The following is a 57,671-nucleotide window of genomic DNA, read 5'->3' as shown; positions in this document are numbered from 1 at the left end:
TTATGACCTGCTTTACCAAAAGCGTTTAGTCAGCGATATCCAATGCCAGCTGCTGACTAACGTGGCACTGACAGCAATCGATACCTCGGGCGACAAGCTGACACTCAAGTTCAACCACCTCGAGCAAGAATATGCCTTCGAGCAACTGACAGGTGCCGTCGTCTTAGGCACTGGCTATCAATATCGTTTACCCGAGTTTATTCAAGGGATTAAATCACAAATCGAATTTGATGATCGTGGCCAACTCGCCATCCAGCGTGACTATGGCATCGATGTCAGAGGCGATATTTTTATCCAAAATGCGGGCCTACATACCCATGGCATTAGCTCACCCGATTTGGGTATGGGCTGCTATCGCAATGCCATCATTCTGCAAGCGGTTTTAGGTTACGCCCCCTATCCGATTGAAACGCGGATCGCCTTCCAAACCTTTGACCCCAACAACATCAACGACGCGAAAAACCAACCCGTCGAAAGCAACACTCACTCAGCGGTTGCGTCTTCTAAGCCTTGTCAGGAGTTAAATCCGTCAGCCAAGCCCACGCAACAACCCAGTAATGAGCCACAAACCGTGCTACGGATAAGCCCTTCTGGTGGCAGTACACCGGCCTTAATGGCACCGAATAAGGAGGCACTGTAATGGCCAGTCAATGGAGCCAACGCTGTTTAGATTTGCTCTCAAAACAGATTGTAATCAATAAGTTTGTGCTTAAACCTCTGAACCTTGAGCAAGACATTGCCATGCTGCAATCATGGCTTAACCAAGACTATGCCAAGTTTTGGGGCATGCAGGGGATGAGTCTTGATGCACTTGCTCAAGCGATGGCACCCTCGGAACACAAAGTGGCACTGATTGGGGAATGGCAGGCAAAACCTTTATTTATGGTGGAACTCTACGACCCAGCCCATGACGAAATTGGCCAGCACTATCAGGTTAAGCCGCTCGATTGCGGTATGCATTTAATCCTTGCGCCGATTGAAGGCAAACCGATTCATGGCTTATCCCGCAAAGTGATGGAGGCTATCGCCCAACTTGTTCTTGAAACCCTCGCGTTTACGCGACTCGTGGTCGAGCCGGATCAGCAAAACCACAAGATCCACCGCTTAAATTGCCAAATCGGGATCCGCTACCAAAAAGCCATTCAACTCAGTACCAAAGCCGCATTTTTAGGTTTTTGCAGTGCCCAAAGCCGCCTGACGACAACTCAAGCTGCCCACCAATTGCCGAGTAAAAATCGTCCTGTTACCCAGTCACTTTTAACCTTATCACTTTGTAGGTGAACCGATGAACTTAGCCACTAACACCTTATTACTCAAACCATTCGCCCAATCCGAGTTGCCGAATATCGAGGCCTTACCCTCTTACGCCCATGTGCCCGCCCATTTAACGCCCCAACATTGGCAGGCAGCCAATCGCCATTTGGTGAAGAAAATCCTCTGTGAATTTACCCATGAGAAGATCATTAGCCCACAGATTTACGCCCAAGGCGCAAAGGTAAATCACTATGAGCTCAGGTTAAATGACTGCACGTATTACTTTAGCGCGCGCCATTATCAGCTCGACCACCTTGATATCGCGACAGATTCTATCCGAGTCACCAGTGCGGGCACTGAAAGACCCCTCGATGCCATGAGGCTGATAATCAGCTTAAAAAATGTGCTTGGCATCAGTGAAACCCTGTTGCCCACTTATCTTGAAGAAATCACCAGCACGCTCTACAGCAAGGCCTACAAGTTGGCCCATCAAGCCATCCCCGCCGCTACACTCGCTAAGGCCGATTATCAAACTATTGAGGCGGGCATGACCGAGGGGCATCCGGTGTTTATCGCCAACAATGGCCGCATTGGTTTTGATATGCAGGACTATTACCAATTTGCCCCCGAGAGTGCCAGCGCGCTTCAGCTAGTGTGGATTGCGGTGCATAAGGATAAAACCACCTTCTCCGCCCTCGAAGGATTAGACCATGATACCTTGCTAAAACAAGAGCTTGGTGAACAGTTCACCGAGTTTCAACAACACTTAAGCGCACTGGGGCAAGCGGACGATAGCTTTTATTTTATGCCCGTTCATCCGTGGCAATGGCGCGAAAAAATTGCCCGCACCTTTGCCGGCGAAATCGCCCGCGGCGACATTATTTACCTGGGCGAGAGCCAAGATTGCTACCAAGTTCAGCAATCGATCCGCACCTTCTTTAACTTAAGTGCGCCGCAAAAATGCTACGTCAAAACCGCGCTTTCTATCTTAAACATGGGTTTTATGCGCGGCCTGTCCCCGCTGTATATGAGCTGCACTCCGCAGATCAACGCTTGGGTAGCCAAGCTTATCGAAAGCGACAGCTATTTTGCCGAGCAAGGTTTTGTGATCCTCAAAGAAATCGCCGCGATTGGTTATCACCACAGGTATTACGAAGAGGCACTCACCCAAGATAGCGCCTATAAGAAAATGCTGTCGGCGCTGTGGCGTGAGAGCCCACTGCCGCACATTGAGCCACAGCAAAACCTGATGACCATGGCAGCACTATTACACATAGATCATCAAGAACAGGCACTTATTACTGCGCTAATTGAGCACTCAGGCTTAAGCGCCAAGGAGTGGGTCAAGCGCTATCTCAAGCTCTACTTATCGCCGCTACTGCACGCCTTTTTCGCCTATGATCTGGTGTTTATGCCCCATGGCGAGAACCTGATTTTAGTGCTCGATGCCGGTATCCCAATCAAAATATTGATGAAGGATATCGGCGAAGAAGTCGCAGTACTCAACGGTAGCGAGCCACTACCTAAAGAGGTGCAACGCCTTGCGGTCGAGCTTGAAGAAGATATGAAGCTCAACTATATCTTGCTCGATATTTTTGACTGTATTTTCCGTTACTTAGCCCCCATTTTGGATAAGCAAACCGAGGTTAGCGAAGCGCTATTTTGGGAGTTGGTGGCAGACAATGTACTCGACTATCAAGCGCAGCATCCGCACTTGGCGGACAAATTTGCACAATACGATCTCTTTAAAGACAGCTTCGTCCGCACTTGCCTGAATCGCATTCAGCTTAATAACAACCAGCAGATGATTGACCTTGCCGACCGAGAAAAAAATCTGCGCTTTGCGGGCGGACTTGATAATCCGCTAGCCGCCTTCAGGCAAAGCCATGCCTTTGGCTCGGCAAATAAGAAGCTAAAACCCTAAAGCATTTTCAACCTTGAGTGGGCCTGCGCCCACTCTGGGCACTCATCTGTGCCTAAAAACAACCTAGTCAATCAAACCGCCAAAATGGAATTTAAGATCATTATTATGAAAACCTTCGCCCTCAACCGACTCGCTGCTCACTGCCAACTCGCCATCACACGCCCAGAGCTTATCCTCTGCTCAGCCATACTCAGCATGCCCTATGCTTATGCAGATACTAGCGATACCCAGAAAAAATCCACCAAAGACATTGAAATCATTAATGTCGTTGGTGCTAAGGATCTCCACGATAAGCGCTACAAAACCCCAGCGATGAACACGGCAACAGGCCTAGATTTGTCTTATTTAGAGACGCCGCAATCCGTCACCTCGGTCACTCGCCAAATGATGCAAGATCAGCAGTTAAACAGTGTGATTGAAGCCATGACCAGCGTTGCCGGTATCAATGCCCGGCCGATGGATAACGACAGATACAGCATCAGCTCGCGGGGGATTGCGGTCACCAGCATTCTGTACGATGGCGTGCCAACCACCTATGACACCCGTTTTAACTACGGCGATAACCTTATCGATACCGCCATCTACGAGCGGGTGGAGATTGTCCGTGGCGCCACAGGGTTAATGACTGGCGCAGGTAACCCTTCAGCCGCAATTAACCTTGTGCGTAAACGCCCGACACAAGAACTTATGGGCAACACCTCAGTGAGTGTCGGCTCATGGAACAATCTGCGTGGCATGGTCGATTTATCCAGCGGCTTAAACGACAGTGGCAGTATTCGTGGCCGTGTTGTCGCCGCCTATCAGGATAAAGAATCCTTCCAAGACAGATACCAGCAGCAACGCACCACCCTCTATGGCATTGTTGAAACCGATATTAGCGACAGCACACTGCTGACCTTAGGCGTGGATTATCAAGACACCACGCCCGAAGGCACTATGTCCGGCGGGCTGCCGCTGTTCCACAGTGATGGCAGCCGAACAAATTACGATCGCGCCACTTCCACCGCCCCCGATTGGGCCTCGGCGCATACCCAAGGGCTTAATACCTTCGCCAGCCTTGAACATCGTTTTGATAACGGTTGGGAGCTAAAAGGCACCTACAGTTATGGCGATAACTCACTGGAATATAATGTGCTGTGGGCTACGGGTTATCCAGATCCTGTGACCAATCTTGGTGCAACCGCAGGTTCCATCGCCTATATTGACGGTAGCCGAACCCAACATAACCTAGACCTACGGGCGCAGGGAATGTTTGCCCTGTTTGGCCAAGAACATCAGCTCACTTTTGGCTGGACGGGTCAGCGCCAAGAGTTTGCCAACCCGTACTATTATCCAACGGCCGCCGTACCACCCTTGGGAGATTTTCGCGATCCCAACTTCCAGTATCCAAAACCGCAGTGGAAAGACACTCACACCACGGGCTCCTTTGGTGAAACCGAACAAAGCGCCGCCTATGTGGCCACGCAGCTCAATCTAACCGATGCCTTGGCATTGCTCGCAGGGCTGCGCCTTAATCAGTGGCAAACCGACCAAGATAACTTTGGCAGCATGTATGACTTTAAGGTCGACAATGAGCTCACCACCTATTTTGGCTTGACCTACGCTCTGGGCGAGCAATACTCCCTTTACGTCAGTTATACCGATATTTTTGCGCCACAAACCTTGCAGCGCATCGATGCCAGTTACATCGATCCCGTCAAAGGCAAAAACTACGAGGCGGGCATTAAGGCAAGCTTGATGGATGAAAGCTTAGACATGTCATTGTCGGTATTTGAAATTCGCCAAGACAATGTTGGCGAACGCACTGGCGATGTGTTGCCAGGCACCACTATCCCAGTGTATCGAGAGGTTAACGGCACCAAAACCCAAGGCTTTGAGTTTGAATCCACGGGCAAAATCACCGATGACTGGAATATCTACTTCGGCTACACCCAATTCAGTACCGATGATCCTAAGGGCAATCGCATCAACACCACATCCCCTCGCCAGCAGCTAAAACTCTTTACCACTTACACCTTTAGCGGTGATTGGAACAAGCTACAAGTCGGCGCAGGGGTAAATTGGCAAAGCCGAGTCTATCAAACCGTGAACTCGCCCTTAGGCAGAGTCGAGGTTGAGCAAGACTCCTACGCATTAGCAAGCTTAATGGCAAGTTATGCCTTTACCGAGCAGCTAAAGCTAAGCGCCAATATGCACAACGCCTTAGATAAAACCTATTACAGCCAAGTGGGGCAATATAGCCAGTTCCAATACGGCACCCCGCGCAGCATGAGCGTGAATTTGGATTATCGCTTCTAACAGGCTGTCGATAACCAGCGATTAATCAATAAAAGCTGCGGTGAGTAGGCTCACCGCAGTTTAATCAATTCAAGCCAAAGGAGTGATTATGGCGCGCCAAAGGGAAACGCTACCGACCTTAGCCAAGCTTTCCAGAGGAACTCAACCTGATCATACCAAGCAGTGTCATCACAAACCCTCACAGAGTGTAGGCACTGTAGGCGGCGCGCAAACAACCGACTTAACAGCGCTAAGCCCTGCGGATTTAACTCAAGTCGCCAAAGCGTTTAATCAACGACTGGCGCTGCGTGCCCCATTTTATGCCCAGCATTTTGTGGCAACCACTAAGCCCCAAGGACTCAATATTGATACTTGGAGTCAGCCAGCCGTGTATCAATCGCTATTACTGGATTTTGCCAAGGCCTATCCACCTTTGGGGAAAACCTCATCTTCCAGCCCGTCAGAAAATATTCCCGAGCAAATATTGCTCAGCCATAGCTGCAACTCCAAAGCCCTGCACTCGCTATGGGGACAGTGGTATTTCGGTCTGTTAGTGCCACCCATGTTGGAATGGATTATTAACGCACCGCACTCGCTCGCGAGCACCATTGAGCAGATTGAGCAAATTGATATAGCGCCTGAGCATTTTTATCTTCACCCCCACGATTCAGGCAGAGTCGCAGGTTTTGAGTTTCAATTAACACCCACTCCTAAGGTGAAAGCCGCCATAGTTAAAACCACGGTCTTAACGCCCCACCGCGAACGACAACTTATTCAGTGGATTCAAAGCCATCTAATCCCTAACGTTGAGCGATTAACCAGTCTAAGCCCAACACCCGCAAAGCTGTATTGGAGCCATTTAGGCTACCTTATTCACTGGTATTTAGGCGAAATGGCATTGCCAGATATTGAATTTGAACAGCTTAAGACGCTGCTGTTCAACACTAAATCCTTTGAGGATGGCGAGGTTAATCCACTCTTTAACAGCATTAATTTGCTACCCGCCTCTGCTGCTGATGCGGACAATATTCGCCGCGTGTGCTGCTTAAGGTATCAACTCACGAATAGTCATCGCTGCGCCGATTGCCCGTTAACTACGCGCGCCCAAGCAAAATGTGCTGCTCAAGCTTAACATTATCGGTCGCAGCTCGCAGACTTGATAGGACTATATGGATTACAACAGCCGTTGCCGCCGCTTTCATGCAACAGTTAGCAATCGGTCACCTTTCACGGCTTTTTCCCTCTAGCCCCCCGTGCTACACTCAAGCCCACGTCTTCTTAACACGATTATTTATGAAACAACTGCTTGATTTTTTGCCACTCGTTATCTTTTTTGCCGTCTATAAATTTTTCGATATTTATATCGCCAGTGGCGCCTTAATCGCAGCCACCGCACTGCAATTAGTCGTGACCTATGCGCTGTATAAAAAATTGGAGAAGATGCACCTGATTACCTTCGCTATGGTGACAGTGTTTGGCACCCTCACCTTAGTGTTCCATGACGATGCCTTTATCAAGTGGAAAGTCACTATTATTTATGCGTTATTTGCCCTAGCCCTTGGCGTGAGCCAACTACTCGACAAGTCGATTTTAAAGTCCATGTTGGGTAAAGAGATGAAGGTGGCCGATAAGATTTGGGCACATGTAACTTGGTACTGGGTAAGCTTTTTTGCCATCTGTGGCCTAGTCAATATCTATGTCGCCTTTAGTCTGCCATTAGAAACTTGGGTGAACTTTAAAGTATTTGGCCTCACCGCCTTAACCCTGATTAATACCGTAATCACCGTCTTTTACCTTTATAAACATCTTCCCGAAGATCAACGCAAGGAACTCAAATAATGTGGTATATGATTTCAGCTCAAGATGTTGAGAACAGCTTAGAAAAACGTTTAGCAGCACGCCCTGCGCATTTAGCACGCTTACAGGAACTGGCCGATGAAGGTCGCCTGCTCGTTGCCGGTCCACACCCGGCTATCGATAGCGAAAATCCAGGTGATGCAGGGTTTAGCGGCTCATTAGTGGTTGCAGATTTCGATTCGTTAGCCACAGCTCAAGCCTGGGCAGATGCAGATCCTTACTTCGCGGCGGGCGTATATCAAAGCGTTGTGGTTAAACCCTTCAAACGAGTTCTGCCTTAATGAAAATCGTTTCTTTCAATATCAATGGATTGCGTTCTCGCCTGCATCAATTGCAAGCGTTAATCGACAGCCATCAGCCCGATATTATCGGTCTGCAAGAAACCAAAGTGCACGATGAAGCCTTCCCGCTCGCCGAAGTTGAGGCCATGGGTTATCACGTGCATTACCACGGTGGCAAGGCACACTATGGCGTTGCCATGCTCTCCAAAGTCGCCCCACTTAAGGTGCAAAAGGGCTTTGCAACCGATGAAGAAGATGCCCAGCGCCGCATGATTATCGGCACCTTTGCTCAGGCAAATGGCCGTCCGCTAACTGTGCTGAATGGTTATTTCCCTCAGGGCGAAAGCATTGACCATCCGACTAAGTACCCTGCTAAGCGTAAGTTTTATCAGGACTTAATGGCGCATTTGCACGCTAATCATAGCAACGATGAAGATATCGCCATTATCGGGGATATCAATATTTCGCCCATCGATTTGGATATCGGCATCGGTGAAGTCAACCGCAAGCGTTGGCTAAAAACCGGAAAATGTAGCTTCCAACCCGAAGAGCGTGAATGGCTCAAAACCCTGCAAGATTGGGGACTGGTGGATACCTTCCGTCAACTGCACCCCGACCGCAGCGAGCGTTATTCATGGTTCGATTACCGCAGCAAAGGCTTCGATGATAACCGCGGTCTTCGCATCGATGTGATCTTAGCCACGCCGTCACTGGCCGCACGTTTAATCGAATCCGACGTCGATTACGATCTGCGCGGTATCGATAAACCCTCAGATCACGCGCCAATTTGGAGCACCTTTAAAGAAGCCTAACTCGCTTGAGTAACTTCTTTAATCGATATAAAAACATCGGCCTAAGCCGATGTTTTTGTTTGTCATTAAAATATAATCTCCGATTAATGATTGAGTGATTACATTTGATCATCGACATACTGAGATTAACCTGACACAGAAATTTGAACGGCCTCTTGGATTTCTATGTTTTATTTTCTGGTGATAGTGACGATTGTGAGGCCTTATCAATGAAGGGAGAGCGAAATTTGTCACTTAACGTTGTAAAAGAAAGCGTTAAAATTACACCATTAGAAAAATAGAAGATTTGTACAATAAAAATTTCAAAAGCGCTGTACGCCGCAACACCTTCAAACAATGAAATTGACAAGCTGATTAAACTTAGAATTGCAAATATATTCCTCGCTATCAGGTTAAAACTTAGCATAATTAAAGCCGCAACCTGCAAAGGACCAATTATGGACAATTTAAGCCAATGCGGAATTTGTGAATTAAAACCGTGCCATTCCATCGCATTGACGATGTCACTACGATACTCCCAACCACCAGTCATATAGTTTAAGAAGAAACTAGCCAAGCAAAGAATGATAATTGATATTCTATAGATTGTTTCAGACTGCATCTAAACTCCATTTCGCAATAAGAAAATAAATCCTGCCATCCGTATTGGCTCAACAACATAATGCACTTTCTGTTCTTCTACAACCTGCACAGGCCAAAGTAGCTTGGATGAGCGTCATCAAAAGTCGCAGGACCTTATCTGAGGAAAAATCGAGCTAATGCTTTAGAAAAAAATTGAGACTGACATAGCCTCAAGGTCGCACGTGAGCCTTTAGCTTTCTATCTCGACAACGTTACTCACCCTATTACCTTTGAATAGCAAAACGACTGTGGGTATAAGTTTTTTGGCCAAATGTACAGTCAATTTACAGTTAAACTAAATGAACAATATTGTCTAATTTTAAGAATATAAAAATGGCGGTACATCAGATGTAACCGCCATGTTTATTTGACTATTACGCTTCGCCAAGGGAGCGAGATTCAGCTTCAAAGCTAATGAGGACTCATAGAGCTAATCCACATAAAAGCAACCACTTAGCTAGTGCGGTACTGTTTAAGGATCCCTTCGAGTTCAACCGAGGCATGTTGCAAATCATGTGCTAGGCTGACACTGCGCTGTGCTGTTTGTTTAATGGTATCGGATTGATGACGGATCTCATTAAGCTGGCCAGCAATATCGCGAGCGGCAACGCTTTGTTCTTCCGCCGATGCAGCAATTTGGCTACTCATATCAAAGACGGCATTTACCGATTGCGCCATCCCTTCAACATCGTTACCCACTTCAACAATGGCACTGCGGCCTTCATCGGCGCGGTCCACAATCTCGGTGGTGATATTGGAGAGCTGACGAGTGCCCGATTGCAATCCTTCGATCATCGCTTGGATCTCAACTGTCGCTTGTTGAGTACGTCCCGCTAAGGTACGCACTTCATCGGCAACCACCGCAAAACCGCGACCTTGCTCACCTGCGCGCGCCGCTTCAATGGCCGCATTCAGCGCCAGCAAGTTAGTCTGCCCAGAAATACTATTGATGGTTGTCACTACCGCATCAATAGCCGCCGCATCCTTAGATAATTGTTCTACCGATGAAAAGGCTGCACCAATTTTGGTTGAGAGCAAACCAATACTGTCCACCGTATGGCTAATACGCCCTTGGTTGGCACTCATTTGGCTGGCGTTATCTTTAGTCTGTAGTGAAGTGTTACTGGCATTAACCGACACTTCTTCAATCGCCGAAGTCATTTGCGCCATGGCCACAGCCACTGAATCTAAAAATTGATGCTGGGCACCAATTAACTCACCGCTGATTTTTGCTTGCTGATTAAACTCATCGGCAGCGAGGGAAAGTGTTTGGGCATTATTGCGGATAGCGCTCACCATTTCGCTCATGTTATCGGCACAGCGGTCAATTTCGCGGGCGATTAAGCTGAAGTCATCGGTACCGAAAAAGTTTAATCTGAAACTTAAGTCGCCATCGGCTAAGCGTTTGATGGCCATGTACATATCCCACAGACCACCGCCGAGGGAAGTTGAAATCCAATAGCTTAATTGGAATAAGGGCAATAAACCGATTAATGCAAACCAAAACATCAAATTAGCATCGCTGCGGCCATCACTTTCCCATTCGGACACATTTTGCGACAGTGCGAGCGCGCTGCCAGATGCCACCGTGGCGCTGGCGGTAACATTATCCCTTTGGCGCAGCGCCTCAGTTTGGCGAGAGACAACACTCAGCCCATTGTCTCGGGCAAATTGTGATAATGCATCGCCCTGCAACTGTTGCGCATTTGCGACTTGGGCAAAGGCATCAACCGTCGCCTGAACTCGAGCCAAAGAGGCGGCTTCGAGGTTGCGGTGAGCATGTTGGTAATTGATAAGTGCGATGGTAGCCGTGATTAACGCCACCATAGAACAGACAATCCAAAATTTGCCGTTAAGACTGAACTTGATCAATATGGCATCAATGGTGCGAAACTGGATTTGTTTCATCTTGATATTTCCTAAGACCTAAAGCTATCGGGTACTAAATCAGCATTATAGCTCATCTATTCGATCACTCAGTTACCGCATGGCTATCATGCGAACACAAAAGTGATGGAAGATTAATCGGCACTGGCGATTTCAGAACCTGTTGATGCTGACCATTTTTGGCGAAGGGTGATTAGCTGCGCCGTCAATAAGCTCATGCAAAAACCTAACAGTGCGCCTAACACTAAAGGCGGCACAATATTGGCCACATCCCCAGCCATAGCAAAGGTAATACAACAGCCGATAAAGGCACCGGGAATAAAACTGAGTTTTTGATAACTGGCCTGTAGGCACATTGCCGAGGTAGCGATACCTGTAAACAGATAACCCGCCACAGGCGATACGAAAAAACTGCTACCGCTGATAATGAGCCAAGCCCAAAACACACCGGAGAGATTGGTGCACCACGCCATCATCACGCCTTGAAAACCCGCCTTAGGCTGAGCAAAAAACGTGCTGCAGCCTAAAAAGCCAATCCAAGTAACGAGATGAAAGGCATCTGCGATACCACACCAGACAGAGGCTAATAGCCCCGCCGAAATAGCGACTTGCCAACGATTTTCCATGATGACCCCTTTATTGTTTTCACGGAAGTAAATACTCAAATGCGCTTAAGGTGCGGCTGTATTATGGTGTTATAGCGCCCTTCACTTCCGTGTCGATCAATTTTTAGTAGGGATCTGCAATCAATGATTGACTCACAGGCCAACTAGGAACTGATTCAAATGAATGTGTACGCGAGTCCGCATACCTTAGGTCACTTGAGTAAACATATTAGTTAAATTACCTCTATTCTGGTAACAAAAACCTGATCTATTGCTAATTTTCGGCATTAATGCCCGTAAATTTGCTAACAAGCAATTTATTTGTGGTAAAAAAACGAAAAAAGCGCTTATTAGGCGCTTTTTTGCTCACTCAGGTGTCGTTTACAGCATCACACCTTTAACTGTTTATTAACCGGCAGGTCGCGGATCCTAAGGCCTGTTGCGGCAAATATCGCGTTGGTCAGGCTTGGTGCCACCGGCGGCACGCCGGGCTCACCCACACCCGCAGGCGGCGCATCCGAGTCGATAATGATGATCTCCATCTCCGGCACTTGGGGTAAACGTAGCAAGGGATAATCATGGAAGTTAGACTGCATCACCTTACCCTGCTGGTAACTGATCTCACCCATTAGCGCCAAGCTTAAACCAAATACTATCGCGCCTTCGGTCTGCGCTTTCACCCTGTCGGGGTTAACTACAGTGCCAGCATCAATCGCAGCAATGGCATTCAACACCTTAAGCTGTTTATCCTCACCAACCTCAACCCGTATCGCTACCGCCACCACACTCACAAAACTTCGGTGCACCGCAAAGCCCCAACCTTGATGTTTACCCGCTTTAGGCGCCTTAGCCTGTGCCTGTTCAACCGCCTCAATCACCTTGAGGTAACGGCCGACATCAACGGGATGACGATTTAAGTCTTCACCATAGTTACCATATTTAAAGCCTTGGTTCTCAAAGGTCTCTCGCCTTGCTTGCCCCAGCAAGATGCGCCACATATCGGGACAAGATAACTTGGCTTTATGGGCCATTTCATCGACAAAACTGCCCACGCCAAACCCATGTTGAATGTTGCATACCGAGCGCATCCAACCGATACGGCTATGGGCTGTGGCCTTAACGGCCTCGTAGCGTAAATTGGAGAGGGCAAAGGGCACATCGACAAAACCTAAGTCCAACTCACCGCCGGATGGATATTCGACACCCTCGGCAAAGGTGGAGCTTATCGACGGGAAGCCCGTACGCGCCAGCAGCGCCGTGGGTTTGTTGTTGGCATCGAACAAGGCCTGATAACACTGGACACTGATGGCATGGTAATAACCGTTTTGGATCTCATCCTCACGGCTCCAACTCACCTTCACCGGCCGTTTAAATTGCTTGGAGAGTAGCGCCGCCTCCACACTGAAATCTGGTTTGGACTTGCGCCCAAAGCCGCCGCCAAGTAGCGTCACATTCACTTTCACCGCATCCTCGGCGATACCTAAGGCCGCGGCCACATTTTGTTGGGTACTCTGCGGAGTTTGTGTCGATGCCCAAATTTCACAGCCCTTCTCGGTCACATTCGCGGTGGCCACAGGCGGCTCGATGGAGGAATGGATAAGGTAAGGCACGGTATAAATCGCCTTAAGGGTATCGTCCTTTGGCCAGGCTTTGACCTCATCACCAACTTGACGTACCACCTTGCCAGGGGCTTGTACCTTGTCCACCAGCTCTTGCAGGTAGGTTTTAGAATCGTGGCTGCTGTTGGCAGACTCAGTCCAGCTCACTTGCAAGGCTTTACGCCCCTGCAACGCGCTCCAAGTATTTGTCGCCACCACAGCTACGCCGCCTAGGGCTTGAAAAGTGGGAGCGCCCTTGGACGTTGGCAAACGGTACACATCGACCACACCCGCTACCTTGCGCGCCGCACTATCGTCAAGACTAGCCACATCGCTCCCCAATACGGGTGGGCGCATAATGCTGGCATAAAGCATGTTATCCACTTGGATATCATAGCCATAGACAGCCTTACCCGTGAGCATGGCCTGCATATCGACTATCTGACGCGAAGCACCAATTTGCTTGAAATCCTTAACCGCCTTTAACCGCAGCGAATCGGCTGCGGGCAATGGTAATCCCGCCGCATCGAGGGCTAATTCACCAAAGCGCCCAGCACGGCCAGATTTGGCATGCAGCACTTGATGATCTTTAGCCTGCACTTCACTCACGGGGACTTTCCAGCGGGCTGCTGCGGCTTGTTCAAGCATGGTTCGAGCCATCGCGCCCATCTCACGCATGCGGTCATAGTTTTCGCGAATACTGCGGCTACCATCGGTATTTTGGCTGGCGTAGCGTTTATCGGCGAGCCCTTGAATAGGCACAATTTTATCCCAATCAGCCTCCAGTTCCTCGGCCAAGATTTGTAAAATCCCCGTGCGGATCCCCTGACCCATTTCGGAGCGGTGGCAGGTCAAATAAACCTTGTCATCCTCACCGATAGCGATAAACAGATTGAGCCGCGCCTGTTGGTCCTGCGCCAATGCCATTGGACTCCAACTGAGACCGCTTGCGCCAAGGGCGAGACCGCCCCCAACGGCGCCGAAGAGTTTTAACACATCGCGGCGACTGATATTTTCAACTGCGGTGAATGTACTCATCTTAGCCCTCCTGTTTGGCATAGCTTTGCAGCGCCGCTTTTATCCGAGGATAGGTACCGCAGCGACACAAATTACCCGACATCGCAGCATCGATTTGTTCCGCCGATGGTTTTGGATGCTGAGTGACTAAAGCCGCTGCTGACATTAATTGCCCAGCCTGACAATAACCACACTGGGGCACATTGTGTTCGGCCCAAGCATTTTTAAGCTTTTGATTACTAAGCCCTTCGATCGTAGTCAGTTGTTTACCTTGCACCTGGGATACGCTGGTTAAACAGGCGCGCACAGGCTGACCATCTAAATGCACGGTACAAGCGCCGCAGAGCCCCGCGCCGCAGCCATATTTAGTGCCCGTTAAGCCTAAAATATCCCGTAACGCCCAGAGGATAGGCATATTGGGATCCGCATTTAAAGTAAAGGATCTGCCATTAATGGTCAGGTTTTGGGAAGGCATCGCAAGGCTCAGGTCCTGTGCCGCCTCCGAGGATGGTATTGCCATAACTCACTCCTTAAGTGCCAACCACGACGCAAGATCGGCTTTAGTATCAATATCAATCGCGGCATGGGGTAAGGGAACAGCCACTAACTCACCCACATTTGCCAGTTGTTTTAAGATAGATTTTGCGCCGCGATCGCCAGTCAAATCCGTTAATAAATCGAATATTGAGGCATTAAAAATAGCAGGGGCGCCTAATTCATCCAACGTCCCTTGTCCATTCAACTCAGCTTCGTTCGTATAAAAAGCGGCCACAGATTGTTGACTCGTCTGCCAAGTCTCAATCACCTGCCGATAGTCTTCAAATGTCAGCGCAACTTGATCCGCTAAGGTGAGTAACATGCCATCAAACTGCTGCGCTTTTGCATAGGCCGCCGCGACTCGCAGCGACGACGCCAAACCTGTTTGCCAATTAGGATTATCAAGCAACGTCAGTTTTACCGCTCCGAGAGCGTCAAGTTGCGGACGCAATAATGTTTGATGGGCACCAAGCACTACCAACAGTTCTGCAGTGACTTGATTAGATGATCCCATTACTAATGGAGCCGAGGTGAAGCGAGCCAAACGGTCGATATGGCGTTGTAAGATGCTATGCCCTTGCCCCTCACTCGCCGCTGTTGATAAACGTTGTGCCAGCTTCGCCCCCTGAAAGCGCCGACTCTCGCCTGCCGCGAGCACAGCAATGAGCAATCTTTGCCTGATGCGCATTAAGGCATCATTCCATCGAGCGAGGAAAATGCCGCGCCATGAAGCACCCCATGGCATTGGGCCAAGATACTCAAGGCAATGGCGCTCGGTAACTCGCCCCCCAGAGCAAGCCCCGCAGGTGCCGAGAAAAAGCCACTAAACGACTCAGTATTGAGTTCGGCCATCGCCAACACTTTATCCCGCCGATGAGCTGGCCCCAAGAGGGCAACATATTTAAGATCAAAAGGTTGAATAGCTTTGAGAGCCGCCGCATCCAAATTCAGGTGATGGTGCATGACCACGGCGCAATCTAATTGCGCGACAAGCGCTTCGGCATCATCAAGGCTTTGCTTGACGATATGGGCATGGGGAAAGTCGGCGCTTCTCGCATAGGCGGTTCGCGTATCAAACACGCTCACCTGCCAACCTAAACTGTGGGCAATCGCTGCCACGGGTTTAGCATCTATTCCTCCACCAAAAATCCCTAAATGAAATCGTGGTCTGAGTGGGATGATAAGCGCCTCCCCTTCAGGCTGGCTGAGTATGCCCGCCTTTGGAAAGTCCGCCGTAGGAAAAGGGGCACTTTGCGCCGGATAAAACTGTGCAGCGTAACTGCGAGCATCGCTGCCCGCAGGCACTAAGGGCAATTGATAGTAGCCCAACAGCCCCTTGCGAAACGCTTGTACTATGTCCACTAGCCCAAGATCATGATTTTCTTTAAGCAGAGGGATCAACATGATATCGACTTTACCACCACAACCTAGGCGGTAGCTGGCATCGGATTCATCGGTCGCATCATAGGTGATACAAGTAATCTGTTGCGATTGCATGGCTTGCTGCGCATGACGGCGAAGATCGGCCTCTAAACAGCCACCACTTAATATCCCTGCGCCTTGGCCAAACTCGTGGAATAACATCATGGCGCCGGGTTTACGGTAGGACGAGTCTTGGATATGGGTAATCACCGCCAGCACCCATGAATCATCCGCGAGGGGCAACCAATGTTCTAATAAGTCTTCCATTTGGTGATCCATCGACATTGACTCCCTCTCTATTTCGCTAACTTAGGGACACATTTAATGCATCCACGATTGAAATCAGCGTAACTGATTAAAAAATTATCTTTATGTAGAACAAGCTAACAAAGGAAAATTGAATTTAAAAGGGCAAAAGCGGGGAAACACAAAATAGCTAAAGGATAAAGCTGACATCCCTGTCAACAAGTGTGAGATAGCCTTGAACTAAGGGTTAAAACTGATACTCTCCAGCCTTAGTTCGTAGTGCTTGGGATTGATTATCTAAGCTAATAGAGGTGAATTCGATTTGCTCAATAATTTGTGACACTTCGCGGGAATTATCGCGGATTACCATAAGACTGGTGGCAATATCCTTAGACACCAGAGATTGCTCTTCGGTTGATGCCGCTACTTGGGTATTAATCCCATGAATCGCCGCAGTGCTATGGCGAATATCATCAAAGACCGTCACGATACGTTGCAATTCACCTGAGGCTTTTTTCATTAAGTTAGCTGCTTGGGTGACTGAGCTGCCCACCTGATTGGTGCGATTTTGTAAACTGGCAACAATATCATCAATTTCCTTGGTAGAATCTTGAGTGCGCTGTGCGAGTGAACGCACTTCATCGGCTACCACCGCAAAACCACGCCCTTGCTCACCCGCCCTCGCCGCCTCAATTGCGGCATTGAGTGCCAATAAGTTAGTTTGCTCAGCAATCGCTTTAATCACACTTAGTACATTACTGACTTGAGTGCTCTCATTCACCAAATGCTGCATCGAATCTTGGGTGGTCGTAAATTCACTTTCGAGCACCGCCATCGCATTCAATGCCTCTGAAACCGTATCCTGACCAACGCCCACATGGGTTTCATTTTCTGCTGCCCGAATTTCGGCGTTCGAGGTGCTCTCACTAACATGCACTAAGGTGGTCGTCATTTCTTCCATCGCGCTCGCACTGGCATCGAGCTCTTTGGCGACTCGGTTTGAGCTTTGACGGGAAACTTGAATCGAAGCTTTGGTTTGTTTAGCGAGATCTGCCACCTCCTTCGCAATACTGTCCGTCGTCGCTAATGAACTGGCTAGAGATGAAATGAATAAATTAATTTGGTTAACAATTTCCCCAATTTCACCCTGAGTCGAAACTGAGATCCTGCGGGCAAGATTTTTAGACCTTTGAATATCAAGTAATTCGCGACAGGTTTGTACGAGTGGAGTCACAATCCTACTTTTAACAATAATAAAGCCGCCAACGGCAACTAAAATCACCAAAAAGAGTACAAACTGCGAACCATTGAGTGCCATATTTAAAGAATCCAATCGATTACTCACCTCACCCTCAGTGCGTTTATCCAAGGCGGTAAAAAACTGATCGATCGGCTGCATGATCTTGGCTTTTTCACTATGATATTGATCGCTATGTAGTAATTCCCTCGCCATCGCGAGATTCGGCTCACCTTTAATGCTGTAGGTTTGGGTATTTGGGTCGATAAAAATTCCTTTCACCGCGTTCATCGCCTTGACCTCAAGGGCGACTAAAGCATCAGAATTTTGCTGTGCCTGCTCGAGATAATGGAACTCCTCATCGGAAAACCCCAAAGCCTTCATTTGGCTTTTGATGGCCACTCTGGCGCCATCAGGCTTAGGTTTATCGCCATAACTGAGCACCAAATCCCAATAAATCTGGTGATATTTTTCCGGCCTAGGTTTTTCACCGTTACGAATGGCCAGAATATCCATATACATTTTTTCGTACTTTTCATCCCCAGTCACCGCATAGGTACGGGCGAGTCTGGTCAAATCATCAGAACTTTGCCGAAGTTCATCAGCAATTTGGTAGGATTGATAGCGAATATTCGCAGCATCATTAAAGAGTTCAATCTTAGATTTGACATTAAAACTCAGCGCCGCCGTAATCACTGCACTAGCGACGATTGTGGAAAAAACAACACTCATCATCGTTTTTGTATTCATAGTTACCCCGATAGACACCTACAACGTTAGCTTTAAGTCTAGCCAGTAAAATGTAACTAAAAAGTAAAAAAAACAGAATTTTGATGAATAATACACAGAGTTACGAGCGATTCTCAGTTGCGTAAATAACCGATATTTGGTTTAGGTCAAAATATAATGCTTAAAAATAGATAGTTGCGGATAAATCTAACTAAAAAGACCCAAGATGTGTGTCAAGCAGAGATGAGGTTTGCAGGTTTAATCAGGCACAGTAAATATGAATTGTACCTGATTAGAACTCGCATTTTGGTTGATATTAAGTCAATTGACGCAGTGTTATGCAACTTAGAGCAGTAACTGATCAGCCACAAAGGGATTATGTTCACGCTCTTCGCCAAAGGTAGACATAGGTCCGTGGCCAGGAATAAATTCCACGTCAGCGCCTAAAGGCCAGAGTTTAGAGGTGATTGAATGGATCAAGCTTTGATGATTTGACTGAGGAAAATCAGTACGGCCAATCGAGCTTCTAAAGAGAATATCTCCGACCCATGCAAGCTTGGATGAGGCCGAATAAAACGCCACATGTCCTGGTGTGTGGCCAGGGCAATGCAGCACAGTCAAACTTTGCTCGCCTACGGTGACGGTATCGCCATCACACAGGTATTGATCGGGTTCAAAGGCATCACAGTGGGGAAAACCAAAGTTTTGACTCTGTTTAGGCAGATTTTCAATCCAAAACTTATCCGCCTCATGTGGACCAACGATGGGTACATTCGTTTGTTGTGCTAATAACTTAGCACCGCCAACATGATCAATATGACCATGAGTGAGTAACACTTTTTCAAGGGTCAGCCCTAATTTAGTGACTTCACCTAAAATACGGTCAACGTTCCCTCCCGGATCGACAACCGCTGCATGCTTAGTTTTTTCACACCAGATCAAGCTGCAATTCTGCTGGAAAGGTGTCACAGGAATAATTTGGTACTTCATAGCTTCAATCTCGTGTTATCCATAGCCGATAGATTACGCTAAGAGGGTTATCATGGCTCAATTTTTTATAATAAAAATTGATCTCAACCAAAGGCTAATCAAATAATCCTAACTTGCGACAACAGGGCTTTTGTATACAATCTGCCATAAATAACAAGCCTAGCCCTTAAGGTCAATTGATGAAACCCGATATGATGCTCGCTGGTGTTTTCGCCAAGAAACACACATTTACTTTGCCACTCAACTACCAACAACCCATTGGTGAGCAGATTACTGTGTTTGCGAGAGAACTTTGCGCCATTGAAAATAAAGATAAAAAATTACCCTATATCGTCTTTTTCCAAGGAGGTCCTGGCTTTGCCGCTATGCGGCCCGCCAGCAATAGCGGCTGGATCCGTCGAGCACTCAAAGAGTTTAGAGTCTTATTGCTCGATCAACGGGGCACAGGCCTTTCTAGCCCCATCAATTATCAGAGCCTCAGTCACTTAACCCCTGAGCAACAGGCCGAATATTTAAGCCATTTTAGAGCCGACAATATCGTCCGTGACGCCGAATCAATCCGCACCCAGCTCTGCCCCGCCGACAAGTGGGCTATCCTCGGTCAAAGCTTTGGTGGTTTCTGCGTGCTGCACTACTTAAGTGCTGCGCCTCAGGGCGTAAGTGAAGCCTATATCACAGGTGGTATTCCTTCCCTCACGCGCAGCAGTGATGAGGTTTATCAAGCCACCTATCAGCGCGTACTCGCCAAGAATAAGGACTTCTTCCAGCGCTTCCACGATGCGCAGCATCTGGTGACTCGCCTCGCCAAACATTTACTCGAACATCCAGTGCAGTTAGCCACGGGTGAACGCCTCACGGTTGAAATGCTGCAACTGCTTGGCATTAATTTAGGCATGGAGCAAGGCCCTGAGTCAGTCTACTATTTACTTGAACAGGCCCTAGTGCACTCGCCCCAAGGTGATTATGTCAACCCGCTGTTTTTAAATCATTTTTGCCAATTACTCGACTATAACACCAACCCAATTTTTGCCCTGTTACACGAGGCCATCTACTGCCAACACAGTGCGTCACAGTGGTCTGCCCATAGGGTACGGGAGCAGTATCCGGCCTTTAACTATCAAGTGGGTAAGCCTTTCCTGTTTACTGGCGAGATGATTTACCCTTGGATGTTTGAACAATTTAGCCATTTAGCGCCACTTAAAGCCGCAGCCAATATTCTTGCCCATAAAACGGACTGGCCAACGCTTTACAATCTTGAGCAGCTCAGCCAAAACCGCGTCCCAGTTGCGGCCGCGATTTATAGCGAAGATATGTATGTCGAGATGGATTTCAGCCTAGAAACCGCCAAACAGGTAGCGCACCTAAAGTATTGGTTAACCTCAGAATATGAACACAATGGTATTCGAATGGATGGCGAGCGGATCTTAGATAAGCTCATCAGTCTCAACCGCGGTGAACTCTTAAGATAAATGTTAATTTTAAGGGTTAATTAAGTAAAAGCTGTCATTGTGTGCAGGCTCCTCATCCAAATGAGTGATTTTGGCTACAACGTTCAACGACCTATTTTCCGTGAGAGTAATCCGAGTTGGATTACTCTTTTTTTTGCTGAAAAAATGCACTCAACAAAGTTGAGTGCATGACAATAATCGTCAAAATACAGGGGAGCGGGTGTTTAACGAGGATGAAATTAACGTTTCATTTGAGGATAAGTAAACTCATGGCATTGATTGCAATAGACTTTACTTTCTTTGTGTTCCTGATGGCAGTAAGTACAAGGCAGATCAGTACCATAGTGCAGACTGTTATGGGGATTCGGCTCAACCGAATGACCCGCATCCGCAGGGCGCGCAGTCAACTTAGCCACGTCCTCGGGTGAACCATGACAACGACTGCAAGTCGCAGCATCAGGAACGGTTTTGCGTTTTGCATCACCGTGGCATGCCGCACAATCGACTTTACCATCGGCTCCAGTCATTACCTCTTTATGGTAATCCTTGATATTCATTGCATTAGCAGCCATAGGTGCTGCCAGCATGGCACCGAGTAATAGAATAAATACGGGTTTTAACATCAGAGTCTTCCTAGGCGGGGCATGGTGCCCCGCATCGCAGATTAATAGTGTGTAATAAAGTCAGTCGACGCTTGGATGTCCGGCGTGAATGGGCGATCTTTCGCAACAAAAGGCACTTTCTCGCGGTAAGCCTTGTACATGGCTTGCGTCGCTTTACCAAGTTGTAGCTCAGGGTTCGCTTGTTTGCGTAAATCAATCGCTTGAGTTGAATGTAGCAGCTCTAAACCATAGATAACTCGCGTGTTATCCACGATTTGGATCAGGTTATCCGACGCTAACTTAAGGTTAGTGAAGGTATCTTCAATACCACCAGCGATAGAAATCCCATCGAAGGAGACTGGCGTCGCTAACTGCTTGTTACGCACTTGCATATCCACAAAGGCTTTTTGAATCGCACCAAAGGCATGGCCTTGGTTTTCAGGCGCACTTAGGAAGCGCGTCAGCTTAGTAAAGTGTTCATCGGACAAATGAATGGTCCGCATCACACTGTTATGGGACACATGGGTCAAGGCCACACTCAGGTTTTGCACCGCGAGAGCCACAGGCAGCGGCTCAAAGTTAGTGGTTGGGAATACACCACCCTGCCCTTCAACCAAATACTTAGCCACTTGTGGGAACTGCGCATACTGGTTTGAGGCACCCACAATTACTGCGGGGTTATCATCTGAATGGTTGATTTGGATATTGAGTACTTCATCCAATGAAGCTAAGGCCTGTTCGGCGCCAGCAAAAGTATAAGCTGTCGTTCTAAAGCTCAGCGGATCTTGCAAAGGACGCTCATCATTCAGCTGCCATAAATAGCTGCCATCGAGTTGTTTTAAAATGTCACTGGCGGCGGTTTTAATATAAGGGAATGGGCGAATATCATTGGTTTGTGGCAAGAATGGCGCCACGTTGCCGTTTAATCCCTCAAGGCTTAAGCCAAAGACGGTGGGCGACACGGCCAATAGGTGCTTCGCCTCGCGGTAACCTTGCATTGCATACGCCACTGCAAAGGCGTTGTTAGATAAAATCGACAGCGCATCTTTCCCCATTGGAACTAATGGTGCAATCCCTGCATCAGCCATCGCCTCTTTACTGCTAACACGCTGACCTTTATAGAATACTTCCCACTCGCCAACCATGGCTAAACCGACATGGGATGAGAGTAGAATGTCCGCCTCACCTACCGTGCCCTTGGCTGGGATCACAGGTGTCAACCCCTTGTTAAGATAAGCTTCATAAAGCTCTGCCACCACAGGCTGCACACCGGTTTGTCCGGCTAGCATAGTATTTAACCGCACAGCTAATGCCAAACGTGTTAAGCGGATGGGCGCAGCGTCACCCACGCCTGCACTATGAGCACGAAAAGTACTAAAGTTAAAACTTCTTGAGGCATCGAGTACTGCATCACTCAATTTGCCATTAGCATCGAACAGTTTGTGGTCTTTATTAAGTCCAACACCTACGGTTAGACCATAAACGGGTTTACCTAGACGTGCGGCTTCCATCAATAGCTCGTGTGCTTTCACTAATTGGGTTTTCGCTTGTGGAGCAATTTTTACTTTAGCGCCATCGGCAATTGCCCAAGCTTGGTCTTGGGTTAAATGTTTACCATCAAGCACGACTTGCTCCATCGCTAACGCACTGCCTGAGAGTAAGCTTAAGGTGAGTGAAGCCATCAACACTGATTTATTCATAATCATCTCCAACATTTTGTTATATTTAGTAAAATCTAGGCTTGCTTAAGTGTCACAGCACTCGCTGCGGCGCAGTTACGGCCAGCGTTACGCCCCGTCACCACCCCTTCAGCAACGGCGCAGGCACCTAATCGACTTGCACCGTGGATACCACCGGTAGCTTCGCCAGCGGCATATAATCCGGGGATGGCTTTATTGCTGACCAAATGCAGCACTTCGGATTGGGTATTTACCTTCACGCCGCCCATGCAGTAATGCACCTTCGGCCACATACGCACCGCATACCAAGGTCCTTTGTCTAGCACTATGGCCTCTTGCATTGGTCGATCGAATTCTTTATCTACACCAGTCTTAACCGCCTCATTCCAGCGCTCGACTTGCGCCTTTAACGCCTTAGCAGGCATGCCGTAAATAGCAGCCAGTTCGTCTAAGGTCTCGGCTTTGCTGATGACGTTATATTTCAGTCCCCAATCTAGGGTTTGCGCCTTGCTGGCACCGGCGGCATTAGTAAAGCCAATGGGGTAGACAGGCTGTCCCTTTTCATCTCGTCTGGTCATAATGGCGTCGGCCCGCGCCTTACGGTCGGCTAATTCATTGAAGAAACGCTCGCCGGTGCGTACATCGACAACAATGCCGTGGGGATAAGTGGCAATAGTGTTGAATTGTGAAGCCGTGCCAAACCCCTTCTCGTCAGGAGATGCCCAGGGACCGAGTTGAATTTGGTCTAAATGAATGGGATTGGCCCCAATCAGCATCATTTGCTTGAGTGCCTCAGAGGTGGCACCTGCATGGTTGGTTGAATCTAAATCACTATTTAACTCAGGTAATTGCATCATGCGGTATTCGATATCACGGCCAAAACCACCGGTCGCCATAATCACGCCGCGGCGCGCGCCGATACGGCGTATTTTACCCGTGCGCTCATTGGGAAAATAAAAACCTTCACGAACTTCGACACCGATCACCCGTCCAGCCTCATCTTTTACAAAGCCTTCGAGCTTGGTCTGATTTTTCATGACCACGCCCTTGTCACGCGCAGCTTTGATCAAGGGACGAATAATGCCTGCACCTGAGCTTTCGACGGTTTGCAGTACCCGTTGTACTGAGTGACCGCCAAAATGTTGTACAAAGGGCTTCCAGTGAACACCGTAATCAATTAGCCATTGGCAAGATTCTGCTGTGCCGTTGCACACCAGTTTAAGCATTTCAACATCGTTCATGCCGCGGCCTGCCCGTAACATGTCTTCGACCATGGCATCGACTGAGTCTTCAATCCCAGCCTGCTTCTGTAGGACAGAACCTGCTACCGCCATCGCACCGCCGTTGATGGTCGAGTTGCCACCAAAGACAGGCATTTTATCGATAATCATCACGCTCACACCGGCCTCTCTGGCTTGCAGCGCTGCTGACATACCAGCAAAACCGCTGCCAACAACCAGCACATCCACTATTTCATCAAAGCTGACAGGGGCCGAATTACAACTTGCTGTGGCAGGCAGCGCCATACTTGCCCCCAGCCCTGCGGCCATGACCATGCCTCCCTTTAGTAACTGGCGACGCCCCGCATTAATATCTTGGGTTTTACTCATGCTGATTTCCTTCAATAATCACTGGAACTTGTCAGCATGAAAGTGCAGGTGCTGTGCCAAGCACCTAAAAGGAGGTATTTAAGTGGTGAATTTTGATTGCAGGCACAAAATCACGAAATATAAAGATCTACAATCACGATACTTAGTGATCAACTTGAAATATCAATGGAAAAACACTTTTATTACGAATCAACCCTAAGGCTCTGTAGTAGTCTGCAACTGGAGAAATCCCTACAGAGCTACTTTGAGTTTATTCGGGATGAACTGCCCATTGATGGGCTATTTGTGAACATTTTCCGCAAACAATTTAATGATATACAGTTTATTGCCCATGTAGATGACACCCAATGTTGTACGCTCGATAAGCGTGTCCAAATTCCTGAAAAAATGGCGCAATACTTAGAAGATCCCGAGCGACCAAGGGTTAGAATTGTTAATGATATTGAGCATGATCCTGTTACTGCATTAGTCGCACCTCAGGTGATTAAAGATATTCGGTCACTGATTATCCTGCGAATGTCGATAGAAAATACTCATCTTGGAATTGTTGGCTTTTACGCCAAAACGACAGGGGTATTTAGACCACGCCATGCCGACTTAATTGCGCCGCATATGCAGAACTTAGCGCTGATCACGGCGCTAAATTTAAGGGATCGAAACTTACTCAAAGAAAATGAAGCGCTCTCAAAACAAAACGTCAGTCTGCGCCGCACTTTAGATATTCAAAATGGCGTGGTTGGTGCCAATTCGGGCCTAAAACAGGTGATGCAGCAGGTGCAATCCATCGCCAAAATCAACACCACAGTGTTAATGCTGGGAGAAACCGGCTGCGGTAAGGAAGTCATCGCCAACGCCATTCACGAGCTGTCGGAACGTTCGGGTAAACCTTTTATCAAGGTTAACTGTGGCGCTATCCCTGATACCTTGATTGACTCCGAGCTTTTTGGTTATGAAAAAGGCGCATTTACAGGCGCCGATTCGCGCAAAATTGGTTACTTCGAACAAGCCAACGGCGGCACAATTTTCTTGGATGAGATTGGCGAGCTACCGCTTTCAGCCCAAGTTAGACTACTCAGGGTTCTACAAAATAGTTGTATCACCCGTGTTGGCGGCCACGATGCAGTGCAACTTGATATTCGTATTATCGCGGCGACCCACAGAAACCTTCAAGCTATGGTGCACAGAGAAGTGTTCCGTGAAGATCTCTGGTATCGACTGGCGATTTTCCCCATCGAGATCCCGTCACTCAAACAAAGACGCACAGATATTCCTCTGTTAGTGCAACATTTTGTCGAGCAGCTCAGTGCCAAGTTTAATTTGCCGCAGTTACCAAGGATTGCACCAGAACAGTTGAATATCCTCAATCAATATGGCTGGCCCGGCAATGTGCGAGAACTTATCAATGTGCTTGAGCGCGCCATGATCCAGCATCCTGCAGGTCCGCTTGACTTTCGTTTTCTGGTTCCACAACACTGTGAAGAAGTGAAAACCCCATCAAATCAAACCGTGATTATCGATCCAAGCCATGCTAGCGATAAGTTGGTACCGCTGGATGTGATGACCAAAAAATACATCAACCATGCCTTAAGGATCACGGGGGGTAAACTCTATGGCCCTGGCGGTGCCGCTGAATTGCTTGATATTAATGCCAATACCCTGCGCAGTAAAATGAAGAAGTTAGGGATTGTTTAACTCTTTGAGTAGAAATGGATAGTTATAATAAAGGCCACAATCTGTGGCCTTTGATTTATGCTGCCGAATTAGTCGCTCAAGTCATTGAACTTAGAAGAAATAACGAATACCAACGGCGTAGTTGTTATCTTGTAGGTCTTCGTAGGCTTTATCGTCCATATCGCTGAAATCGATTTTGGCTTCGGCATACATGATAGTGTCGCGGCTATAGCGATAATGCAGACCAAGCACAGCAAACTGACGGGTCCATTTACCTTGAATTGCCGTGTTTTCATCGGTATCCAAATCCTGGTAAGTCAGCAATAGGCTAGGTACGAATCCGTTGTCATAGTGGTAGGCGACGATAAATTCAGCACCAGTTGAGTCGTACAGTTCGCCCCCCAATAACTCGTTTTGCTCACTCTTATGGGCGTTAAAACCAACATACAATCCCTTAGCATCACAACCCGGTGCATATTGATAGAAACTGCCGTATTGTGCGCCGATACCGATGATTTGGTTGGTGTTATCCACGTCTTTACCCGCAAGATTGCCAGTGAAGTCGCCACGGTTAAAACCTGCTAACACCTTAAATTTATCAGTGAAATAGTAAGTCGCACTCGCACCATAGCTTGGGTCGAAGCTCAGCTCAGAACCATCGTTTAAGGCGTGACCCTGGTTGTCATAAATTGCTACATCGCTATTTTGCTTAGAAGCGTATTGCACCGCGATATGTAGATTGCCAAAAGTATTACGGTATTGCAGCGCCGCATCGGCACGTCCAGCCCCCGTTAACCCACCATCACCGAAGGTATAAGCACCGACCGACCAGCCAGTAAACGCATTGAGCACATCCGTGGTATAGGCAACATCGTAGTAAGCTCCCCACTGCTTACCAAAGCTGAGGGTGCCCCATTTGTCGTGCGACATGCCAACATAACCTAAGCGGTTAAATAGGAAATCTGAGGTTTTTGAAGCGGATAATTGGCCGCCACCTTGGCCTTGGGTATAAATTAGACCATCGTCGCTGGTGACCATATTAATACCCCATTCAGTATGGGCAAAGGAGCGCCAGCCGTTTTTCTCTTGGCGGTCAAAACGAAATCCCACCCGGGAAAAGTTATCGATAACTGAGGTTTCATGACCATCATTTAACGCCGCAAAGCCTAACCACCCCATCATATTGACGCTATTGGTTTGATCGTTATACAGCTCGACCGCATGAGTTGTACCTGTGAATAACATCGCGGGGATCATCACTGCAAGCAATTTCTTTTTCATATCATCTATACCTATTCATTCCGCTAAATCATAAATAATCTTATGATTTGATTGGCTTATTATATTCTCCGGCCAAGGCAAAGCAGTTAGCATGCCACGGCGCAGAAAAGCTGAGTTTCGAGGTATTTTTTAGAAGTGGATCGGCCAATCACGAAATAACGTGATTGGCGGTAATTAAATATCGCGGAATAAATTAAATATCGTTACCAAATCGCGAACATTAGCGACAGTTTGATTACATTTGTGTCATCAGGCTTGGGCGGTCGCTTTGCTCGTTCGCCGTCTAGGGACGGTCGGTTTAGCTGTTGTGGATGTGGAAGATGCTGCGGCTGAATTTCTAGCATTTCCTTTTTTAGCGCCCGTTCCGGCTTTTTTCCCGCCAGCAGCGCCTTTGTTTCCAGCTTTTTGATAGCCGGACTTTTTAGCTGCTCGCTTAAAACCCTGTCCTTTTAAGCCATTGAGGGCTGAGGGTAATTGGGCGCCCGCATTTTCGATTAAGTGATTTAGCGTCCCCAGCAGTGGCTGCATAAATCCTTGATAAGAGATTTCCTTATGGCAGATGCCATTTAGGCTTGCCTCCCACAGCGCCGTCATATCGGGTGTGGTGGCACTAAGGGGTAAGCTATTGATTAAACCTTTACCCACCTCTGTTGCCACAATTGACTTGCCCTGACGCTGAATAAAACCCCGTTTAAACAACAGCTCAATAATGCCTGCACGAGTGGCTTCCGTCCCTAAGCCATCGGTTTCCTTTAAAATTTTGCGGATCTCGGGGTCAGTCACATAACGATTAATCCCCGTCATGGCGCTCAACAAGGTCGCATCGGTAAAGGCTTTAGGTGGCTGAGTTTGCTTCTCGACCAATTCACCTTGGTTGCAGTGAAGGATTTGTCCTAGGGCTAAAGGCGGTAAAATGCCACAAAACACCTCATCTTCTGCATCCTTATCGATACTTTTATCATCAGTATTTTGAAGCGATTCTCGCCCCGTAGACTCTTTATGTTCATCAGCTTCCCGTGCAAACAGTTGTTTCCAACCTAGGGATTTATCCTGTCTAGCCTTCGTTTTAAAGAGACCACCTTCAATGGTCACTTCGACCGCAGTTTCACTGTAGCAATAGGCGGGGTAAAACTGCGCCAAATACTGGCGGGCAATATGTAGATAAAGCTGCCTTTCCCGCTGGCTTAAACTGCCTAAATTGGACTGTTTTTCCGTTGGAATAATAGCGTGGTGGACATCGACTTTTTTATCATCCCACGCCTTAGATTTAAGCCGAGGATTCGGCGCCTCAGCGTGTGCGACTAACTCGGGCGCCCCCCCCATAATGGCAGCTAATACACTGCTTGCTAGACCATGTTGCTCTGTAGGTAAATAGCGGCTGTCAGAGCGCGGGTAGGTAATCAGCTTATGGCGCTCATATAAACTCTGGCAGGTATCGAGCACGTCCTTAGCGCTCATCCCAAACCGCTTGGCTGCATCAATTTGCAGTGCCGATAAGCTGTAGGGTAATGGCGGATTCTGCTGTTTATCCTTAGTGCTTAACTGGGTCACTTTGGCGGGTTTATCGGTGATCCGACGCACCACATTTTGTGCTAAGCCCTTAGCAAGCACTCGCCCTTCTTCGTCCATATAAGGTAAACAGGCTTCACTGGGTTGCCACTTCGCAGTGAAAGATTGTTGTTTATCCGTTACTAAATGCGCTAAGACTTCATAAAAGGGTTTAGATTGAAATCGCGCGATTTCCTCATCGCGGCGCACGATAAGCCCAAGGAGCGGGGTTTGCACTCGACCGACGGATAGCACGCCCTGATAGCCGACCTTTTTCCCTTGGATGGTGTAGGCCCGTGTCATATTCATGCCATAGAGCCAATCGGCACGGCTCCGGGCAAGTGCAGAAGTAGATAAAGGAATAAACTCACGGTTACTACGAAGTTGCGACAAGGCACGTTTCACCGCCTGTGGGTTTAAGTCGCTGATAAGGAGTCGCTGCGTTTGCTGTAATTTATCACCCGTCACGCCTAAATAGGCGATTACTTCATCAACCAATAACTGCCCTTCACGATCGGGATCACCCGCATTCACTAAGGTATCGGCCTGTTTTACCAGCTTTTTAAGTACAGTGAGTTGGCTACGGGTCGCGGCCTTAGGTTTAAGCTGCCACTTCTCGGGCACTATGGGTAAATGCTCAAACTTCCACGATTTGAACTCGGGGTTATAGGCATCGGGCTCGGCCTGTTCAAGCAAATGCCCAACACACCAAGACACGCAGTTTCCTTGGGCGTCTTCAATAAACCCGTCACCTTTTTTGTGGGGTTTTGGTAGCACATCGGCGATGGCACGCCCAAGGCTTGGTTTTTCAGCAATATAGAGGATCATATCTACATTAAACACTGGATATAATTACAGTGTAATTTAGCCCAAAGCAGACAATAGTGCAAACAGCCTTCTTTAGCTCAAGAGCCAATTTAGCTCGTTAAGCTCTAACTGAACACTAAAGCTGTGTAAATTTAGTTGAGAATCATTCTCATCTAAATTTATTATTCCTTCCATCACTTAAAGAGGAATCAGGAAAAAGAGATGAATACACTGACCTTGCCCTATCATGCTAAACCCGCATTCAAACCAGCATTAGTATTAAGATTCAATCAATTAATGCTATTTCATAGCCTCTTATTACTGGCATTAAGTCTGCTTTGTGGGATGGGTCTTGAAACATTAAATCTTGAGGTTCCGTTCCTCTCTTGGGCTTTTATCCTGTTTCTACCTGTAGCTGTAAGTCTATCTTTGCTATTAAAACATCGCGTTAGCCGCCGTAGCCTGGCATGGCTCTTTGGACTGTGGATGCTGTTATGGCTGGTAATTTAAGCCAAGTTTTCTTTGCCTTGCACAAATACCGTCCCCGCTATCCACTGTGGCTGAGTTAATAGTCTCAATCAATTCGCCTTATCTCCCCCGCTTTTCTCAATGATTCAAGTTGCTAGATTACAAATCTCAATGCAGCAGAGATAACACGCTGCAAAATAAAGCTCCTCAGTAACCCCATCAAATAAAGAACGTTAAATTATCAAATATTTAACAACTTTAGCTATGAAGTAACTAAAAAAATCGTTATGTTGAAGCTCTTGGACGCACACACGCGTTTTAACCTTAGGCCTAATTGGCTGTTTAGTACCCAAAATCACCTAAAAAAATCTTAAAAACTCTGCAAAAAACAACAGAATATTGGAGTTGAATTATATGAATGAGATTGTTAATGCGGTCAACAATATCGTCTGGAGTCCCGCGCTCGTTTATCTTTGCCTCGGTGTAGGACTCTTTTTCTCCCTGCGCTCACGCTTTTTACAGTTACGTCATTTACCCGAAATGATCCGTCTAATGTTTGATGGCAAAAGCACCGATGCTGGCGTGTCTTCCTTCCAAGCTTTAGCCATGACCTTAGCCGGTCGTGTTGGTACTGGTAATATCGCTGGTGTTGCCACGGCGATTACCTTTGGTGGCCCTGGCGCTCTTTTTTGGATGTGGATGGTAGCGTTTCTGGGCGCAAGCTCAGCATTCGTTGAATCCACCTTAGGCCAAGTCTACAAAGAAAAAATCAACGGTGAGTACCGCGGCGGCCCCGCCTTTTATATTGAAAAAGGCTTAGGCATGAAGTGGTACGCTTGGACATTTGCCATTGCGACCATTTTTGCCTGCGGGATTTTACTGCCAGGGGTACAAGCCAACTCCATTGGTTCAAGCTTAAAAACCGCCTTCAATATTGACCCTAATGTCACAGCAGCCATTCTTGCGATGCTATTAGGTTTTATTATTTTTGGAGGGGTGAAACGGATTGCGCAGTTCGCCAGTACTGTAGTGCCTTTTATGGCGCTCGGCTATATCATTGTCGCCTGCGTGATTATCGCCCTTAACATTGGCCAGCTGCCCGATATTATTCTGTTGATCCTAAAAAGCGCCTTCGGACTCGATGCAGGCTTTGGTGCGATTTTAGGTCTTGCGATTATGTGGGGGGTAAAACGCGGTATTTACTCCAACGAAGCGGGTCAAGGTACTGGGCCGCACGCTTCTTCTGCCGCCGCAGTGAGTCATCCAGCCAAACAGGGGTTAGTGCAAGCCTTCTCAGTGTATGTTGATACCCTGTTCGTCTGCTCAGCCACTGGCTTTATGCTGCTGATCACAGGCCTGTATAATGTGCAGGGCCCTGATGGCGCAGCGCTTTATACCGGGATTGCGGGGATTGCGGCGGGCCCTGGTTATGTACAAACCGCAATGGAAAGCATGATGCCAGGCTTTGGTAATATGTTCGTCGCCGTTGCGCTATTCTTCTTCGCCTTCACCACCATTGTGGCCTACTACTATATTGCCGAAACAAACATCGCTTATATCAATCGCAAAGTGAATCGTCCTTGGCTTACAGTGGTACTGAAAGTCGTGCTCATGGCCTCCACAGTCTATGGCACAGTGAAAACCGCAGACTTGGCTTGGGGGATGGGTGATATTGGTGTGGGAATTATGGCGTGGTTAAACATTATTGCCATTATTCTCCTGCAAAAAATTGCCTTCACTTGTCTTAAAGATTATGAATCTCAACAAAAACAAGGTATTGAGCCACAGTTTGATCCTGAAAAACTCGGTATTCACCATGCGGACTATTGGGTTGAACGTAAAAATGCGCAGGATGAGCTAACACAGAGCCAATCCAACGAGAATCCAAAAATCTCCTAAGGCTTAAAATTCCAAACAAAAAGCCAGTGACTTATCACTGGCTTTTTATTGTGTATTTTAAAGTGTGCCGACGCTTAACGCCAAGCACACTCTTTCATCTTAAGCGTTTCGTCTTATGGATGGCAGACGTTGTGTAACTCAAGGTTAGTGCCAATATCCTTATTGCGGTCAGCTTTGGCATCATCGTTACGAAGCTGCGTTAAATGATCGAGATAGGACTGATCAACGTCGTTGGTGATGTAGTGACCATCAAATACTGACGTTTCGAAACGTTTGATCTCTGGGTTTTCCATTCTCACCGCTTCGACCAGATCCGGCAGATTTTGGAAGATAATGCCATCGGCGCCGATAAGCTTAGCAATTTCATCGGCATCACGACCGTGTGCGATAAGCTCATTCGAGGTTGGCATGTCGATACCGTACACGTTTGGGAAACGAATTTCCGGTGCAGCCGAAGCAAAGTACACTTTCTTCGCCCCTGCTTCACGGGCCATCTCAATGATTTGCTCTGAAGTAGTACCACGTACAATGGAGTCATCGACTAACAGGACATTCTTACCTTTAAACTCAGTGTTGATGGCATTGAGTTTACGGCGTACCGATTTTTTACGCTCTTGTTGGCCAGGCATAATAAAGGTACGGCCGATATAACGGTTTTTCACAAAACCTTGGCGGTAAGGTAAGTCCATGCAACGGGCGATTTCTAATGCGATATCGCATGAGGTTTCCGGAATTGGGATCACTACGTCAATATCATGGTCGTACCATTCTTTTTTGATCTTTTCACCGAGCTTGGCACCCATGTTCACGCGGCTGGCGTAAACCGAGACATTATCGATAGTCGAATCTGGACGCGCAAAATACACAAATTCGAAGATACAGGGCGAGTAGCTTGGCTCTTTTGCACATTGGCGAGTATAAAGATTACCGTCGAGGGAAATATAAATCGCTTCACCCGGCGCGACATCACGCATCACTTCAAAGCCGACAGCATCGAGTGCCACACTCTCAGAGGCAACCATATATTCAGTGCCAGTTGGGGTTTCGTGCTTACCCAGCACTAAGGGGCGAATGCCGAAAGGATCACGAAACGCCACTAAACCTTGGCCAACAATCAACGCCACAACGGCATAAGCGCCACGGGCTTGCTCATGCACTTTAGCGATAGTGTCAAACACTTCATCAGCCGTCAGTGCTAAGCTCGTGGTTTTTTGTAGCTCATCGGCGAGCAGGTTTAACAACACTTCGGAGTCGGATGTGGTATTCACATGGCGACGCTTTTTAATCAGGCCTTCGGCCAATTCAAGCGTGTTGGTTAAGTTACCGTTATGGGCTAATGAAATCCCAAATGGCGAGTTAACATAGAAAGGTTGCGCCTCTGACGCGCTGGAACTGCCAGCAGTAGGATAACGCACATGACCAATGCCCGCATTGCCCTGTAAGCGCTGCATGTGTTTGACTTCAAATACGTCTTTGACCAGACCATTGGCTTTACGTAGTCTGAAAGCACCACGATCAACGGTGACAATACCTGCCGCATCCTGACCTCTGTGTTGAAGCACAGTCAGTGCATCATAAATGGTCTGATTAACCGATGATTGGCCAACTATTCCGACGATACCACACATGGGTAAGCTTCCTCATTGTAAGATGTTCTATGCCCTTTCATGTGAAATATAAGTAAAACACGAAGTAACTCCCCAGCCATTTGACCAGCGACCTTCGCCTCGATTTGAGTCTGTACCAATAGCGCGACAGAGTTCAAAGCAGACTTATTTTTCATCACTTAGGATAAATTTATTGTCTTTTTTATAGTTTGGGTACAAAGCTGGAGGTGTTTTCCAAATAGTTAAAGAACCACTGGATGACAACGCCAAATTCGGGCACTAATACAGAATCCTTCCACCATTGGGCGTTAGGTGAGCCTGTAAAAGCATCCATAAAAAACAGCAGCGCGCTGACAATCAACGCGCCCCTAATAGCACCGAAACACAGACCTAAAAGTCTGTCAGTGCCAGATAATCCGGTTTTAACCACTAATTGCCCTATGATGTAATTGATAAGGGCACCGAGTATTAATGTGGTGATAAAAAGAATGGCTATAGAAACGCCATTGCGCAGCATCTCATCGTTCATTTGTGTCAGATGGATGGCGAGGTCTTGATAAAATTGACTGGCAACAAAGAAAGCAGCAAACCATACCACTAACGACATGGCTTCTTTGGCAAATCCACGGATCAGACTAATAAGAGTCGATAACCCGATAACGAAAATGATAGCGTAATCAATCCAAACCATTGAGATGGCTTTCCAGCATAGGCTTTAAGACGGCGCGATTCTACCAGAGACTGAAACGATTCTCACCCCTAGAGAGGTAAATAAATTATTTCAGCCTCGGCAGTTCTGCATTAAGATTCCAACGGATTAAAAGGCACAATCCGACCTTTTAAACGTGTCAGACTTTCAACTTCTTCTTGTATTTTCTTCAACTTAACTTCTGACACATCTGGCCCCACAAACACTTTCGTCAACACGCCATCCTTTGGTGTGTCTGGAATTGTGTACGCCTTGTAACCGCTTTTACGCAACTGCGCCACTAGCGCTTTCACATTGGCGGCATTACTAAATGCGCCCAGTTGCAGGGTAAGTCCGGGCTTTAATGAATCACGACTCACCACTTTTATGCCATCGTCTTTGGCAGGTTTTGCAGATTCAGTTTTCGCCGTTTCGGCCTTAGGCTTTTCAGCTTTTGCAACCGTGGTTGGTTTAACCTCTGGCTTTTTAGGTTCGGTTTTAGCTATCGCAGGCTTAGGTGCATCTTTTTTAGGTTCAGACTTTGCCGTTTCAGTTTTTGCCGTTTCCTTCAACTCAGCCTTGGCATCAGTTTGTACGGCCTGTGGCTTAAGTTGCTCCTTAGCCGCAGCTTGCACGGGTTCAGATGCAGATTCAGGTTTAGACTCTGGCTTAGCATCCGCGCCCACTGCCTGCGCTAATGTCGCCTCATCATTGGGAGAAGGCTCTTCTGGCATAACATCTTTGCCATCCACGTCTTGCGCAGATAGCACTTCAAACGTGTCATCGGCATTTTTATGCGCTATCGCGGTAGGACGTAAGGGAATTTCGGCAAATTGCTCCTCTTGCCGCTCCTTCTTACCGTCTAAAATATCCGGCAAAAAAATCACCCCGAGGGCGACCAGCACCACAGTGCCGACTAATCGATTATGAAACTGGCTAGACAAAACGGTTATCCTGCTTAAAGAGAGACTTAAAACCTGCCACAGTGTAAAAGGAGCCAAACACAATTACCACATCATCGGGTTGAATTTGCGCTTTTAATGCCGTCCAAGCCGTGGCGATATCCTCGAATTCGAGGGCCTTAGTGTCTTGCGCTAAGGTTTGACGTAGCAAGCTGGCATTAGCGCCACGCTCGCCCTGTAAACTCACTAAGTACCAAGTGTCGATTAAGGGCGAAACCACAGGTAATACGCCGCCAATATCCTTATCCTTTAGCATACCGCACAGGGCAAACACTCGCTTACCCGCGACGATGGGCGTGAGTTGCTTGACTAAAAACCTTGCAGCATGGGGATTATGAGCCACATCGAGTAAAATCAGCGGCTGTTCGCTGACTTGCTCCAAACGTCCAGTTAAACGGGCGCTGCTGATGCCTTTGGCAATAATATCGGCAGCAATATGTGGCCACCCCTGTTCGACAATGGCAATCACTGTCGCAGCATTGGGTAATGGCAATGTGGGGAGACTAAGCTGTGTTAATGTAAGTACTTGCCCTTGATAGTCCCAAGTGTTGCCATTTTGCTGATAGGTAAATTCTGTCCCGACTCGATACAACTTGGCGCCTAGGTGTTGGGCGACATCATTGACGGTATGGGGCAAGTTTGGCTCGCCGACAATGGCAGGTTTTCCTTGGCGAAAAATCCCCGCCTTTTCGCGGCCAACCAGCTCACGGGTATTACCCAAATACGCCTCATGGTCTAAATCAACCGAGGTCACGACGCTGATATCAGCATCAATCATGTTAGTGGCATCTAAACGGCCGCCAAGACCGACTTCTAAGATCACCACATCCAGCTTGGCCGCTTTAAATAGGATTAAGCCCGCCAAGGTGGCATATTCGAAAAAGGTCAGCGAAATCTCGCCACGTGCCGCTTCAATCTGTTCAAAAGCCGCTACAAAGGCGTCATCGCTGGCGTCCTGACCGTTGATGCGCACCCTTTCATTGTATTTGAGCATATGGGGCGAGCTGTAGACGCCCACCGTCAACCCTGATAAACGCAGGATGTTCTCTAGCATGGCGCAGGTCGTGCCTTTACCATTGGTGCCAGCAACAGTGACAATTTGACTTGGCCCTAAATCCAATACATTAAGGCGCTCGGCAACCTTAGAAACCCGAGTTAATCCCATGTCGATTTCGGTTGGGTGAATCGATAATAAATACGCGAGCCATTGATCCAGTGGCGCGTTTGCTCCTGGCGCAACTAAGGCTGTCAATTCACTTGGGGCTATGGTCATCGGTTATTTCCTTCCTTCGAAACGCATTTAAGCTCTGCCACTATAAAAGCCATTAATCCAACATAAACAATGGCCCAAGCGCTAACTTTGGCAATTGATATTGCTCCGGATATGTCACATCCACAAGATAAAGTCCGTTCGGTTTAGCCGTTGCCGCGGCTTGATTTCTATCTTTTAATGACAACAGATCCGCCATCCAAGTCAATGGCTGGTTGCCAAGCCCAATCTCCAGCAGCGAACCGACAATATTACGCACCATATGGTGCAAAAAGGCGTTGGCAGATATATCGACGATCACATACATGCCCTGACGCGTCACTTTAACGCTGTGCACATTGCGAAACGGGGTTTTAGATTGACATTGAATAGCACGAAAACTGGTAAAATCCTGCTCGCCGAGCAGCGCCTGCGCCGCAATATGCATTTTATCAACGTCGATATCACCATGATAATGGCTGACGCCGTGGCGTAGGATCCCTGGGCGAAGATTATGATTGTAAATCACATAGCGGTAACGTCTAGCCGTGGCCGAAAAGCGGGCATGGAAGCTCTCATCTACCTCTTTTACCCAGCGTACGGCAATATTATCGGGTAAATTGGCATTTACACCTAAGGTCCAGGCACCTTCGTTACGTACGGCGTTGGTATCAAAATGCACTACCTGCCCCGTTGCATGAACACCAGCATCGGTTCTTCCTGCACAAAACAAGCTAATGGGCTCGTTTGCCACCTTAGACAAGGCTTGTTCTAATTGCCCTTGTACTGAATCGACTTCGGCCTGACGCTGCCAACCAAAATAGCCACTGCCGTCATATTCAATACCTAATGCAATCCGCATCACACATCCTCACAATTAATTTAGCGGCGCATTTTATCACAGCAGCCCGTAAAAAAAACGGCGCTGTGAGCGCCGTTGATCGTTAACATTAAAGCTTAATGCCAGTTCAAACTTAGCCGATCTCTTTAAGTAAACGAGCCGCTTCGTCCTGTTGACGCTCATTACCATCAATTTGAACTTCACGGAGTAGCGCTTTGGCGCTGTCACTGTCATCGATTTCAATATAGGCACGGGCCAAATCGAGCTTAGCGTTAACAGAGTTCTCTTCATCGTCCACATCAATCATGGCTGCATCACCAATCAGGGCACCCACATCACTCATCTCCACATCCATTTCAGGATAGAGATCTGTCTCTGTGTTATCCTGCTCGGCGTCATTAAGCAGTTTTTCAATATCGATATAGCCATGTTCGTTTTGGAAATTAGTCAAATCATGCTCAGGTACAAACTTCTTCGACTGACGTGACTCCTGCGCATCTAGCGCTGCTAATGCTTCATCGACCGTGAGAGTATGCTCATCATCGAGGGCAAAGCTATCTTCTGGTGTTAATACCTCATCATCTTCAACTTCGGTATTGGCACTAAAAGCAGCAAGCACATTGTCGTCACTTAAATCGATATCGTCATCAGTATCTAAGTCCGCCCTGAAAGCAAACTCATGAGCGACATCCTCATCAACAATATCATCATCTTTGTCAGTGATAATCTCGAATGTAGGCTCAACCTTATCAATCGGTTCGTCTAAAACAAATTCCAGAGGTTGACGCGGGGAAACCGCCTGCGGATCGACAGCGATAGGATCCACGGGTGCAACAGGTTCGGATTTAGGACTGTCAGTTTGTGCGCTAGACGTAGGTGCAAAGTTAAGCTCAGTGTCCCAATCCAGTACATGGGGATCTTTACTCTTGTTAGCTTTTAAGTCGTTAAAGAAAGAAGCCTCTTTCTCTTTAACTTTTGCCGCGGCGGCAGCTGTCGCAGCCGTTAAAGCTGCTGTGGCGAGTACCGTATTATCAGCTTGATTATCAGCATCGGAACCGGTAAATTTTGGCTCAATTGCGATTTCGTTTGGATTATCATCTGGGCTCTTCGCAATCGTATCGCTAAGCTCAAAGGTATCATCCGTACCATCAATCGCATGGGCAGCACCGATGCCCTTGAGTAAGCCTTCATCCTCGAGCTTATCATCTGTTTCAGGGTAGGTGGTTTCGAGGTCGAAATTAAACTCATCCGCGTCGGCTTCAGCCTGCTCTGGCACATCAAATTCGGCGAGAAGAGATTCGAGATCATCATCTGCAGACGATAACTCTTCAGGTAATGCCGTTTCGAGCTCTGCTGCCAGCATATCGTGAGGGATGTCGGAATCATCGCTAGACGTTTGTTGTTCCGCCGAATCTTGGGCCTCAAAACCTGCGAGCAACTGGTCAAGATCATCATTGACTGGTAGGTCGGTGTTTAGTTCCTCTTCCAATTCGGCAGCAATGGCTGCTGCAAGTGCAGGGTCATGCGCGGTTGGTGCATCCAAACCTGCGAGCAGAGAATCAATATCGTCGGATTCAATGACACCGATATCATTAAGTTCAGTATCTAATTCTGCGGCGATTTCATCGCTTAAGTCAGGCTCTGGCGCTGCGGGTTTATCAAAATCGGCCAGTAACGCATCAATATCGTCGGTTTGCGCGACCCCTAGCTCTGCTAACTCATTATCTAATTCAGCAGCAATTTCATCGCTAAGATCGGATGCTGTAGCGGTGTTTTCCTTACCATAATCCGCTAATAATGCATCGAGGTCGTCCTCAGCCACTGGCTCAGATACCGAATCGGTCATTTCAGATTGATTAAACCCGGCGAGCAAGGCATCAATATCATCTTCAGCCGTTTCAGTTAACGCTATATTTTCAAGTTCATTATCTAATTCCGCAGCAAGCGATGCGGCTAAATCTTGATCGGTATCTAACTCTGCCGCATCAACCACCTCTGGGTCGGCTGGAATATCAAATCCCGCTAATTCATCAAGGTTCTCATTAGTAGATGGCGCATCAGGCTCTTCGGAGCCAAGCCCTGCCAATAATGCATCAAGATCCTCTTCTTCGAGAATATTACCTGATTTGGGTTTTTCTTCTTCCGCAAAGGCTTCCTCTTGGTCGCCCATGGCCTCAGCCCAGAGATCATCTAAGGATTGGCCTTCGTCCTCTTCAAATTGTGGTTCTGCCGCAGTGTTAACACCTGGGTCAATAAACATTTCAGAAGCGATGTCCATCTGCTCATGGCCATCGGTCATTTCATGCTCGGGTTGTAAACTCACGCTACCAACATCTAATAAGCTATCGATGGAATCGGCATGGTCAGTGTCTAAATGCACAGCCATATCGTCAAGATCATCGTCATCCATCGCCAGCACTGATGCTCCCGTTGCCACACCAGCAGCACCTGTCGCCATGGCTACCTGCTGGGCTGCTAACTCACGGCGTTCTTTATTACGCTTACGACGAAGCATCCAGAACACAAGCAGCAGTAGTAACAATGCAGGGACTACCGCTGCTGCAACCAATAACAGCGGATTATTTATCAAGTTTCGCCATAGATCTTCAGGCTCAGTAGGCGTTTGCGGCTGCGCATCGGCATCTGATGGGGCTTGAGCAGCTTCCACCTCGGCCTTCAGTGCAAGATTTTGCTTTTTACTCGCCTGTAAGGTTTCCTCTAATACCGCAATTTGTTGGTTTAAATCCTCAATTTTGGCTTTAAGGGCTTCAACATCGGCATTTCTTACCGCGAGCTGGTCTTGTGCTCTGGCTAACTCATCAGTTAAGGATAAATTTTTGCTCTCCGCGGCCTCAAGGCGAGTATTCACATCGGAACTCACCATTTTCGGCGCAGCGGGTGGCGTCGCAACGGCATCCGTTTTAGCAACTTCGGTCTTAGCCGCTTCGGGTTTAACATCGACTTTAGGTTGAGGCTCTACCTTAGGTTTATTTTCAACTACGGGAGTGACAACAGTCGGTTTAGATACTGGTTTAGTCGCCGCTTTGGCGGTATTACGGACTTGCTTATCGCTGCGTTCGGCGCGAGCAATCGCTACACTATTGGGAATGGATAACATCACTTCTTTCGAAGGGATCAGCAAAATCATGCCACGTTCTAGGCTGTTATAACTGTCGGAGTTAAACGCATGGGGGTTAGCATCAAATACTGCGGCCATCACTTGATAAACACTGACACTGGCATCGGGACGGACTTTTTGCGCAATACTCCAGAAAGTATCTTTAGCGGTCGTTGGCCCATATTGATGATTGACCTGACGGATTTGTCCATCTGGTCCCATGATTTTTAAAGGTTTTATTTTGGGAGTATCGGCAGCTATCGCAGGATCAATAAAAGAGGTCGTGGAAAAAACAGCTAAAACGGTGGCCATCAGGCCCACAAGATACGAAGTGCGAAATTTCATCAATCCTTCCCTTTGAAGCGCTATTTAAGTTATCTCGCTGATAACAGGCTTTAGGCAATTGTATTTATTGAGATTACTATAAACTAGAAATCCCAGCCCTGCTACTGTTCACAATTGTAAAACAAAAAAAGCCTGCTGGCAGCAGGCTTTTTCATTGGGCATCAATTGCTACTTAAGACTTAGTAATAATCTCTCACTAAAATCTCGGCAATTTGCACACTGTTTAAGGCTGCGCCTTTACGAATATTGTCCGACACTACCCAAAGGTTAATACCGTGAGAATGGGAGATATCCTTACGCACACGGCCCACATAAACAGGATCGGTACCCGCTGCATGGGTCACAGCCGTTGGATATTCGTCATCGGATTCGAACAATACCACTCCTTCGGCATTACGCAGTAAAGCTTTAATATCTTCTGCATCGGCGACTTGACGCGTTTCGATATGTACGGCTTCTGAGTGACCATAGAATACCGGCACGCGCACAGCAGTCGCGTTAACGAGAATGTCATCGTCACCAAAAATCTTCTGGGTTTCCCAGACCATTTTCATTTCTTCTTTGGTGTAGCCGTTGTCCATAAATTTATCAATTTGCGGCAATACGTTAAACGCGATTTGCTTTGGATAAACTTCAGCGTCAGCAGGCAGACCTTGCAGCAGCTTAGTGCATTGTTTTGCCAGTTCTTCAATCGCTTTTTTACCCGTACCAGAGACCGATTGATAAGTCGCCACGTTAATACGACTGATGCCATAAGTGTCGTAAATCGGTTTTAGAGCCACCAGCATTTGGATGGTCGAGCAGTTCGGGTTGGCAATAATATTACGGTTGCGGAAATCAGCAATCGCATGGGGGTTAACTTCAGGCACAACCAATGGAATATCAATGTCATAACGGAAGTGAGAGGTGTTATCGATCACCACACAACCCGCTTCAGCTGCGATAGGCGCCCACTTGGCCGAGACATCACCACCGGCAGAGAAGAAGCCTAATTGCGCTTGGCTCCAATCGAAGGTTTCGACGTCCAAAATGGTAACTTGTTTGCCATGGAAGCTGACCGTTTCACCGGCGCTACGGCTACTGGCTAAAGGATATAAGTTCGCAACCGGGAAGTTACGCTCTTCGAGGATCTCAATCATTGTTTGACCCACTGCACCCGATGCACCTAAAACGACAACATTAAATTCCTGCGACATAATTACCGACCGACTCCTGAAAAACCTAAATTGGACAACCAATCTACCTCAGATTGGCCGTGATAAGCCAGCGCCAATGCACTAAATTCGCGTCGATGTTTGTGATTTTTTCTCATAGTGTCGAAGCCATTCGACCTTGCAAAGCCATTTCGGAATACGGCATCGTCATCACGCAGGTCGTAGACGAATCTTGCGAGCTGTAATAGGGCTTTTTCATCGGGGACTTGTTCGAGTTCAACCGCCTTAAAATGAAATGGAGGCAATAGCTCGAAAAAGCGTTTGGTGGCCGGAATGGCTAACAACTCACACAACTTTTGGTACAGCATAAAAGTGCCACGAGCCTTACCTTCTAAGCTGTAACCGGCGATATGCGGGGTGGCAAACTCAGCAAAAGGCACCAACTCCGGCATGGGATTCGGCTCCCCTTCCCATACATCGAGCACCAATTTAAGATCATCCCTTTGCTGCTTGACCTTAATTAAGGCTTGATTATCAATTACATCACCACGACAACAGTTCACCAACCACGTATTAGGTTTAAGACTCATCAGGCGCGCTTCATCGAATAAATGCAGTGTCTTATGCTCGCCAGAGCGAGTGATGGGCACATGTAGGCTGATGATATCCGCTTCATGTAATAGGGTCTCAAGGCTCACAAAATGACGGGGATCGCCTTCGGCCGCTTTGATGGGATCATTGAGTAATACCTTAATGCCGTAGGCTTCGAGACATTTAGCCGTTGCGCTACCAGTATTGCCCGCACCGATAATCCCCACAACTTTACCCTTGAGCGGCGAGTTAAACCGCGCCGCCAGTTCTAACATCGCAATAAAGGCAAACTCCCCGACAGCGGTCGCATTACAGCCGGGCGCATTCGAAAAGGGAATGCCACGCCCAGCAAGGTAGGCCAGATCCACATGATCAGTCCCTATAGTTGCGCTGCCGACAAACTTAAGTTTTGGATTGGCATCTAACAGTGCGGCATTGACTCGGGTGACAGAGCGCACCAGCAGCACATCGGCATCTTGCACCTGCTCAGGCGTTAGCGTGCGGCCATTGACTGGAATTATCTCGCCTAACGCCCCAAATAAGGGTTCGACATAGGGCATATTTTCATCGACAACAATCTTCATGGGGACCTTTCTGATAAAAATGGGCTAGAGAGTGAGTAGCCAAGGATTCTAGCAAGACTCTGATCATAAACCCAATCCCTGAGTCGCATTGCTCAATTTTAGCTAATAAAAAAGGAAGCCGAAGCTTCCTTTTTTAACAAAAATAATAGTTTACTTATATTTGCGCATCACTAACGTTGCGTTAGTGCCACCAAAACCAAAGCTGTTGCTCATGACAGTGTTTAGCTCTGCATCGCGGTATTCACGCACGATTGGCATGTCCTTCGCAGCTTCATCTAAGTTATCGATGTTGATGCTTGGGGCAATAAAGCTGTTTTCCATCATGATTAAGCTGTAAATCGCTTCATGTACGCCTGCGGCGCCTAATGCATGACCCGTCATAGACTTAGTCGATGCAATCGGTGGACACTTGTCTTTAAAGACTTCACGTAGTGCTTCTAATTCACGCACGTCACCTACTGGAGTAGATGTACCGTGGGTGTTGATATAGTCAATTGGTGTGTCCACATCGGCCAGTGCCATTTGCATACAACGCACCGCACCTTCGCCAGACGGAGCCACCATATCGTAACCGTCTGATGATGCACCATAACCAATCACTTCAGCATAAATCTTCGCGCCACGAGCCAGAGCGTGCTCTAACTCTTCAACGATTAAGATACCGCCACCGCCAGAGATAACGAAACCATCACGGTCAGCATCATAGGTGCGAGAGGCTTTTTCTGGAGTGGCATTGTATTTAGTCGATAGCGCGCCCATCGCATCGAAGCCCATGGTCAGAGTCCAATCCACTTCTTCCGAACCGCCCGCAAACACCATATCTTGCTTACCCATTTGGATAAGTTCAACGGCGTGACCGATACAGTGAGCACTGGTCGCACAGGCTGAACTGATTGAGTAGTTCATACCTTTAATTTTGAAGGGTGTCGCTAAACAAGCGCTGGCCGTGCTCGACATAATGCGTGGCACGATATAAGGCCCCACGCGTTTTACGCCTTTTTCGCGTAGAATATCAGCCGCTTGCACTTGGTTAGAAGACGAAGCGCCGCCTGTACCCACAATCAACCCTACGCGAGGATCTGAATATTGCTCTTCAGTTAACTGAGCATCCTTAATGGCTTCTTGCATTGCAATGTAAGCATATGCCGCAGCATCGCCCATAAAACGCAGCGCTTTACGGTCAATCAGCTCTGAAGGATCTAATTTGATATTGCCCCATACATGACTGCGTAGTTGCATTTCTTCAAACTGAGCGGAATGTGTAATACCACTACGGCCCGCTTTAAGTGACTCAGTCACTTCTTGCTTGTTATTACCGATACTTGAAACAACACCCATTCCGGTGATCACGACTCTTTTCATTTTATTGCTATCCATTGTGTACATGTCAGTACCTACTTTTTGCTGAGCCAATAGTATCTGTTTTGCTTCAATTAAGTGGTCAGCTTTCCATAAAGGCGGGTAAAATAATGCCTAATATGAGACCGAGAGTATATTTCTTTGACTGCTAAGCCCCAAAAATCTTACCAATTTAAGCGTGATTACCCGCAACTAATCAACCTTTATCCCCCATGCGCATTGACTACTGCACAGTCTCTGGACAATTTTACTCTCCTTCAACTCTCTCGCTTACCGACGCAATCAACTCAGCTCATTCAGGGCTTGCACGTCATGGGGCAATGGGGATTAGGCGATGGACTCGAGCTACTCTCTTTACTGCATCACTGGCAAACGCATACTCAACCTCAAGGCAAAACGCGTCTGTTAGTCAAAGTGTTTGAGCCCAATCCCATTAACGATTACGAACTTAAATTACTTTGGGATCAATCGCAAAGTTTAATTTCCAAGCCTCATTTACAACCCATTGCCAATGCCATACTTAAGGCAAAGCCTGCGCGCATTATAGGGTGCCAGAGATTAATTTTTGATGACGGCCTAATCACAGTCGATTTGCATTTTGGCGATCTGAACACAGCACTTAGCCAACTCCCCCACAGTACTTCTCATCCCATTCAGCAATGGCTGGTTTTGCCGCATTTACCTGCGCAGCTAAATGGTAAGCAGCTCTGGCAAATGGCGCGCTTGAGTGCGGATGATGCCCTACTGATTGGGCTTAATCTTAGTGAAACAGCGCAACACCTTGCCCACAGCTGCGGCTTTAGCACGCTTGACGTCAGCCAAGACGCTCTCAATGAAAATGCCTGCGACTCACTGCGAAACCATATTATCAGCGACAATATTCTGATCCATGAGCGTAAATTGCTGCGTCAACAAGCCGATACCGTTCAGGCATTTACCCCAAAACCTTCGGCACTCGCCACTAAAGAGCAGCCAATTGCCATCATAGGCGGGGGACTCGCATCAGCACATCTGATGCTATCACTCGCCGAACGAGGCCAAAGTAGCATATTGTTTTGTAAGGATAATGAGTTAGGCCAAGGCGCGTCTGGTAATCGCCAAGGGGCGATCTATCCCCTACTCACGCCAGAAAATGATGAACTTAGCCGTTTTTTCCAACAGGCGTTTCTATTCAGTCGCCGCCGAATCGAGGCGCTGAGTCTTGCATCAACGATGGGCACGAACGGAACATCTGGTGTGACGCCAATTTCCCATGATTTTTGTGGCGTGCTGCAAACAGGTCATGATGAGCGCAGTCAACAACGGCTGGATAAAATCATCCAAAGCCAAGACTGGCCAGTGGAAATCGCCTACGCCGTTGATGCGAATGAAGCCAACGAAATAGCTCAAATAGGGATTGATAAGGCTGGATTTTTCTATCCCCTTGGAGGCTGGGTATGCCCATTTGAATACGCCAAGGCGGCGGTAGATAAGGCCTCGCAACTTGCCCATGTGCTGTGCCATTTCAATACCGACATCACCGAAATCAAGTGTGATACAAATGCTTGGTATCTCCACACTCAAAGCCAACGTTTTGGACCATACAGCCAACTCGTGCTCGCCAATGGCGCGCAGGTGACACAGTTTTCAGCCAGTGAACGTTTGCAGATAAGTCCGTTTCGCGGCCAAGTGAGCCACGTCCCTGCCAAATTTAAACTGAGCCAATTGGCGACAGTGTTATGCGCGAATGGTTACCTCACGCCGAGTCATCAAGGGTTGCATTGTCTTGGCGCCAGTTATGTAAAAGCGGCAGCTCACCTCGATTTTTGCCCGCAGGAGCAACGGGAAAACCTGGGGAAAATGCAAGAAAGCTACCCCGATCAAGCCTGGGTTGACGATATCGACATCAGCGGCAATAGCGCCCGAGTTGGCGTGCGCATGGTAACGCGGGATCATTTCCCGATGATGGGCTGCGCGCCCGATGTGGCTGAAATATTGGCGCGCTATGAACAGCATCAACTCAATCAGCAGCAGGCCGAACAAAGCAAGCATTATTGGCAAACGACCCCAGCTCCCATCCTCAATGGCCTTTATATTCTGGGCGGTTTAGGATCGCGGGGATTAAGCTCCGGCCCCTTGGCGGCCGAATGCTTGGCGGCACAATTAACTGGTGAGCCGCTGCCACTGGATTGGCCAACCTTAAATAAACTCAACCCAAATCGGATGTGGTTACGCAAATTACTAAAGGGTAAAGCACTTTAGTAAAGAGCACTTTAGTAAAGTGCGGCCTGAGTGAAAACTAGTTGATTAAAACAAAGGCTTATCATTGAATGCTAATCAGGCTTGCATCTAATCGCACCAGTGATTGGCAGCCCAAAACAAAAAAGGATTAAGCAGTGCTTAATCCTTTTTGTATTTAGACTGAGCATTAACTATTAAGCGTTAACCCTAGAGCGAAGTACCCTGCTTAGTCGTTTTAACACGAGTGCGATTATTATTGTCTCGACTTTGACGGATCAAGGCATCACCATCGAACTCGGTTTGAGCTGATACTTGCTCACGATGGGCTTTCGCTAATCTATCGTACAGCAGCACATTGACCGAGGCAGCCAGATTCATACAGCCTACCGTCGGCACATAAACCACGGCATCCGCCCTATCGATAATCTCTTGGCCAATGGTGCCATCCTCAGGGCCAAACACATAAAAGGCTTTCTCGGGATGCACAAACTCAGGTAAGGGTGTCGCCCCTAGGACTAAATCCACGCACACCAGCTTAGTGTCAGAGGGGAGCGCATCGAGTAAGGAGGCCACCCCAGTTAACGGAATGCGCTCGGCGGCGCTCTGCGTATCGGCGTTATATTGCTGCGGCCCACGGGCAGCATACTCATAGCGTTTGCCCGTGTAGAACACCGCATCAACACCATAACAACCCGAAGCGCGCATAATGCCGCCCACATTGGTCGGGGTTTTCGGATTGACTAGACCGATATAAACCGCTTGCTGCCCGTCAGGTTCAGCCATGGCATCAACCGAAGTCGTCGTGGATATACTCATCAATTAGGCCGCTAAATGACTAACAATCTTGCCATGTAATTGTGTCCAAGCCGCTTCAACTAATGCAAAATCGGCATCATTTAATTCTTGGCGCGCCAGCGCTAAACAGTCGGTCATTTTTTCAAGTAAGGCTTCTAACGTGCTCTCGCCTTCATCTTCGAGTTGCGATAACACCACCGCCACATGGCCTTGCAGATAACCGCAGGCAAATAAGGCATCGTCATCACCATGGCTTACGACAGACTCAATCCACTGTTCTAGTGCTTCTTCATACTGCTCTAACATCGGGTCAAACTCTCCAATAACGTATTTCGCCCAAATGGCCGCTGGCCCCTCGGTGCTTGCAATCTCCGAGGAGAATAAATCTGATTAATCGGGGTTGGCCACCTGATACATCACATAATCATGGTAACCCGTCGTCACTTTGTAATAGCCACAAAGCTCACGATCTAATTGAGGGTCGCCACTATCCACAATTAAGGGGCGTCCTTCAAGTGCTTTTAGCTTAGTTTTTGTGGCGAGGATAATAATATTGTCCTTACCGAGGCGGCGGATCAGCTCTGGCGACAACTGCTGGTTGCCACGACCGAGAATATGCCCCTGCCCGCCAATCAAGGTAATAACCAGTTTTGCGGGCTTATCTTGGGTAAGGTCGAGTAACTGCTTGGCGGTTAAATCACTCGCCACTAAGGTTTTATCTTGGATAAGATCAACCCCCAACAGAGTGTTATCGAGCCCAAGCTCTTCCATCACAAAGGCGACCGTGCTGCCCGAGCCCATAATGTACAGCTCGTCTTCCATCTGCTGGATAACATCAGCGGCAATGTCGGCGAGCACGAGCTCATCGACTTCTTTTCCGCCCATCTTCACCGCTTGCACATAACGGGGTTCAGCGGGCACTAATAGCTCACCAAACCGTTTGGCGCGCACCGTGCCTTGGCGAAAAGCTACTTCATCGATATCCATCACATCGGCGCTCATTAGGCTGACTAACTCACCTTCGAGCAGCATTTTCACCACCATACCCGCGGCATGGGGCGTGATGCCGTAAACGCCCGAATGGATTTTGACCCCAGCCGGCACACCAAGCACGGGTAATTTATCGTCGATAACGGCTTGTTCAAACACGCTATACACATCGCGTGCGGTGCCATCGCCCCCCGCAAACAGTAATAAATCTAACGGTTCATCAAGCAAGGTACGCACAACGGCTTGCGTGTCTATCGCTTGAGTTTTATCCGGAGTTTGATACACCACACGGGTGTTAAAACCTAAGGCGTTGGCGGCATCCTCCCCCATCACACCTGAGGCGGTAATGATTTCGATATCTTTGGCAAAAGGGGCAATCACTTCTAAGGCTTGCATCATACGCTTTATTGCCTTGGGCTCGGCACCTAAGGCGAGTGCCTGCTCGGCCACGCCATCGCTGCCCTTAAGACCCACACTGCCACCTAAACCCGCCAGTGGATTGATGACTAAGCCTAAACGAAACCGGATCACCTTAACCTCTCTTGTTCATTATTCTAGTTTTTACAATGAGTTACTTTCACAATCAATGTCAGCTTATGCAGCAACCGCTTGCGCCCTATCCTTAGGGATCAAAAATACCGCTAACATGGCCGCAAAAGCACAGGTCGCCGCAAATACCCAAGACCATACAGCGCCGCTACCATCACCCCAGATATAACCGCAAATCCAAGTCCCGAGCGCGCCGCCAACCCCAAAGCTTAAGCTGGCATACAGGGCTTGTCCTTGACTGCGATGACTTGCATCAAAATTTCGATGCACAAATTGAATCGAGGCTGCATGGGTCAAGCCGAAGGTGAACGCATGCAGCACTTGGCTTAACCCCAGCAATAACATGCTCTCAACACCAAAGGCGACCAGCAACCAGCGCACGGCGGTCATGGCAATACTGACGACAAGTAAGGTATTGACGCCATAACGTCCAAGCAAGCGAGGCGCAAACATAAACATCACGATTTCGGCCATTGCACCGAGGGCGACAAAAATCCCCGCGGCCGCTTCGGTGTAACCCGCCTGCTTAAGATAGAGCACAAAGAAACCGTAAAAAGGCCCTGCGCTCATCTGTAATAACATCGCCGACACCATGAACCACAGAATGGGTTTAGTCCATTTAAGTGGCTGGCGCTCTTGTCCTTGTGGGCGCACAGCCCGATTGGCTGGCAACGGCAAGGCGCTGACCAGCATCCCCGTAAACAAAACTAAACCAATATAGGGCAACACCTCGGTGCCCCATTGACCAATGGCAAAACCGGCGCCGACGACTAAGCAGATATAGCCAATGCTGCCAAAGCTGCGGATTTGTCCATAGCGGCTGGCATTTTCACCTAAGGTTTCGAGGGTGATCACCTCAAGCTGCGCCAAAATCGCGTTCCAGAAGAAGGTATACAGCGCAAGGCTGAGCGCCATATACACAAAACCACCGTGGTAGAAAAAGCTTAAATACGCCAGCATCGCCGCGCCCGCGCCCATCTTAACCAATTCAGAGCGCATGCCTGTGCGATCGGCCACCTTCGCCCACACATTGGGAGCCACGATACGGGTCGCCATTAAAATCGCGAGCAAAAAACCGATTTCTTGAGGGTTAAATCCCCGGTTTTCGAAGAAGACCCCAAGGTAAGGGATCATAGTGCCGAGAATTGAAAAGAAGAAAAAATAACAGGCACATAGCCAGCGTAACTGCTGGCTTGTGCTAGAGATTGTAGGCATTAACGCATTCCATTTATTACACAGCCGCTATGCATCTTTATTCCATGCAGACTGTCTCATTCATCGCGCCTATCTCATGCCGAGAATCGGTGTATGACTGCGAACATCCTGATTTTGAGCTCTGTGTCTTAACAGATGATCCATCAACACAATCGCCAGCATAGCTTCGGCGATCGGTACCGCGCGGATCCCGACACAGGGGTCGTGACGACCTTTAGTCACCACTTCTGCCATTTCACCTTGGGCCGTCATGCTTTGACCCGGCACACTGATACTCGAGGTCGGTTTTAATGCGATATGAGCAATAATCGGTTGACCCGATGAGATGCCGCCGAGGATACCGCCCGCATGATTAGATTCAAAACCCTGGGGCGACATTAAATCGCGCCCTTCCGAGCCCTTTTGCGTGACAACGCCAAAACCATCGCCGATTTCAACGCCTTTTACCGCGTTTATGCCCATTAAGGCATGGGCGATATCGGCATCGAGCCTGTCGAACACAGGTTCGCCCAGTCCAACAGGCACGCCAGTCGCTACCACAGAGATTTTGGCGCCAATGGAATCACCGGATTTTTTCAGCTCGCGCATATACTCATCCAGCGCCTCGAGCTTACTCGCATCGGGAAAGAAAAAGGCGTTCTGCTCGATTTGACTAAAATCGAGGGTCTCGGCACTAATCGGTCCAAGTTGCGACATATAGCCTTGGATATTAATCCCATGCACTTGTTTTAAATACTTTTTCGCCACAGCGCCTGCAGCAACCCGCATAGCGGTTTCGCGTGCCGATGAACGGCCGCCACCACGGTAATCACGCATGCCATACTTTTGCTGATAGGTGTAATCGGCATGTCCTGGACGGAATAAATCTTTGATATTGGAATAATCTTGGCTGCGCTGATCGGTGTTTTCGATCAAAAGCCCAATGGAGGTGCCCGTGGTTTTGCCCTCAAACACACCGGATAAGATCCGTACTTCATCAGGCTCACGACGCGCTGTGGTATAACGGGATGTGCCAGGACGACGGCGGTCTAAATCATGCTGCATATCGGCTTCGGTGAGTTCGAGCCCTGGTGGGCAACCATCAATAATACAACCGAGCGCCACACCGTGACTTTCACCAAAGGTAGTCACCACAAAATTTTGACCAATACTGTTTCCAGACATCCGCTTTTTACACCTTAAATGATTTGCTTATCGCTCCGCGCCCAGCAATGGCTGGACAATTCTTTTTCCCGCTGCAAGCCTAACTGGCAGCGGGAAAAGACTCAACCTAATTTATTATTGCGCGTCGCGATAAATAGCAAAAAGCGATTGATGTTCGACCAGTTGGTCGCGCGTCAACACAAACACACCGTCACCGCCGTGTTCAAAGTTAACCCAGGTAAATGGCACTTCAGGGAATTGTTCCATCAGATGCACCATAGAGTTACCCACTTCAACCACTAAAATTCCCGTTGGTGTCAGGTATTGGGCCGCATTCGCTAAAATGCGTTTGGTTAAGTCAAGGCCATCACGACCGGAAGCTAACCCAATGGCTGGCTCATGGTGATATTCATCTGGCATATCGCCGATATCTTCTTCATCAACATAGGGCGGATTAGAAACAATCAAATCGTATTGTGGACCTTCAGGAATGGCTGAAAACAGATCCGATTGCATCGGGAAGACTCTGTCCATCACCCCTAAGGTTTCAACGTTGATTTGCGCTACATCGAGGGCATCTTCACTGATATCCAGCGCATCGACCTCGGCGTCATCAAATTCGTAGGCACAGGCAATTGCGATACAACCACTGCCGGTACATAAATCTAAAATACGATTAACGGGTTTGCCGTATAACCAAGGGCCAAAGCGATTGGCAATCATCTCAGCGATAGGTGAACGTGGCACCAATACGCGCTCATCCACATAGAACTCAAGCCCTGCAAAGCGCGCTTTATTGGTTAAATATGGCACTGGCAAACGTTCACGAACGCGACGAATGATAAGCTCGACAATTTTGTGTTTTTCGCTGCTGGTTAAGTTACTTAAAATCACCTGTTGGCCGATTTCTTCAGGTAAGTGCAGCGCATGGAACACTAAGGCAATCGCCTCATCCCACGCGTTATCCGTCCCGTGGCCATAGTACACATTAGCATCATTAAAGCGGCTCACCGCCCAACGCAACATATCACCAATGGTGCGTAACTCTGTCACAGCTTCATCTACAAAGATCTTATCCAAAACGCTCTCCCGCTTGTATGTTCACAAACATTGTAACTGAACTCTATTCAGAAACCATAGGATTCAATAGAATACCCGCCATGAATAAAGACGATGACAAAGAAGGCATGGCGATGTTTTCGGCGCTAATCGAAGGGATAAAACCTATCACCCAAGATAAGCGGCATTTTCGCGCGCCCCTAAAAACCAAACAAGAAATTGAACTAAAAGAGCAGCAGTTGCATGCTAATAGTTATTTCTCAGATACTTATCAACCTCTGCTGCCCGTTCAGGGACCAATGCGTTGGCTCGACGAGGGTGTCGATAGTCTGGAGCTTAAACGCTTAAGACGTGGCGACTATCAGCCGGATTTGCTGCTGGACTTACACGGTTATCGCCAGTCGGAAGCCAAACTCGAATTAGCAGCGCTGATCCAAGCCTGTGTAAAACAGCAAAGCCAATGTTGTTGTGTGATGCACGGTTATGGCACGGGCATACTTAAACAACAGGTGCCAATGTGGTTGGTGCAACATCCTATGGTGAAAGCCTTTCACCAAGCGCCCAAAGAATGGGGTGGCGATGCCGCGTTATTGGTACTGATTGATATTGGTGACCAGCCCCATCGACGTTAAGTTATCCAACTTTATAAAAAAAGCATACTAAAACAAAGGGCCCACATCTGTGAGCCCTTTGTTTTATATTGAATTTATTAACTAATACTATGAGGAGCATGCTGCCACACAAGAGAGGCTTGCTCGGCATGTTTATCGATTAATGTAATCCCAGAGGTAGCAAATAAAGGCGGTTCAACACCTGCTACCAACTCACTCACCAAATAACCTAACAACGGCATATGGGAAATAACCAACACTTTATCGGCCTTATACAATTCGGCATAGGCCAAAATCAATGCGGCAACATTAGCAGGATCGCCAGACGGCACTAAATCATCGACAACTAGCCATTTGCGCGGCTCAGGAAAATGTTGACTCAATGTTTGCCAAGTTTGCTGAGCCCGTAAGTAAGGACTAACCAAAACAAGATCAAAATCGCTGACGCTTCGGGCTAACCAGTTGCTCATTAACACTGTATGGTGTCTTCCAACATCGGTTAACGTTCTATCCCTATCCGACTGAGCATTAAATCCAGCATCACCATGTCGCATCAAAAATAGCTGCATACGTCTCTCGTTACCCATACTTGTTTTTGTTTTATCCCAATTGTAGCCCTAAAATGGATTTCGACAAACCTTGCAAGAGTTAATCTTTAGTCGATAAGCACAAGAGATATTTGCCAAAAACCATTAAGACTATCAATATATAACAAGCCATCGTCATCGGAGTGTCTCTTTGCAAGCCTCTCAGTCTATTTACAAAAGTCCAAACGATCATCGCCAGTACCGTTATCTCGTGTTAGATAATGCGCTGCGGGTATTATTGGTGGAAGATTTGGACGCTAGCCAAGCCGCCGCCTCCATGGCGGTCGCAGTGGGACATTTTGATGATCCTGTAGATAGACCCGGTATGGCGCATTTTTTAGAACATATGCTCTTTTTAGGCACCGAAAAATTCCCCGACTCAGGCGAATACCACTCATTTATCAATCAGCATGGTGGCAGCAATAATGCTTGGACAGGCACCGAGCATACCAATTTCTTTTTTACGATCAACGCTGACGTATTTGCCGACTCCCTAGACAGATTTAGCCAATTCTTTATCGCCCCCAAATTTGACCTCGACCTAGTCGATAGGGAGCGCCAAGCGATTGAATCTGAATTTAGTTTAAAGCTGAAGGACGATATCCGCCGCACCTATCAAGTGCTTAAAGAAACCGTCAATCAACAGCATCCGTTTTCAAAGTTTTCCGTGGGCAATTTAGTCACGCTAGGCGGAGAACAGGCGCAGGTCAGAAGCGAGCTGTTAGCATTTTATCAAAGCCATTACAGCGCCAATTTAATGACGCTCTGTTTAGTCGCACCTATGCCGTTAGATGAGCTTCAGGCGCTTGCAGTGCAATATTTCAGTACAATCAGAAACTTAAACTTAGTCAAACAGTATCCCGATGTACCGCTGTTTTCTGAAAACGAACTGCTTAAGCAAATCAATATTGTCCCCTTAAAGGAACAAAAGCGTTTAAGTATCAGTTTTAACTTTCCTTGCATCGATCACTACTACAAACGCAAGCCGCTCACCTATATTAGCCATATCCTCGGCAATGAGAGTAAAGGCAGCCTGCTGTCGTATCTTAAAGAACAAGGTTTAGTGAATAACCTCTCCGCAGGCGGCGGAGTCAATGGCTATAACTTCAAGGACTACAGTATAGGCCTACAACTGACAGACAAAGGCGTGGCCAATATTGATGATATTGTGTGCAGCTGCTTTGAATACATCGAGCTGATAAAAAACCAAGGCCTTGAGGATTGGCGCTATTTAGAACGTGCGAATCTGCTCAAAATGGCGTTTCGCTATCAGGAGCAAGTGAAATCCCTCGATTTAGCCAGCCACTTAAGCATCAATATGCATCACTACGAAGTGGAAGACTTAGTCTTTGGCGACTATCGCATGGATGGCTTAGATATTGATGAAACCCTTGAGCTATTGCGCTTAATGACACCGCAAAATATGCGCTTGCAACTCATAGCACAGTCCGTTAAGACCGACCGCAAAGCCAATTGGTACCATACGCCGTATCAAGTCTTACCGATAAAGCCCGAATCCCTTGCCCGTTGGCAAGTCACACACATTCGCCCAGAGTTGCAATTGCCCGCTGCCAATCCCTTTATTGTGGCAGATTCCATTGCTCGGCCCGATAAAAGTGAAGTCGCTGTGCCTGTGATTGTCGCGGAATCAACGGGATACCGCATTTGGCATAAAAAAGACGATGAGTTTAATGTCCCGAAAGGCCATATGTATTTATCACTCGATTCAGAGCAGGCGAGTAAAACCCCAAAACATGCTGCCCTCACCCGCTTATACGTTGAGATGCTGCTCGATTACTTAACTGAGCCCACTTACCAAGCGGAAGTCGCTGGACTTAGCTATAACATTTACCCCCATCAGGGTGGGATCACCCTACATTTGTCTGGTTTTACTGGGAATCAAGAGACGCTGTTAGCTTTGCTTATCCATAAAGCAAGAGAACGTAATTTCACCGAAGAACGGTTTGCCTTAATCAAGTCTCAGCTGTTACGTAGTTGGCAAAATTTAGCTCAAGCTAAGCCGATTTCACAACTGTTCACCAGCCTGACAGCAACATTACAGAAGCGCAGTTACGAACCAGCCAGAATGGCCCAAGCACTTGAAAATATAACCTTAAATGATCTACATAACCATGTAAGGGCATTTTACGAAAAAATTTATCTAGAAGGATTAATTTACGGCGATTGGTTAGTCTCAGAGGCGCAGGCACTCGGCAAACGTCTGGAGCATATCTTGTCCCTCGTCTCTAGCCCTAGCGCAGAATCCACCCGTGAATTAATTAATTTAACCGGACAAGGCACCCTTTTAAGAGAACTGGCGATAGATCATCAAGACAGCGCCATTATCGTCTATTACCAATCAGCAAGGGCAACGCCAGAAAAAATGGCACTGTTTAGCTTACTAAATCACGCGATGTCCTCAACCTTCTTCCATGAACTGCGTACTGAAAAACAATTAGGCTACATGGTTGGCACAGGTTACCTTCCGCTGAATCGCCATCCTGGACTCATTTTCTATATTCAATCACCCACAACGGGTCCACTGCATTTACTGGAAGCAATCGACGAGTTTATCGCGGACTTTAACTATGCAGTTATGCAAATAACGAATGAAGAATGGGAAAGCACAAAACAAGGACTCATCAACCAGGTAATGGAACATGATGCCAATCTTAAAACTCGTGGCCAACGTTATTGGGTGAGTGTCGGTAATCGAGATTATCAGTTCAATCAACGGGAACTGGTTGTGGCTGAAATCAGCAAGCTCACCCGCCCCGATTTAATCAAGTTTATGATGCAAAAAATGCGCACGAAGCATAGTGATCGCTTAGTGCTTTTTAGTACCGGTTCTGAGCATGTATCTCAATCAGCCCTCAAATCTGACAATATGATTACCGATCTAAAACTGTTCAAACAAAACGCTGAAAAGTTCAATTTTTAACCTAAAAAAAGCTGCTAGATCATTAATCCAGCATTTACTGTAAACAAACAAAACCGCTGCATTCATGCATTTGTGCAGTAGTATCTCTGGTCTTTGTTGTAAAAATTAATGTAAAACATGGTCAATCCATCCCTCAGATCAAATGCTGCACACTATCTAACGCCATCTGTCTGCAATTTAAAGGAATTTTTACATTATCACTTTTGACAAAAGCTTCTATTTCTGGAAAAGTGATGTAACACAATTGTTTCATGGCATCCTCGGACAATACTAAGAACAACACTATGCCAAAAGCACTCTTACAAATAATTATCCTTCATTGCTTGTTTTTAAGTACTTTGATTCTATCTTTCTATACTTCAGCATTTTCTAGTGAGGCCTCCCCTCAAGTGATTTTACAGTCACAGTCATTCGGAGTGGCACAAGGCCTTTCGCAAGGCACTGTAACCTCAATAGTTCAAGATAATGATGGTTATCTCTGGATTGGTACATTTAACGGCCTTAACAGATTTGATGGAAGAAACTTCAAAAATTTTTATGCTGATGAAACAAGTTCCGGATTACCTAGTTCATTTATTCGAAGTTTACAATTAGATAAGAATGGTAAACTTTACGTAGGTACAGATAAAGGTTTGGCAGTATATGATAAAAGTAAAGATTCATTCATAACATACGGCCCTCCATTTGAAAATAAGCCTATTTGGAGTATAAACACCACTTTAGATAGCCTAATCATTGGTACCGACAACTCAATAA

The 57,671-nt window shown here is 47.5% G+C and carries 46 protein-coding genes (1 of these 46 running past the window's edge); 16 read left to right on the top strand and 30 right to left on the bottom strand.

The window, feature by feature from the left end; all coding sequences use genetic code 11:
* From MMG82_RS13280 to xthA, 8 genes are all read left to right on the top strand, one after another.
* Positions 1-640, top strand: the end of a protein-coding gene (locus MMG82_RS13280; RefSeq protein WP_047533867.1) for a lysine N(6)-hydroxylase/L-ornithine N(5)-oxygenase family protein. The gene continues 857 nt to the left of window position 1, outside the view; the window shows 640 of its 1,497 coding nt (coding positions 858-1,497); its start codon lies off the left edge, out of view; it ends in the stop codon at positions 638-640.
* Complete coding sequence (locus MMG82_RS13275; RefSeq protein ID WP_081990892.1) at positions 640-1,281, top strand: GNAT family N-acetyltransferase; 642 nt, start codon at positions 640-642, stop codon at positions 1,279-1,281. Before MMG82_RS13280 ends, MMG82_RS13275 begins: the two co-directional genes overlap by 1 nt.
* 4 nt (positions 1,282-1,285) lie before the next feature.
* The gene (locus MMG82_RS13270) at positions 1,286-3,178 is read left to right on the top strand and encodes an IucA/IucC family siderophore biosynthesis protein (RefSeq protein ID WP_241406961.1); all 1,893 of its coding nucleotides are present in this window, start codon (positions 1,286-1,288) and stop codon (positions 3,176-3,178) included.
* Positions 3,179-3,262: 84 nt separating this feature from the next.
* Entirely contained in the window at positions 3,263-5,476 is a 2,214-nt protein-coding gene (locus tag MMG82_RS13265) for a TonB-dependent siderophore receptor (protein WP_241406963.1), read from the top strand.
* A gap of 88 nt (positions 5,477-5,564) precedes the next feature.
* Positions 5,565-6,587, top strand: a complete 1,023-nt coding sequence (fhuF, locus tag MMG82_RS13260) for a siderophore-iron reductase FhuF (RefSeq protein ID WP_241406960.1) — start codon at positions 5,565-5,567, stop codon at positions 6,585-6,587.
* Positions 6,588-6,748: 161 nt separating this feature from the next.
* Entirely contained in the window at positions 6,749-7,294 is a 546-nt protein-coding gene (locus tag MMG82_RS13255) for a septation protein A (protein ID WP_037428627.1), read from the top strand.
* Positions 7,294-7,593 carry a YciI family protein gene (locus tag MMG82_RS13250; protein ID WP_011072939.1) on the top strand — a complete coding sequence of 100 codons (300 nt, stop codon included), beginning with the start codon at positions 7,294-7,296 and terminating at the stop codon, positions 7,591-7,593. Before MMG82_RS13255 ends, MMG82_RS13250 begins: the two co-directional genes overlap by 1 nt.
* Complete coding sequence (gene xthA / locus MMG82_RS13245; protein WP_172587738.1) at positions 7,593-8,405, top strand: exodeoxyribonuclease III; 813 nt, start codon at positions 7,593-7,595, stop codon at positions 8,403-8,405. The genes MMG82_RS13250 and xthA overlap by 1 nt, the downstream gene beginning before the upstream one ends.
* A gap of 163 nt (positions 8,406-8,568) precedes the next feature.
* Here the strand turns inward: xthA and MMG82_RS13240 are convergent, their stop codons facing one another.
* From MMG82_RS13240 to MMG82_RS13200, 9 genes are all read right to left on the bottom strand, one after another.
* Positions 8,569-9,006 (bottom strand): hypothetical protein, encoded by a 438-nt coding sequence (locus tag MMG82_RS13240; protein WP_241406959.1) that lies wholly within the window; start codon positions 9,004-9,006, stop codon positions 8,569-8,571.
* A 473-nt stretch (positions 9,007-9,479) separates the two neighbouring features.
* Complete coding sequence (locus MMG82_RS13235; RefSeq protein WP_241406958.1) at positions 9,480-10,934, bottom strand: methyl-accepting chemotaxis protein; 1,455 nt, start codon at positions 10,932-10,934, stop codon at positions 9,480-9,482.
* 113 nt (positions 10,935-11,047) lie between these two features.
* The gene (locus MMG82_RS13230; RefSeq protein ID WP_039978432.1) at positions 11,048-11,539 is read right to left on the bottom strand and encodes a DUF1097 domain-containing protein; all 492 of its coding nucleotides are present in this window, start codon (positions 11,537-11,539) and stop codon (positions 11,048-11,050) included.
* Between the two features lie 368 nt (positions 11,540-11,907).
* Positions 11,908-14,154 carry a molybdopterin cofactor-binding domain-containing protein gene (locus MMG82_RS13225; RefSeq protein WP_241406957.1) on the bottom strand — a complete coding sequence of 749 codons (2,247 nt, stop codon included), beginning with the start codon at positions 14,152-14,154 and terminating at the stop codon, positions 11,908-11,910.
* A gap of 1 nt (position 14,155) precedes the next feature.
* Positions 14,156-14,653, bottom strand: a complete 498-nt coding sequence (locus tag MMG82_RS13220) for a (2Fe-2S)-binding protein (RefSeq protein WP_241406956.1) — start codon at positions 14,651-14,653, stop codon at positions 14,156-14,158.
* A 3-nt stretch (positions 14,654-14,656) separates the two neighbouring features.
* Entirely contained in the window at positions 14,657-15,358 is a 702-nt protein-coding gene (locus MMG82_RS13215; RefSeq protein WP_241406955.1) for a nucleotidyltransferase family protein, read from the bottom strand.
* Complete coding sequence (locus tag MMG82_RS13210; RefSeq protein ID WP_241406962.1) at positions 15,358-16,371, bottom strand: XdhC/CoxI family protein; 1,014 nt, start codon at positions 16,369-16,371, stop codon at positions 15,358-15,360. The genes MMG82_RS13215 and MMG82_RS13210 overlap by 1 nt, the downstream gene beginning before the upstream one ends.
* A 214-nt stretch (positions 16,372-16,585) precedes the next feature.
* The gene (locus tag MMG82_RS13205) at positions 16,586-18,325 is read right to left on the bottom strand and encodes a methyl-accepting chemotaxis protein (RefSeq protein WP_047539240.1); all 1,740 of its coding nucleotides are present in this window, start codon (positions 18,323-18,325) and stop codon (positions 16,586-16,588) included.
* A gap of 324 nt (positions 18,326-18,649) precedes the next feature.
* Positions 18,650-19,294 carry an MBL fold metallo-hydrolase gene (locus tag MMG82_RS13200; protein WP_037431095.1) on the bottom strand — a complete coding sequence of 215 codons (645 nt, stop codon included), beginning with the start codon at positions 19,292-19,294 and terminating at the stop codon, positions 18,650-18,652.
* A 179-nt stretch (positions 19,295-19,473) separates the two neighbouring features.
* On the opposite strand from MMG82_RS13200, the gene MMG82_RS13195 reads away from it, so the two are divergent.
* Complete coding sequence (locus tag MMG82_RS13195) at positions 19,474-20,763, top strand: alpha/beta fold hydrolase (RefSeq protein WP_047539244.1); 1,290 nt, start codon at positions 19,474-19,476, stop codon at positions 20,761-20,763.
* 218 nt (positions 20,764-20,981) lie between these two features.
* Here MMG82_RS13195 and MMG82_RS13190 read toward each other — a convergent pair whose 3' ends face one another.
* Genes MMG82_RS13190 through MMG82_RS13180 form a run of 3 tightly spaced genes read right to left on the bottom strand, consistent with a single transcriptional unit; the run spans position 20,982 to position 24,633 of the window.
* On the bottom strand, positions 20,982-21,365 hold the full coding sequence (locus MMG82_RS13190; RefSeq protein WP_037431101.1) for a cytochrome c3 family protein: 384 nt from the start codon (positions 21,363-21,365) through the stop codon (positions 20,982-20,984).
* A gap of 41 nt (positions 21,366-21,406) precedes the next feature.
* Complete coding sequence (locus MMG82_RS13185; protein ID WP_047539248.1) at positions 21,407-23,044, bottom strand: aromatic amino acid ammonia-lyase; 1,638 nt, start codon at positions 23,042-23,044, stop codon at positions 21,407-21,409.
* Between the two features lie 35 nt (positions 23,045-23,079).
* Positions 23,080-24,633: a flavocytochrome c gene (locus MMG82_RS13180; RefSeq protein ID WP_047539251.1), complete on the bottom strand. Its 1,554-nt coding sequence runs from the start codon at positions 24,631-24,633 to the stop codon at positions 23,080-23,082.
* A gap of 165 nt (positions 24,634-24,798) precedes the next feature.
* Here MMG82_RS13180 and MMG82_RS13175 point away from each other — a divergent pair, with 165 nt between their 5' ends.
* A complete protein-coding gene (locus tag MMG82_RS13175; protein WP_047539254.1) occupies positions 24,799-26,325 on the top strand; it encodes a sigma-54 dependent transcriptional regulator in 1,527 nt (508 codons plus the stop codon).
* Between the two features lie 90 nt (positions 26,326-26,415).
* Here MMG82_RS13175 and MMG82_RS13170 read toward each other — a convergent pair whose 3' ends face one another.
* Together MMG82_RS13170 and MMG82_RS13165 are read right to left on the bottom strand one after the other, a co-directional pair.
* The gene (locus MMG82_RS13170; protein WP_047539256.1) at positions 26,416-27,585 is read right to left on the bottom strand and encodes a porin; all 1,170 of its coding nucleotides are present in this window, start codon (positions 27,583-27,585) and stop codon (positions 26,416-26,418) included.
* Between the two features lie 249 nt (positions 27,586-27,834).
* The gene (locus tag MMG82_RS13165; RefSeq protein ID WP_241406954.1) at positions 27,835-29,961 is read right to left on the bottom strand and encodes a DNA topoisomerase III; all 2,127 of its coding nucleotides are present in this window, start codon (positions 29,959-29,961) and stop codon (positions 27,835-27,837) included.
* Positions 29,962-30,162: 201 nt separating this feature from the next.
* On the opposite strand from MMG82_RS13165, the gene MMG82_RS13160 reads away from it, so the two are divergent.
* Positions 30,163-30,450 (top strand): hypothetical protein, encoded by a 288-nt coding sequence (locus MMG82_RS13160; RefSeq protein ID WP_037420093.1) that lies wholly within the window; start codon positions 30,163-30,165, stop codon positions 30,448-30,450.
* A 372-nt stretch (positions 30,451-30,822) separates the two neighbouring features.
* Positions 30,823-32,307 carry an alanine/glycine:cation symporter family protein gene (locus tag MMG82_RS13155; RefSeq protein WP_037430090.1) on the top strand — a complete coding sequence of 495 codons (1,485 nt, stop codon included), beginning with the start codon at positions 30,823-30,825 and terminating at the stop codon, positions 32,305-32,307.
* A gap of 113 nt (positions 32,308-32,420) precedes the next feature.
* Here MMG82_RS13155 and purF read toward each other — a convergent pair whose 3' ends face one another.
* The 9 genes from purF to fabB all read right to left on the bottom strand — a co-directional run bounded on the left by purF (position 32,421) and on the right by fabB (position 44,808).
* Positions 32,421-33,935, bottom strand: coding sequence for an amidophosphoribosyltransferase (gene purF / locus MMG82_RS13150; protein ID WP_037420099.1), 1,515 nt, complete (start codon positions 33,933-33,935; stop codon positions 32,421-32,423).
* A gap of 181 nt (positions 33,936-34,116) precedes the next feature.
* Positions 34,117-34,605 carry a CvpA family protein gene (locus MMG82_RS13145; RefSeq protein ID WP_011072963.1) on the bottom strand — a complete coding sequence of 163 codons (489 nt, stop codon included), beginning with the start codon at positions 34,603-34,605 and terminating at the stop codon, positions 34,117-34,119.
* 110 nt (positions 34,606-34,715) lie between these two features.
* Positions 34,716-35,546, bottom strand: a complete 831-nt coding sequence (locus MMG82_RS13140) for an SPOR domain-containing protein (RefSeq protein ID WP_047536581.1) — start codon at positions 35,544-35,546, stop codon at positions 34,716-34,718.
* A complete protein-coding gene (gene folC / locus MMG82_RS13135; RefSeq protein WP_241406953.1) occupies positions 35,539-36,837 on the bottom strand; it encodes a bifunctional tetrahydrofolate synthase/dihydrofolate synthase in 1,299 nt (432 codons plus the stop codon). The genes MMG82_RS13140 and folC overlap by 8 nt, the downstream gene beginning before the upstream one ends.
* Positions 36,838-36,889: 52 nt before the next feature.
* Positions 36,890-37,675, bottom strand: coding sequence for a tRNA pseudouridine(38-40) synthase TruA (gene truA, locus MMG82_RS13130; protein ID WP_037420111.1), 786 nt, complete (start codon positions 37,673-37,675; stop codon positions 36,890-36,892).
* Between the two features lie 112 nt (positions 37,676-37,787).
* Positions 37,788-41,117: a FimV/HubP family polar landmark protein gene (locus MMG82_RS13125; RefSeq protein ID WP_241406952.1), complete on the bottom strand. Its 3,330-nt coding sequence runs from the start codon at positions 41,115-41,117 to the stop codon at positions 37,788-37,790.
* Positions 41,118-41,296: 179 nt separating this feature from the next.
* On the bottom strand, positions 41,297-42,313 hold the full coding sequence (locus MMG82_RS13120; protein WP_055648755.1) for an aspartate-semialdehyde dehydrogenase: 1,017 nt from the start codon (positions 42,311-42,313) through the stop codon (positions 41,297-41,299).
* A 2-nt stretch (positions 42,314-42,315) separates the two neighbouring features.
* Positions 42,316-43,446 carry a 4-phosphoerythronate dehydrogenase gene (locus MMG82_RS13115; protein WP_140907255.1) on the bottom strand — a complete coding sequence of 377 codons (1,131 nt, stop codon included), beginning with the start codon at positions 43,444-43,446 and terminating at the stop codon, positions 42,316-42,318.
* 150 nt (positions 43,447-43,596) lie between these two features.
* A complete protein-coding gene (fabB, locus tag MMG82_RS13110; RefSeq protein WP_037420122.1) occupies positions 43,597-44,808 on the bottom strand; it encodes a beta-ketoacyl-ACP synthase I in 1,212 nt (403 codons plus the stop codon).
* 138 nt (positions 44,809-44,946) lie between these two features.
* Between fabB and mnmC the strand changes: the two genes are divergently transcribed.
* Positions 44,947-47,046: an FAD-dependent 5-carboxymethylaminomethyl-2-thiouridine(34) oxidoreductase MnmC gene (gene mnmC, locus MMG82_RS13105; RefSeq protein ID WP_241406951.1), complete on the top strand. Its 2,100-nt coding sequence runs from the start codon at positions 44,947-44,949 to the stop codon at positions 47,044-47,046.
* A gap of 186 nt (positions 47,047-47,232) precedes the next feature.
* Here mnmC and MMG82_RS13100 read toward each other — a convergent pair whose 3' ends face one another.
* The 6 genes from MMG82_RS13100 to prmB form a co-directional block, all read right to left on the bottom strand.
* Positions 47,233-47,841: an RNA methyltransferase gene (locus tag MMG82_RS13100; protein ID WP_241406950.1), complete on the bottom strand. Its 609-nt coding sequence runs from the start codon at positions 47,839-47,841 to the stop codon at positions 47,233-47,235.
* A gap of 3 nt (positions 47,842-47,844) precedes the next feature.
* The gene (locus MMG82_RS13095) at positions 47,845-48,126 is read right to left on the bottom strand and encodes a YfcL family protein (RefSeq protein ID WP_011622202.1); all 282 of its coding nucleotides are present in this window, start codon (positions 48,124-48,126) and stop codon (positions 47,845-47,847) included.
* 84 nt (positions 48,127-48,210) lie between these two features.
* Positions 48,211-49,341 carry an ATP-NAD kinase family protein gene (locus tag MMG82_RS13090; RefSeq protein ID WP_241406949.1) on the bottom strand — a complete coding sequence of 377 codons (1,131 nt, stop codon included), beginning with the start codon at positions 49,339-49,341 and terminating at the stop codon, positions 48,211-48,213.
* Between the two features lie 63 nt (positions 49,342-49,404).
* Complete coding sequence (locus MMG82_RS13085) at positions 49,405-50,574, bottom strand: MFS transporter (RefSeq protein ID WP_241406948.1); 1,170 nt, start codon at positions 50,572-50,574, stop codon at positions 49,405-49,407.
* 69 nt (positions 50,575-50,643) lie between these two features.
* Positions 50,644-51,738 (bottom strand): chorismate synthase, encoded by a 1,095-nt coding sequence (aroC, locus tag MMG82_RS13080; RefSeq protein WP_241406947.1) that lies wholly within the window; start codon positions 51,736-51,738, stop codon positions 50,644-50,646.
* 114 nt (positions 51,739-51,852) lie between these two features.
* A complete protein-coding gene (gene prmB / locus MMG82_RS13075; protein ID WP_023267697.1) occupies positions 51,853-52,797 on the bottom strand; it encodes a 50S ribosomal protein L3 N(5)-glutamine methyltransferase in 945 nt (314 codons plus the stop codon).
* 80 nt (positions 52,798-52,877) lie between these two features.
* Here prmB and smrB point away from each other — a divergent pair, with 80 nt between their 5' ends.
* Complete coding sequence (smrB, locus tag MMG82_RS13070; protein ID WP_041416788.1) at positions 52,878-53,408, top strand: endonuclease SmrB; 531 nt, start codon at positions 52,878-52,880, stop codon at positions 53,406-53,408.
* Between the two features lie 77 nt (positions 53,409-53,485).
* Here smrB and sixA read toward each other — a convergent pair whose 3' ends face one another.
* Positions 53,486-53,956: a phosphohistidine phosphatase SixA gene (gene sixA / locus MMG82_RS13065; RefSeq protein ID WP_241406946.1), complete on the bottom strand. Its 471-nt coding sequence runs from the start codon at positions 53,954-53,956 to the stop codon at positions 53,486-53,488.
* 169 nt (positions 53,957-54,125) lie between these two features.
* On the opposite strand from sixA, the gene MMG82_RS13060 reads away from it, so the two are divergent.
* Positions 54,126-56,915 (top strand): insulinase family protein, encoded by a 2,790-nt coding sequence (locus MMG82_RS13060; RefSeq protein WP_241406945.1) that lies wholly within the window; start codon positions 54,126-54,128, stop codon positions 56,913-56,915.
* Between the two features lie 284 nt (positions 56,916-57,199).
* The coding region (locus tag MMG82_RS13055; RefSeq protein WP_277622214.1) for a two-component regulator propeller domain-containing protein at positions 57,200-57,671 on the top strand (472 nt) is incomplete at its 3' end.

This window comes from Shewanella sp. MM_2022_3 (genome assembly GCF_022557375.1).
Classification (GTDB): Bacteria; Pseudomonadota; Gammaproteobacteria; order Enterobacterales; family Shewanellaceae; genus Shewanella; species Shewanella xiamenensis.
This window is presented reverse-complemented; position numbering and strand designations above follow the sequence as displayed.

Coding starts and splice junctions, on each gene's coding strand:
- MMG82_RS13275 (WP_081990892.1), top strand. CDS start 640: ATGGCCAGTCAATGGAGCCAACGCTGTTTAGATTTGCTCTCAAAACAG.
- MMG82_RS13270 (WP_241406961.1), top strand. CDS start 1,286: ATGAACTTAGCCACTAACACCTTATTACTCAAACCATTCGCCCAATCC.
- MMG82_RS13265 (WP_241406963.1), top strand. CDS start 3,263: ATGGAATTTAAGATCATTATTATGAAAACCTTCGCCCTCAACCGACTC.
- fhuF (WP_241406960.1), top strand. CDS start 5,565: ATGGCGCGCCAAAGGGAAACGCTACCGACCTTAGCCAAGCTTTCCAGA.
- MMG82_RS13255 (WP_037428627.1), top strand. CDS start 6,749: ATGAAACAACTGCTTGATTTTTTGCCACTCGTTATCTTTTTTGCCGTC.
- MMG82_RS13250 (WP_011072939.1), top strand. CDS start 7,294: ATGTGGTATATGATTTCAGCTCAAGATGTTGAGAACAGCTTAGAAAAA.
- xthA (WP_172587738.1), top strand. CDS start 7,593: ATGAAAATCGTTTCTTTCAATATCAATGGATTGCGTTCTCGCCTGCAT.
- MMG82_RS13240 (WP_241406959.1), bottom strand. CDS start 9,006: ATGCAGTCTGAAACAATCTATAGAATATCAATTATCATTCTTTGCTTG.
- MMG82_RS13235 (WP_241406958.1), bottom strand. CDS start 10,934: ATGAAACAAATCCAGTTTCGCACCATTGATGCCATATTGATCAAGTTC.
- MMG82_RS13230 (WP_039978432.1), bottom strand. CDS start 11,539: ATGGAAAATCGTTGGCAAGTCGCTATTTCGGCGGGGCTATTAGCCTCT.
- MMG82_RS13225 (WP_241406957.1), bottom strand. CDS start 14,154: ATGAGTACATTCACCGCAGTTGAAAATATCAGTCGCCGCGATGTGTTA.
- MMG82_RS13220 (WP_241406956.1), bottom strand. CDS start 14,653: ATGGCAATACCATCCTCGGAGGCGGCACAGGACCTGAGCCTTGCGATG.
- MMG82_RS13215 (WP_241406955.1), bottom strand. CDS start 15,358: ATGCGCATCAGGCAAAGATTGCTCATTGCTGTGCTCGCGGCAGGCGAG.
- MMG82_RS13210 (WP_241406962.1), bottom strand. CDS start 16,371: ATGGATCACCAAATGGAAGACTTATTAGAACATTGGTTGCCCCTCGCG.
- MMG82_RS13205 (WP_047539240.1), bottom strand. CDS start 18,325: ATGAATACAAAAACGATGATGAGTGTTGTTTTTTCCACAATCGTCGCT.
- MMG82_RS13200 (WP_037431095.1), bottom strand. CDS start 19,294: ATGAAGTACCAAATTATTCCTGTGACACCTTTCCAGCAGAATTGCAGC.
- MMG82_RS13195 (WP_047539244.1), top strand. CDS start 19,474: ATGAAACCCGATATGATGCTCGCTGGTGTTTTCGCCAAGAAACACACA.
- MMG82_RS13190 (WP_037431101.1), bottom strand. CDS start 21,365: ATGTTAAAACCCGTATTTATTCTATTACTCGGTGCCATGCTGGCAGCA.
- MMG82_RS13185 (WP_047539248.1), bottom strand. CDS start 23,044: ATGAATAAATCAGTGTTGATGGCTTCACTCACCTTAAGCTTACTCTCA.
- MMG82_RS13180 (WP_047539251.1), bottom strand. CDS start 24,633: ATGAGTAAAACCCAAGATATTAATGCGGGGCGTCGCCAGTTACTAAAG.
- MMG82_RS13175 (WP_047539254.1), top strand. CDS start 24,799: ATGGAAAAACACTTTTATTACGAATCAACCCTAAGGCTCTGTAGTAGT.
- MMG82_RS13170 (WP_047539256.1), bottom strand. CDS start 27,585: ATGAAAAAGAAATTGCTTGCAGTGATGATCCCCGCGATGTTATTCACA.
- MMG82_RS13165 (WP_241406954.1), bottom strand. CDS start 29,961: ATGATCCTCTATATTGCTGAAAAACCAAGCCTTGGGCGTGCCATCGCC.
- MMG82_RS13160 (WP_037420093.1), top strand. CDS start 30,163: ATGAATACACTGACCTTGCCCTATCATGCTAAACCCGCATTCAAACCA.
- MMG82_RS13155 (WP_037430090.1), top strand. CDS start 30,823: ATGAATGAGATTGTTAATGCGGTCAACAATATCGTCTGGAGTCCCGCG.
- purF (WP_037420099.1), bottom strand. CDS start 33,935: ATGTGTGGTATCGTCGGAATAGTTGGCCAATCATCGGTTAATCAGACC.
- MMG82_RS13145 (WP_011072963.1), bottom strand. CDS start 34,605: ATGGTTTGGATTGATTACGCTATCATTTTCGTTATCGGGTTATCGACT.
- folC (WP_241406953.1), bottom strand. CDS start 36,837: ATGACCATAGCCCCAAGTGAATTGACAGCCTTAGTTGCGCCAGGAGCA.
- truA (WP_037420111.1), bottom strand. CDS start 37,675: ATGCGGATTGCATTAGGTATTGAATATGACGGCAGTGGCTATTTTGGT.
- MMG82_RS13125 (WP_241406952.1), bottom strand. CDS start 41,117: ATGAAATTTCGCACTTCGTATCTTGTGGGCCTGATGGCCACCGTTTTA.
- MMG82_RS13120 (WP_055648755.1), bottom strand. CDS start 42,313: ATGTCGCAGGAATTTAATGTTGTCGTTTTAGGTGCATCGGGTGCAGTG.
- MMG82_RS13115 (WP_140907255.1), bottom strand. CDS start 43,446: ATGAAGATTGTTGTCGATGAAAATATGCCCTATGTCGAACCCTTATTT.
- fabB (WP_037420122.1), bottom strand. CDS start 44,808: ATGAAAAGAGTCGTGATCACCGGAATGGGTGTTGTTTCAAGTATCGGT.
- MMG82_RS13100 (WP_241406950.1), bottom strand. CDS start 47,841: ATGAGTATATCCACGACGACTTCGGTTGATGCCATGGCTGAACCTGAC.
- MMG82_RS13095 (WP_011622202.1), bottom strand. CDS start 48,126: ATGTTAGAGCAGTATGAAGAAGCACTAGAACAGTGGATTGAGTCTGTC.
- MMG82_RS13085 (WP_241406948.1), bottom strand. CDS start 50,574: ATGCCTACAATCTCTAGCACAAGCCAGCAGTTACGCTGGCTATGTGCC.
- aroC (WP_241406947.1), bottom strand. CDS start 51,738: ATGTCTGGAAACAGTATTGGTCAAAATTTTGTGGTGACTACCTTTGGT.
- smrB (WP_041416788.1), top strand. CDS start 52,878: ATGAATAAAGACGATGACAAAGAAGGCATGGCGATGTTTTCGGCGCTA.
- sixA (WP_241406946.1), bottom strand. CDS start 53,956: ATGCAGCTATTTTTGATGCGACATGGTGATGCTGGATTTAATGCTCAG.